Source organism: Pedobacter sp. NJ-S-72, from assembly GCF_053890575.1.
Genome location: NZ_CM132681.1, coordinates 3,879,418 through 3,937,088 on the forward strand (window position 1 = coordinate 3,879,418; position 57,671 = coordinate 3,937,088).

The 57,671-nt window shown below is 41.3% G+C and carries 67 protein-coding genes and 2 pseudogenes (1 of these 69 running past the window's edge); 13 read left to right on the plus strand and 56 right to left on the minus strand.

What is annotated here, in order from left to right:
• The 5 genes in view from ACWYN3_RS25730 to ACWYN3_RS25750 are tightly spaced (at most 40 nt apart) and all read right to left on the minus strand, a layout consistent with a single transcriptional unit that may run on beyond the window.
• A protein-coding gene (locus ACWYN3_RS25730; RefSeq protein WP_456216930.1) for a glycerophosphodiester phosphodiesterase family protein crosses the window boundary here: on the minus strand, positions 1-55 show its beginning. 200 nt of this gene lie to the left of the window's left edge; only the first 55 of its 255 coding nucleotides appear in the window; the start codon lies at positions 53-55; its stop codon lies off the left edge, out of view.
• A 10-nt stretch (positions 56-65) separates the two neighbouring features.
• Positions 66-269: a hypothetical protein gene (locus ACWYN3_RS25735; RefSeq protein ID WP_456216931.1), complete on the minus strand. Its 204-nt coding sequence runs from the start codon at positions 267-269 to the stop codon at positions 66-68.
• A gap of 40 nt (positions 270-309) precedes the next feature.
• Positions 310-843: a hypothetical protein gene (locus ACWYN3_RS25740; protein WP_456216932.1), complete on the minus strand. Its 534-nt coding sequence runs from the start codon at positions 841-843 to the stop codon at positions 310-312.
• A complete protein-coding gene (locus ACWYN3_RS25745) occupies positions 785-2,791 on the minus strand; it encodes an outer membrane beta-barrel protein (protein WP_456216933.1) in 2,007 nt (668 codons plus the stop codon). Before ACWYN3_RS25745 ends, ACWYN3_RS25740 begins: the two co-directional genes overlap by 59 nt.
• 14 nt (positions 2,792-2,805) lie before the next feature.
• Positions 2,806-3,282, minus strand: coding sequence for a carboxypeptidase-like regulatory domain-containing protein (locus ACWYN3_RS25750; protein ID WP_456216934.1), 477 nt, complete (start codon positions 3,280-3,282; stop codon positions 2,806-2,808).
• A gap of 187 nt (positions 3,283-3,469) precedes the next feature.
• Here ACWYN3_RS25750 and ACWYN3_RS25755 point away from each other — a divergent pair, with 187 nt between their 5' ends.
• Positions 3,470-3,739 carry a hypothetical protein gene (locus tag ACWYN3_RS25755; protein WP_456216935.1) on the plus strand — a complete coding sequence of 90 codons (270 nt, stop codon included), beginning with the start codon at positions 3,470-3,472 and terminating at the stop codon, positions 3,737-3,739.
• A gap of 165 nt (positions 3,740-3,904) precedes the next feature.
• Here ACWYN3_RS25755 and ACWYN3_RS25760 read toward each other — a convergent pair whose 3' ends face one another.
• Positions 3,905-4,192: a hypothetical protein gene (locus tag ACWYN3_RS25760; RefSeq protein ID WP_456216936.1), complete on the minus strand. Its 288-nt coding sequence runs from the start codon at positions 4,190-4,192 to the stop codon at positions 3,905-3,907.
• A 173-nt stretch (positions 4,193-4,365) separates the two neighbouring features.
• Here ACWYN3_RS25760 and ACWYN3_RS25765 point away from each other — a divergent pair, with 173 nt between their 5' ends.
• The 4 genes from ACWYN3_RS25765 to ACWYN3_RS25780 all read left to right on the plus strand — a co-directional run bounded on the left by ACWYN3_RS25765 (position 4,366) and on the right by ACWYN3_RS25780 (position 7,548).
• Positions 4,366-4,773, plus strand: coding sequence for a hypothetical protein (locus tag ACWYN3_RS25765; protein ID WP_456216937.1), 408 nt, complete (start codon positions 4,366-4,368; stop codon positions 4,771-4,773).
• Positions 4,774-4,868: 95 nt separating this feature from the next.
• Positions 4,869-6,152 carry an ATP-binding protein gene (locus ACWYN3_RS25770; protein ID WP_456216938.1) on the plus strand — a complete coding sequence of 428 codons (1,284 nt, stop codon included), beginning with the start codon at positions 4,869-4,871 and terminating at the stop codon, positions 6,150-6,152.
• A 38-nt stretch (positions 6,153-6,190) separates the two neighbouring features.
• On the plus strand, positions 6,191-6,838 hold the full coding sequence (locus ACWYN3_RS25775; RefSeq protein ID WP_456216939.1) for a CHASE3 domain-containing protein: 648 nt from the start codon (positions 6,191-6,193) through the stop codon (positions 6,836-6,838).
• 38 nt (positions 6,839-6,876) lie between these two features.
• Positions 6,877-7,548 carry a sensor histidine kinase gene (locus ACWYN3_RS25780; RefSeq protein ID WP_456216940.1) on the plus strand — a complete coding sequence of 224 codons (672 nt, stop codon included), beginning with the start codon at positions 6,877-6,879 and terminating at the stop codon, positions 7,546-7,548.
• Positions 7,549-7,759: 211 nt separating this feature from the next.
• Here ACWYN3_RS25780 and ACWYN3_RS25785 read toward each other — a convergent pair whose 3' ends face one another.
• The 33 genes from ACWYN3_RS25785 to ACWYN3_RS25945 all read right to left on the minus strand — a co-directional run bounded on the left by ACWYN3_RS25785 (position 7,760) and on the right by ACWYN3_RS25945 (position 42,885).
• Complete coding sequence (locus ACWYN3_RS25785) at positions 7,760-8,542, minus strand: PorP/SprF family type IX secretion system membrane protein (RefSeq protein ID WP_456216941.1); 783 nt, start codon at positions 8,540-8,542, stop codon at positions 7,760-7,762.
• Between the two features lie 13 nt (positions 8,543-8,555).
• A complete protein-coding gene (locus ACWYN3_RS25790; RefSeq protein ID WP_456216942.1) occupies positions 8,556-8,834 on the minus strand; it encodes a gliding motility-associated C-terminal domain-containing protein in 279 nt (92 codons plus the stop codon).
• Entirely contained in the window at positions 8,819-9,319 is a 501-nt protein-coding gene (locus tag ACWYN3_RS25795; RefSeq protein WP_456216943.1) for a hypothetical protein, read from the minus strand. Before ACWYN3_RS25795 ends, ACWYN3_RS25790 begins: the two co-directional genes overlap by 16 nt.
• A 34-nt stretch (positions 9,320-9,353) precedes the next feature.
• A complete protein-coding gene (locus ACWYN3_RS25800; RefSeq protein WP_456216944.1) occupies positions 9,354-9,788 on the minus strand; it encodes a TlpA family protein disulfide reductase in 435 nt (144 codons plus the stop codon).
• Between the two features lie 38 nt (positions 9,789-9,826).
• Positions 9,827-10,318, minus strand: a complete 492-nt coding sequence (locus ACWYN3_RS25805; protein ID WP_456216945.1) for a hypothetical protein — start codon at positions 10,316-10,318, stop codon at positions 9,827-9,829.
• A complete protein-coding gene (locus ACWYN3_RS25810) occupies positions 10,308-10,793 on the minus strand; it encodes a hypothetical protein (RefSeq protein WP_456216946.1) in 486 nt (161 codons plus the stop codon). The genes ACWYN3_RS25805 and ACWYN3_RS25810 overlap by 11 nt, the downstream gene beginning before the upstream one ends.
• A 32-nt stretch (positions 10,794-10,825) precedes the next feature.
• A complete protein-coding gene (locus ACWYN3_RS25815) occupies positions 10,826-11,785 on the minus strand; it encodes a hypothetical protein (protein ID WP_456216947.1) in 960 nt (319 codons plus the stop codon).
• Positions 11,786-11,790: 5 nt separating this feature from the next.
• Positions 11,791-13,842, minus strand: a complete 2,052-nt coding sequence (locus ACWYN3_RS25820; RefSeq protein ID WP_456216948.1) for a hypothetical protein — start codon at positions 13,840-13,842, stop codon at positions 11,791-11,793.
• Positions 13,843-15,327: 1,485 nt separating this feature from the next.
• Positions 15,328-17,298: a hypothetical protein gene (locus tag ACWYN3_RS25825; RefSeq protein ID WP_456216949.1), complete on the minus strand. Its 1,971-nt coding sequence runs from the start codon at positions 17,296-17,298 to the stop codon at positions 15,328-15,330.
• Positions 17,295-17,852, minus strand: coding sequence for a hypothetical protein (locus ACWYN3_RS25830; protein WP_456216950.1), 558 nt, complete (start codon positions 17,850-17,852; stop codon positions 17,295-17,297). The genes ACWYN3_RS25825 and ACWYN3_RS25830 overlap by 4 nt, the downstream gene beginning before the upstream one ends.
• Positions 17,839-19,863, minus strand: a complete 2,025-nt coding sequence (locus tag ACWYN3_RS25835; protein ID WP_456216951.1) for a fibronectin type III domain-containing protein — start codon at positions 19,861-19,863, stop codon at positions 17,839-17,841. Before ACWYN3_RS25835 ends, ACWYN3_RS25830 begins: the two co-directional genes overlap by 14 nt.
• Before the next feature lie 20 nt (positions 19,864-19,883).
• Positions 19,884-20,741, minus strand: a complete 858-nt coding sequence (locus ACWYN3_RS25840) for a hypothetical protein (RefSeq protein WP_456216952.1) — start codon at positions 20,739-20,741, stop codon at positions 19,884-19,886.
• Between the two features lie 92 nt (positions 20,742-20,833).
• Positions 20,834-21,103 (minus strand): hypothetical protein, encoded by a 270-nt coding sequence (locus ACWYN3_RS25845; protein WP_456216953.1) that lies wholly within the window; start codon positions 21,101-21,103, stop codon positions 20,834-20,836.
• Positions 21,104-21,119: 16 nt separating this feature from the next.
• Positions 21,120-21,344 (minus strand): hypothetical protein, encoded by a 225-nt coding sequence (locus ACWYN3_RS25850; RefSeq protein WP_456216954.1) that lies wholly within the window; start codon positions 21,342-21,344, stop codon positions 21,120-21,122.
• Entirely contained in the window at positions 21,341-21,835 is a 495-nt protein-coding gene (locus ACWYN3_RS25855; RefSeq protein ID WP_456216955.1) for a hypothetical protein, read from the minus strand. Before ACWYN3_RS25855 ends, ACWYN3_RS25850 begins: the two co-directional genes overlap by 4 nt.
• Complete coding sequence (locus tag ACWYN3_RS25860; RefSeq protein ID WP_456216956.1) at positions 21,823-22,815, minus strand: hypothetical protein; 993 nt, start codon at positions 22,813-22,815, stop codon at positions 21,823-21,825. Before ACWYN3_RS25860 ends, ACWYN3_RS25855 begins: the two co-directional genes overlap by 13 nt.
• A 35-nt stretch (positions 22,816-22,850) precedes the next feature.
• Positions 22,851-25,874, minus strand: a complete 3,024-nt coding sequence (locus ACWYN3_RS25865) for a hypothetical protein (RefSeq protein WP_456216957.1) — start codon at positions 25,872-25,874, stop codon at positions 22,851-22,853.
• Entirely contained in the window at positions 25,849-28,902 is a 3,054-nt protein-coding gene (locus ACWYN3_RS25870) for a hypothetical protein (protein WP_456216958.1), read from the minus strand. The genes ACWYN3_RS25865 and ACWYN3_RS25870 overlap by 26 nt, the downstream gene beginning before the upstream one ends.
• On the minus strand, positions 28,886-30,883 hold the full coding sequence (locus tag ACWYN3_RS25875) for a hypothetical protein (protein WP_456216959.1): 1,998 nt from the start codon (positions 30,881-30,883) through the stop codon (positions 28,886-28,888). Before ACWYN3_RS25875 ends, ACWYN3_RS25870 begins: the two co-directional genes overlap by 17 nt.
• Entirely contained in the window at positions 30,828-31,328 is a 501-nt protein-coding gene (locus ACWYN3_RS25880; protein WP_456216960.1) for a hypothetical protein, read from the minus strand. Before ACWYN3_RS25880 ends, ACWYN3_RS25875 begins: the two co-directional genes overlap by 56 nt.
• Positions 31,309-32,244 (minus strand): hypothetical protein, encoded by a 936-nt coding sequence (locus ACWYN3_RS25885; protein ID WP_456216961.1) that lies wholly within the window; start codon positions 32,242-32,244, stop codon positions 31,309-31,311. Before ACWYN3_RS25885 ends, ACWYN3_RS25880 begins: the two co-directional genes overlap by 20 nt.
• Positions 32,245-32,354: 110 nt before the next feature.
• A complete protein-coding gene (locus ACWYN3_RS25890) occupies positions 32,355-32,825 on the minus strand; it encodes a hypothetical protein (protein ID WP_456216962.1) in 471 nt (156 codons plus the stop codon).
• Positions 32,791-33,294: a hypothetical protein gene (locus ACWYN3_RS25895; RefSeq protein WP_456216963.1), complete on the minus strand. Its 504-nt coding sequence runs from the start codon at positions 33,292-33,294 to the stop codon at positions 32,791-32,793. The genes ACWYN3_RS25890 and ACWYN3_RS25895 overlap by 35 nt, the downstream gene beginning before the upstream one ends.
• Positions 33,295-33,323: 29 nt before the next feature.
• Positions 33,324-34,124, minus strand: a complete 801-nt coding sequence (locus ACWYN3_RS25900; RefSeq protein WP_456216964.1) for a hypothetical protein — start codon at positions 34,122-34,124, stop codon at positions 33,324-33,326.
• Between the two features lie 228 nt (positions 34,125-34,352).
• Positions 34,353-34,709, minus strand: a complete 357-nt coding sequence (locus ACWYN3_RS25905; RefSeq protein ID WP_456216965.1) for a hypothetical protein — start codon at positions 34,707-34,709, stop codon at positions 34,353-34,355.
• Between the two features lie 130 nt (positions 34,710-34,839).
• Positions 34,840-35,025: a hypothetical protein gene (locus tag ACWYN3_RS25910; protein WP_456216966.1), complete on the minus strand. Its 186-nt coding sequence runs from the start codon at positions 35,023-35,025 to the stop codon at positions 34,840-34,842.
• A 101-nt stretch (positions 35,026-35,126) separates the two neighbouring features.
• On the minus strand, positions 35,127-36,875 hold the full coding sequence (locus ACWYN3_RS25915; protein WP_456216967.1) for a tail fiber domain-containing protein: 1,749 nt from the start codon (positions 36,873-36,875) through the stop codon (positions 35,127-35,129).
• Positions 36,872-37,342, minus strand: coding sequence for a hypothetical protein (locus ACWYN3_RS25920; protein WP_456216968.1), 471 nt, complete (start codon positions 37,340-37,342; stop codon positions 36,872-36,874). Before ACWYN3_RS25920 ends, ACWYN3_RS25915 begins: the two co-directional genes overlap by 4 nt.
• Positions 37,343-37,356: 14 nt before the next feature.
• Positions 37,357-37,773 (minus strand): hypothetical protein, encoded by a 417-nt coding sequence (locus ACWYN3_RS25925; RefSeq protein ID WP_456216969.1) that lies wholly within the window; start codon positions 37,771-37,773, stop codon positions 37,357-37,359.
• A gap of 79 nt (positions 37,774-37,852) precedes the next feature.
• Positions 37,853-38,737, minus strand: a complete 885-nt coding sequence (locus ACWYN3_RS25930) for a hypothetical protein (RefSeq protein ID WP_456216970.1) — start codon at positions 38,735-38,737, stop codon at positions 37,853-37,855.
• Between the two features lie 107 nt (positions 38,738-38,844).
• Positions 38,845-39,825 carry a hypothetical protein gene (locus tag ACWYN3_RS25935; RefSeq protein ID WP_456216971.1) on the minus strand — a complete coding sequence of 327 codons (981 nt, stop codon included), beginning with the start codon at positions 39,823-39,825 and terminating at the stop codon, positions 38,845-38,847.
• Positions 39,826-39,869: 44 nt separating this feature from the next.
• Positions 39,870-40,799: a hypothetical protein gene (locus tag ACWYN3_RS25940; protein ID WP_456216972.1), complete on the minus strand. Its 930-nt coding sequence runs from the start codon at positions 40,797-40,799 to the stop codon at positions 39,870-39,872.
• Positions 40,800-40,866: 67 nt separating this feature from the next.
• On the minus strand, positions 40,867-42,885 hold the full coding sequence (locus tag ACWYN3_RS25945; protein WP_456216973.1) for a beta strand repeat-containing protein: 2,019 nt from the start codon (positions 42,883-42,885) through the stop codon (positions 40,867-40,869).
• Between ACWYN3_RS25945 and ACWYN3_RS25950 the strand changes: the two genes are divergently transcribed.
• On the plus strand, positions 42,857-43,273 hold the full coding sequence (locus tag ACWYN3_RS25950) for a hypothetical protein (protein ID WP_456216974.1): 417 nt from the start codon (positions 42,857-42,859) through the stop codon (positions 43,271-43,273). The two genes, ACWYN3_RS25945 and ACWYN3_RS25950, sit on opposite strands and share 29 nt — an antisense overlap.
• A 269-nt stretch (positions 43,274-43,542) precedes the next feature.
• Here ACWYN3_RS25950 and ACWYN3_RS25955 read toward each other — a convergent pair whose 3' ends face one another.
• The 7 genes from ACWYN3_RS25955 to ACWYN3_RS25985 form a co-directional block, all read right to left on the minus strand.
• Positions 43,543-44,223: a hypothetical protein gene (locus ACWYN3_RS25955; RefSeq protein ID WP_456216975.1), complete on the minus strand. Its 681-nt coding sequence runs from the start codon at positions 44,221-44,223 to the stop codon at positions 43,543-43,545.
• 560 nt (positions 44,224-44,783) lie between these two features.
• Positions 44,784-45,044 (minus strand): hypothetical protein, encoded by a 261-nt coding sequence (locus ACWYN3_RS25960; protein WP_456216976.1) that lies wholly within the window; start codon positions 45,042-45,044, stop codon positions 44,784-44,786.
• Entirely contained in the window at positions 45,041-45,430 is a 390-nt protein-coding gene (locus ACWYN3_RS25965; protein WP_456216977.1) for a hypothetical protein, read from the minus strand. The genes ACWYN3_RS25960 and ACWYN3_RS25965 overlap by 4 nt, the downstream gene beginning before the upstream one ends.
• Before the next feature lie 169 nt (positions 45,431-45,599).
• Positions 45,600-45,911 (minus strand): LytR/AlgR family response regulator transcription factor, encoded by a 312-nt coding sequence (locus tag ACWYN3_RS25970; RefSeq protein ID WP_456223154.1) that lies wholly within the window; start codon positions 45,909-45,911, stop codon positions 45,600-45,602.
• Positions 45,902-46,342 carry a LytR/AlgR family response regulator transcription factor gene (locus ACWYN3_RS25975; RefSeq protein ID WP_456216978.1) on the minus strand — a complete coding sequence of 147 codons (441 nt, stop codon included), beginning with the start codon at positions 46,340-46,342 and terminating at the stop codon, positions 45,902-45,904. The genes ACWYN3_RS25970 and ACWYN3_RS25975 overlap by 10 nt, the downstream gene beginning before the upstream one ends.
• Positions 46,311-46,913 carry a sensor histidine kinase gene (locus ACWYN3_RS25980; RefSeq protein WP_456223155.1) on the minus strand — a complete coding sequence of 201 codons (603 nt, stop codon included), beginning with the start codon at positions 46,911-46,913 and terminating at the stop codon, positions 46,311-46,313. The genes ACWYN3_RS25975 and ACWYN3_RS25980 overlap by 32 nt, the downstream gene beginning before the upstream one ends.
• Entirely contained in the window at positions 46,859-47,410 is a 552-nt protein-coding gene (locus ACWYN3_RS25985; protein ID WP_456216979.1) for a hypothetical protein, read from the minus strand. Before ACWYN3_RS25985 ends, ACWYN3_RS25980 begins: the two co-directional genes overlap by 55 nt.
• Positions 47,411-47,596: 186 nt before the next feature.
• On the opposite strand from ACWYN3_RS25985, the gene ACWYN3_RS25990 reads away from it, so the two are divergent.
• The 7 genes and pseudogenes from ACWYN3_RS25990 (at position 47,597) to ACWYN3_RS26020 (ending at position 52,168) form a co-directional block, all read left to right on the plus strand.
• Entirely contained in the window at positions 47,597-48,460 is an 864-nt protein-coding gene (locus ACWYN3_RS25990) for a TolC family protein (protein ID WP_456216980.1), read from the plus strand.
• Entirely contained in the window at positions 48,448-48,939 is a 492-nt protein-coding gene (locus ACWYN3_RS25995) for a TolC family protein (RefSeq protein ID WP_456223156.1), read from the plus strand. Before ACWYN3_RS25990 ends, ACWYN3_RS25995 begins: the two co-directional genes overlap by 13 nt.
• 3 nt (positions 48,940-48,942) lie before the next feature.
• Positions 48,943-49,467: an efflux RND transporter periplasmic adaptor subunit gene (locus ACWYN3_RS26000; RefSeq protein ID WP_456216981.1), complete on the plus strand. Its 525-nt coding sequence runs from the start codon at positions 48,943-48,945 to the stop codon at positions 49,465-49,467.
• 7 nt (positions 49,468-49,474) lie between these two features.
• Positions 49,475-50,194 carry an efflux RND transporter periplasmic adaptor subunit gene (locus ACWYN3_RS26005; RefSeq protein WP_456216982.1) on the plus strand — a complete coding sequence of 240 codons (720 nt, stop codon included), beginning with the start codon at positions 49,475-49,477 and terminating at the stop codon, positions 50,192-50,194.
• Positions 50,191-50,937, plus strand: coding sequence for an ABC transporter ATP-binding protein (locus ACWYN3_RS26010; protein WP_456216983.1), 747 nt, complete (start codon positions 50,191-50,193; stop codon positions 50,935-50,937). Before ACWYN3_RS26005 ends, ACWYN3_RS26010 begins: the two co-directional genes overlap by 4 nt.
• A 9-nt stretch (positions 50,938-50,946) precedes the next feature.
• A complete protein-coding gene (locus tag ACWYN3_RS26015; RefSeq protein WP_456216984.1) occupies positions 50,947-51,600 on the plus strand; it encodes an ABC transporter permease in 654 nt (217 codons plus the stop codon).
• A gap of 254 nt (positions 51,601-51,854) precedes the next feature.
• Positions 51,855-52,168: pseudogene (locus tag ACWYN3_RS26020) on the plus strand (ABC transporter permease).
• Here ACWYN3_RS26020 and moaCB read toward each other — a convergent pair.
• The 10 genes and pseudogenes from moaCB to ACWYN3_RS26070 all read right to left on the minus strand — a co-directional run bounded on the left by moaCB (position 52,169) and on the right by ACWYN3_RS26070 (position 57,429).
• Positions 52,169-53,080, minus strand: a complete 912-nt coding sequence (gene moaCB / locus ACWYN3_RS26025) for a bifunctional molybdenum cofactor biosynthesis protein MoaC/MoaB (RefSeq protein WP_456216985.1) — start codon at positions 53,078-53,080, stop codon at positions 52,169-52,171.
• Positions 53,081-53,524, minus strand: coding sequence for a molybdenum cofactor biosynthesis protein MoaE (locus ACWYN3_RS26030; protein WP_456216986.1), 444 nt, complete (start codon positions 53,522-53,524; stop codon positions 53,081-53,083).
• Positions 53,525-53,527: 3 nt separating this feature from the next.
• Positions 53,528-54,636, minus strand: a pseudogene (locus tag ACWYN3_RS26035) (ThiF family adenylyltransferase).
• A 1-nt stretch (position 54,637) separates the two neighbouring features.
• Positions 54,638-54,871 carry a MoaD/ThiS family protein gene (locus ACWYN3_RS26040; protein WP_456216987.1) on the minus strand — a complete coding sequence of 78 codons (234 nt, stop codon included), beginning with the start codon at positions 54,869-54,871 and terminating at the stop codon, positions 54,638-54,640.
• Between the two features lie 34 nt (positions 54,872-54,905).
• Positions 54,906-55,931, minus strand: a complete 1,026-nt coding sequence (locus ACWYN3_RS26045; protein ID WP_456216988.1) for a molybdopterin molybdotransferase MoeA — start codon at positions 55,929-55,931, stop codon at positions 54,906-54,908.
• Entirely contained in the window at positions 55,897-56,085 is a 189-nt protein-coding gene (locus ACWYN3_RS26050) for a hypothetical protein (RefSeq protein ID WP_456216989.1), read from the minus strand. The genes ACWYN3_RS26045 and ACWYN3_RS26050 overlap by 35 nt, the downstream gene beginning before the upstream one ends.
• Positions 56,086-56,102: 17 nt before the next feature.
• Positions 56,103-56,525, minus strand: coding sequence for a hypothetical protein (locus ACWYN3_RS26055; RefSeq protein ID WP_456216990.1), 423 nt, complete (start codon positions 56,523-56,525; stop codon positions 56,103-56,105).
• Complete coding sequence (locus ACWYN3_RS26060; protein ID WP_456216991.1) at positions 56,413-56,913, minus strand: radical SAM protein; 501 nt, start codon at positions 56,911-56,913, stop codon at positions 56,413-56,415. Before ACWYN3_RS26060 ends, ACWYN3_RS26055 begins: the two co-directional genes overlap by 113 nt.
• Positions 56,906-57,112 carry a hypothetical protein gene (locus ACWYN3_RS26065; protein ID WP_456216992.1) on the minus strand — a complete coding sequence of 69 codons (207 nt, stop codon included), beginning with the start codon at positions 57,110-57,112 and terminating at the stop codon, positions 56,906-56,908. Before ACWYN3_RS26065 ends, ACWYN3_RS26060 begins: the two co-directional genes overlap by 8 nt.
• A gap of 125 nt (positions 57,113-57,237) precedes the next feature.
• The gene (locus tag ACWYN3_RS26070) at positions 57,238-57,429 is read right to left on the minus strand and encodes a hypothetical protein (RefSeq protein WP_456216993.1); all 192 of its coding nucleotides are present in this window, start codon (positions 57,427-57,429) and stop codon (positions 57,238-57,240) included.
• Positions 57,430-57,671: the final 242 nt, after the last annotated feature.

Consider the following 57,671-nt stretch of genomic DNA (forward strand, 5'->3'; position numbering starts at 1 on the left):
GAGCCTTTACTGCTGTAATAGAAAAACAGCATATCATTACGAATAGATATTTCATATATTATTGATTAAAAACTATAACGAAGTCCTATCTGAACCTGATAAGGATTACCAGAAGGTTTAACTACCCCTGCACCATTTACTCTGTAAACAAAGGTATTAGTTGTTTTATCAAATCCATCAACAGCAGGTGTCGTCGCTGTTTTAGGAAGTCCTAAAGAGTACAGTGCCTGAGTACCTAATGATTCATTCACACCCCATTTCTTATTCAATAAGTTACCTACGTTAAAAATATCACCTGATAATTCTAAACTATGCGTTTATATAAATTTTAAATTTCTTAGTGATTCTTAAATCAAAGATCCCATAAAAACTATTAATTCCACCATTTCTCTCTGCCATCTGTCCAGAATATTTCAGAATATAATCTTTCACACTCTGGCTTGCATTCGGGTTATCTAAAACGGCTTGCAGACCAGCCCGAACGTTCTGAGGTACCGCAGGATTGTTTCTGTCAAAAATATAAGCCAGGTCATTCGTTCCAACAAAGTCACCATTGGTATTACCACCAGACAACAAGGTGTAACGTGTACCACCAATTCCAGAATAACGAACACCAATACCTATTCCGTAAAAAGTTGGCAGTGTTCCATAAATTACAATTTTGTTGCGGAACTGGTTATCGGATGCTGTCATTTTGCTTAAATCACGAGGGTCATCTCTTACTGGCAATGATAAAGTTGCACTGTTAGCTACGTTACCATTGTAAGAAGTATTATCTCTGGCATCATTCCAGGTATAACTGAATGAAATTGCGCCATCCCTTAAAATACTGATAGCTACCATCAATCACAACGGCAAACTGGTTTACTTTACCTTTACTGTTCAACTCCAGCACACGGCCCAATTTATCACTGATACGGCCTTGCTGCCAATCTGGTGAACTATTCTGAATACTGTTAGCAGGTACATAAACACCGCGGTTATCTTCATTTGATAAACGGAAGAAAGGATCAGCAACCATGTTACGATCTACGTACATATAGTTATGCCTTCCTAAAGTCATGTAACCTGTGATACCTACTTTTAAACGGTCTGTAATAAAACGGTTGTAAGATACATTGGCTTTATAAACAACCGGAACCTGTGCATCACTTGCATTTGCATTAATTGTTGTTAATTTGTTCACACCCGGCAGACCAAATAAATCCTGTCCAGGTGCGCTTCCCGGATTTGCGCGATAACCAGGAAAATCTGGCGTAGGTACACTTGTCCCTCTCACATCAATTGATGCCAAATGGTTTCCATCAAATACCATGTTGTTGATCGTTGCATAGTTGTTAATGTCTGATGCAAAAATACCAGCACCAAAACGAACAAAATCCTGATGTCTGTCATTGATATCCCAGTTAAACTGGATACGTGGTTGAATCTGAAGGGTAGAAAGTGAATTATCAGTTCTTAAACCAAGCTCATCAAATACTAACTGATTAAATTTCCCTTTAGGATAGCTGCTGTAATCCAGACGTAAACCTGCAACTACATCTAAACCCAATGCAAGTTTGGTCTGCATCTGGCCATAAATCGCAGTATTATAAATTCCTTGTTTCACACTAGGGTCTGCCAGAAGAGGCACCTCTCTGGTATAACGATAAGGTCTTCTCGCTTCAAAATTATCCAGTGCCGTAGTTTTGGTCGCGGCATCATCTCTGAAATAGAAACGTCCGTTTAATTCACTTCCATAAGTAGAATGTGCATTCGTATACATGAAATCAACCCCGAAAGTGTATTTAACCTTATCCGTATTATAATACAGGTTATCTACCAATTGAAATACATTATTCGTAAATCCTTCCTGTGCAAAACGATGACCACCCATTTGAATATCAGTTGTTAGTGAATTGCCACCAATACTAGAAGCAACACCTTCAACAACTCCACGTGGAATATTTGCACCTGGTAATTGATTTCCAGGACTGCTTAACTGATAAGTATATAAATGCTGTGCTTTTAATTCGTTAGTTAAACGCGGACTGATAGAAGTACGTAAGGATGCCAGGAAACTATTGTCAACATTCTTATCATTTCCGTAGGATTCATATAAATTAATAGCGGTGTTATCTTCCAATCCCAGCGGATTTCTATCATTTGTATAGTTATCACGAACGGTCAATAAGTTTTTCTCATTGATCTGCCAGTCTATACGTGCAAATGCTGCATCAGATCCTCTTTTTTTATCAAATGATCCATATTGAGGCGTGTTAGCAACACCATATACTCTGCGTGCGATATCTACGTACTTATCTAATGTAGGCTGATTAATCTTTAGCCTGGTCTCATCTGCAGGAGATAAAATATTTGCGATCTGTAATGGACGGGCTTCTTTCTGATGATCCCAAACCATAAAGAAGTGCAGTTTATCTTTGATAATCGGGCCGCTTAATGAGAAGCCGTACTGATAAGTAGAGAAATCCGATTTACGTTTATTCCCATTGATATCGTATGGACTGGTCAGCCAGTCTGCACGTCCATAAGTAAAAGCACTACCACTTAATGTATTTGTTCCTGATTTGGTTACCGCGCTGATTGCACCGCCACCGCTTCTTCCCTGAGTTACATCATATTGGTTAGTCACCACCTTAAATTCACGTACAGCTTCTATAGAGATAGAATAAGGCGCGTTACTTCTGCTGGTTGTTGAACCTGCTGAAGTAGGGTTTTTAGCAGTCATCCCATCAATGGTAAAACCTGTAGAAGAACCTAACTGGCCTGAAATATTATTGCCTTTACTCAATGGAGAAAGATCGGTTAATGCTGCAAAATACGTCCGACTACCGGAAGCCTTGTAATATCCCTTGCCGAAATCGTAGTTGCTGCCCCCAGAGTTTCAGTTTTATTCTTCATTCCTGAACCAACAATTTCCACAACAGATAGATTATTTACTGCATCCTGCATGGAAATATCAATCCTTAGGGCATCACCCTGATTCAGGGAATAACCTGCTCTTTTTTGCTCACCAAAACCAATATAAGTAACGGTTACAGTATAAGGCGTACCTAAAGGAAGTTCCTTAAAAGTGTATTCTCCTTTTGCGTTTGTAGTTGTTCTTGTGGTAAAACCAGTTGACTCATTCCGAACTTGTACAGATGCACCCGGAATAGTTTTTTTAAGGTCATCGGTTATAATCCCGGAGACAGATGCTTGTGTTGTTTGCGCTGCTAATTCGTTTTTACAAAAAGAAAAAAGCGATAGCATGAGTAATGTGCAAAGTAGATTTTTCATCATATATGGTGATCTTTTTTTCAGGCAAATTTAAAAAGACCACCATATTAGCCGTAGAATATGTTTGTATTAAGGAATTATACGGTCAATATTGACATTAGATTATAGCTTAAATTATATAACCAATAATTACTTTAAATAGTTAAATCATAAAAATTTTATATATTCAATTGAAATTACAACAGGATATATGATATCAAAAAAAAAAAACATTCTGATTTCAGGATTAATATCCGGAGCTTATTTTATGATTCTATTTTCCGGACAACTTCAAAAAATAGCATCTCCATTTCCTGGAGCACTGGTTGAATTATTTACTGTACCATTGATAATTTTGCAATTTTCAACTATAGTATATTTTTTCTACCTGCTTATTAAAAAAATAAAATTACCAGCTGAATTTTATATCACAACGACTATTGCAGCTGTGATTATCACCTGTATTTTTAGTCTGAAATAACACAAAAGTTATTACCCCATTAAAATGGGATAATAACTCATTAAAAAGCGATGGAAGTATATACCATAAAGTATACGCTCATTCAGATTTATTTTATTTTAAACAGAAAAAAGAAATTTATGACAAGGCGTAGCCCTGCCCGATGTCCTGTTCAGACACCAGCATTTACTGTTTTAAATAGAATCTATACGGTTCGGGTTGGGGGAAATATTCAGGATAAGTAATCCTGGAAACAGGAACTTTAAAATCTATAGTCAGCTTTTCGTTAGGCGAAACTTCATGGTATCGATTTTTCTGTTCTGCACGTTCTTGTTCCTTCTCTTTCTCTTCGGTCTGCTTTAACTTATTCATCAGATAGCAATGTCCATTGCAATACATCCATGGGCGGGACTTATTCTCGCAAAGATTTTCTGCAATAAACTTCTGATTAGCCTCAAAACTGGCATAAACCATAAACCTTGATAGATTGGCACACTATCAGTGTGACTAATACAACTAAAGCGATCAGATGGTTTAACATTTGACCGCAAAGCCAAACATATAATACCCTTGTACCTAAAAACGAACTCTTTTTTTTGTAATATTGATCAGAAACTAGTTAAAAAAGCTTCTTATCGTTCGGGCATATGAATATTATTATCAGACTCAGAGAAAAATATGCGGCCTTATTAAGAGATAAGCAAATTCCATTAATGCAATCCAGAATCAGGATTTTAACTTTCGGATTAATCCTGATGCTTGCGCTGTTATTTATTATTTCAATCAACTCTCTGATTAAATCTGATTTTAAAACAGGTCTCAGATTATTGGCTTCCATAGGTGCAATGTCAGCCGGGCTTTACTTTCTGCTCGAAAAAAGCAACTGGCGGCTGGCTGGTCACCTTTTTCTATTAGCCCTTTGCAGTATTATCTGGACTAACATAATTCTATATTCCTTTGGCATTAACCTGGTCACTTTACAGCTTTCTTTAATTATTATTTCTGCCAGTTTTTACATTCTGGGAAAAAACTGGGGAATTGTTTTTATTCACTAATCAGTGTATTACCAATCATAGCACACCTGCTATTCACCCATAGCCAAAACGGGAAGATCACTGTAACTCCATTACAGCTTAACAATAGTTCGTTTATGCTGGCACTGATTGTCAACTTTGGTATTTTGATTACGATGCACCATGAGTTTTTTAAATCATTTTTCAAAAGCCACTCTAAAGAAAGAGAACTAAATATTCAACTGCAGTCTGCGCTTAGGGAAGCTCAGGAAGCTACACGCCTGAGATCGGATTTCCTCTCTTCAATGTCTCACGAATTACGGACACCTTTGCACGCAGTAATAGGACTGATTAATGTGCTGAGTATAGAAAATCCAAGGAAAGATCAGGAGGAAAATCTCGCTGTTCTGCGCTTTTCAGCAGAAAATCTGCTCGCTCTCATCAATGATACACTGGATTTTAGTAAGATGAATGCAGAACAGGTCGTATTGAATAAATCCCCGTTTAATCTGAGTACACTGTTAAATAACATACTAGCTTCTTTCAGGCAAAAAGCCGAACTGAAAAATATCGATATCAGGTTGAATCTGGATTTCGAAAACTCACCATTGCTGATCCTTGGTGATCAAACACGTCTTACTCAGATTTTAAACAACTTGATCTCTAATGCAGTGAAATTTACGGATAACGGCGGGCGCGTAGAAATTTCTGTCGGGACAAAAGCACGTACAGAAGATCATATCCTCTTACTTTTTGCTATTAAAGATTCTGGCATCGGCATTCCTAAGAACAAACAAGAGATCATCTTTGAGCCATTTTTACAGGCCAATAATAATATTACCAAACGTTATGGGGGGACAGGTTTAGGACTTGCTATCGTTAAACGACTGATAGACTTACATCAGAGTAAGCTCATTCTGGTCAGTGAAGAAAACACCGGTTCTGTTTTCTCTTTTGAAATCAATTATGAACTGGCTGCACCTATCGTTTCACAAGAACCTGAGCCACTGACCAGCCCTGCTATTTCAACGATCAGTAACCTGAACATCCTGATTGCAGAAGATAATATTATCAATATTATGCTCCTCAAAAAAATACTTGATCAATGGAACTGCAATTATTCTCTTTCAAAAGATGGGAAAGAAGCTCTCGACATGGTAAAAACAGGAGTATTTGATGTGGTATTGATGGATATACATATGCCTGTAATGGATGGCTTTGAAGCTTCCAGACAGATCCGGGAATTGCCCGATGTTAACATTTCTAAAATCAAAATCATTGCACTGACAGCCTCAAGTGATGTAGATATTCAGCAATCATTTAGTTATACCTATCTTGATGACTATCTCACCAAACCATTTTCTTCTCAATTATTAAAGGAGAAACTCGAAGGAGTAGTCCAGCAACTATCCGGCAAGTAAAACAGCTGATTGCTGATCACAAATAATTTTCAAATCATATGAAGCTTGACACCCGGCATCAACTCCAGCACATATACAGCAAAAGAACAGTACAGCTATTGATTCTGATTATTTTTAGTGCAATTCTAATTAATGGTATATTCTTTTTTCATCTCATCCGTCAAAACAAGGACAGCCTGAGAAAAAAAAGGGAGCAGAACGAAAAAGCGATGCAGCTGACCCGCAGAATCCTGGGGAATATGAAAGATGCTGAAATCGGGGAGCGGGGCTATATTCTAACTGGCAGAAAAAAATATATGCTGCCTTACACCAGAGCGATGGAAGTAGTTTACGTAAATCAGCAAAGGCTAACTAATCATATCAGGAGAAATTTTAATACAGATAATATAGATGATATCAATTTATTAAATAAAGCCATTACAGCAAAACGTACAGAACTGGAAAGAACAATCCTGTTAAAAAACCAGCACAAAGACGATGAGGTCCTGGATGAGATCAACTCTGATATCGGAGAGAATCAAATGAATAAAATCAGGGAAGTATGCAATGCGATGTTAAAAGATTACTATGAAAATATAACCACTGAAGATCAGAAAGTATCCAGAACATTGACCAGGACAAAGATCAGTCTCTTATTCTTTAGTACCATAGTGATCGTGGTAATTGGAATCATGAGCATCAAATAAAAGAAACAAAAAAAAAAAGGATTACTGACCTATTCGATGTGCTGGAACAGCAAAACTCAAAACTGATTATCCATCAGCAGGAGCTGCGCAGTTTAAGTGAAAACTTTTCCGCAAGAAACTCAGAACTGGAGCATTTCACGCATATCATTTCACACGATCTCAGGGGGCCTTTAAATAATATTCTTGCACTGACAAAGATTCTGGAAGATCAGGAAGATGCCAAGGTAAATGACCCCGCTTTCAAAATGCTAAAGAATGTATCTTCTGGATTATTTCATAAACTCGATGACCTGATTATCTTATTAAAAGAGAAAAAAAATGGGTTCCTGCTAAAGGAAACAGTTGTCTTTTCTGAACTTTTGGAAGAAGTCAAGACGAATCACCGAATGCAGATAGAAAAATCAGGGACAGTGATAGAGGCTGATTTCAGTGAGACCGATGAAGTCCCGTTTGCCAAAGTTTATATGCAAAGTATTCTGCAAAACCTGATCTCCAATGCGATCAAATACCGTGATCCGGCACGCAAAAATCACATAGCTCTTAAAACCTATATAAAAGAAAATACGGTACAATTAACAATTACAGATAATGGAAAGGGAATTGACCTGAATAAATATAGAAGTGAGATCTTTGGTTTGTTCAAAACCTTCCATATGGAACAGGACAGCCATGGGATCGGCTTGTACCTCGTCAAAAAAGCAAACTATTGAAATGGGAGGAGATATTACCATAAAAAGTGAAACTGGTGTGGGAACAACTTTTACCATCATTATCCCCACCAGGTCCGCTTAAATTATTTCCTCTGATCTTTTAGCAGGTTAATCTTAAGATTGATCTCAAAATCCCCCCCCGTACGCTGACGTTCTCCTGCCAGCTGACTCGTATAAAATCCTTGTATAAAAAAGTTCTCGTAATTGATCCCTACCCCAAAAGTAGAACTCTTATCACTATGATACATGCCAAGGAAAGAAACCAGGTTATTTTCCAATTTAAGATTCGTCCGATATCCCAGATATTATCTATGTCCTTTGCTCCTCTGAAACTAATTTTTGGTTCTATAGATACAACATCCAGCGTAGTCCCAATTTTATAAGAGACCGCAGCAAGGTAAGTTGATCCGTCAACAGTATTCATATCATCCTTTTTAAAGAACTTTTTCAGATTAGGCAAAGCAGCCTGCAAAGTAAGCCTGTCTGTGGTATAAGCCATCCCAAAGTCTCCGTCTACATAACTTTTACGCTGATTATATTTTGCCGCTGCCAGATCATCCGGAGTTGCAATAATACTCTGTTCATCCAGACGCTCTTTCATCATGCCCAAAGAGATTCCAAAATGCAGCGACCTGTTATCTATGTTCAATGGTAAGTGATAAGCATAGGTTCCCATCACACGCGTACGGCCAATTAATCCCGCCTTATCATTGTATACATTAAAACCAACCCCTACTTTATCTACTACACGATAATCACCACTTACGGCCATAGTCACAGGAGAACCGGGGATAGACCTCCATTGATTACGGTAACTCATATTGATATTCATGCCCTCGTCCATCCCCGCAAAAGACGGGTTACTGATATACTGGTTCTCATAATATTGAGTCCCCAGTGGTCTTATTTGTGCTGATACCTGCTGAATACCCGTAAAAATACAGATCGTCATCAAAGTCGTAAACAGCATTTTTTGATGTATAGATTTTATCATCTCTTATTTATAATTATTGTTCTTTCACTATTGTAATAAACCCTGTCTTTTTTGATTTCCCTGAATCGAAATAAAGGATATAGTAATAAGTATCCTCTGGTAATGGATTACCATTAAATTGGCCATCCCATGTATTGTCATAGCCAATCTTGTGAAAAACTACCCTGCCTTCTCTATCGAAAATTTTCAGCTCATTGTTGGGGTACTGGAGTATATTTTTAACAATCCACACATCATTTACCCCATCCCCATTGGGTGTAACCATATTATTAGCTTCTATATCCTTATACATAATTGCACACTTGTAGAAACCATACTCACCGCATTTAAATCAGCAAAAACTATAGGTTTGGTAAACAACTGCCCAACAAACCGCTCCGTTGGATTCGATACACTTTCCTTTTCCAGACTAAAGTCTTTATAGTTATTACTGGTGATTTTTGAATAGGCAAGCACCAGGTCTTTTGCTTCATTTCCATTCAATTCTATATCCTGAAAACTCAGGGCAAGCTCACCCTGAAAAGTTACCGGTCTGCTAAACCTGTACATCCGCTGAATACTATTAAACCTCGGCCAGATAACAACAGAAGGGTGCATGACAACAATCAGGTTATTTAAACTCCAGTCTTTGGACGGTACCAATGTCAATCCATCCGTACTGAATACTGTTTCGTTTTGAATAAAAAGACCTTCAGAGCCTACGCTTAACTGTGCCTTTAATGCCTGACTGGTCAATAGAGACAGACCGATAGTAAGTGATGCAATTAGTGTTTTCATTTTTTACCTTATTATATTTTTAACCCTTCCTATTCTATTTTAAAGCAGCTTTCAACTGTTCTAAAGTTTCAGGCAAGGCAACAATTTTATTGTTTTTTGCGTCTACCAAAACTAGTGTTGGTGTAGACAGGACGAAATAAGCATTAGCTTCCGGGCTTCTGATTCCCTGTTCTGCTCTTTTATGTTTGAAAGCTGGTAAGTTGACTTTTGATTTCTCCCATGCCGGGATTTCAGTTTCTGTCTCATCCAGACTAATGGCAAATACATCCATCATTTCTCTGTTTGCTGCTTCCTGGTACCAGGGATAAATTTTATCTAACAACTCTTTACAGTGCTGGCATTCTGCCGACCAGAACAAGACCAGTTTATATTTGGCTTCAGTTTTATAAGCATGAAATTGTACCGCTTTACCTGAGTTAAGTTTCCAGCTAAAATCAGGGGCAACAGATCCAATAACCAATGTTTCCATACCTTTCAGTCTTTGTTCGATGGCTTTTCTTTTAGCTGTTAAACAAAGTGGTCATTCAGATAAGGTTCCAGCATTTTAATCCCTGCTGTCATATTGAAACTTTCGAACCCGGTATAGAAATAGTCAACCATCCAGCCGTAAACTAAAGGATGTCCTGTGCGTGCCTGTTCAATAGCTCTCTTTCCTGCCAGTGTAAATAAAGAATCACGAAGCTGAACAGTGGTAGACATAGCCCCGTAAATGTTCACGTATTTATCCATCCAGTCTTTGATGTCCGTAGTTTTCAGCATCAGCGGATTTTTGAACTCCATGCTATCAAAATAATGTGCAATGACACTGTTCATCCGGTCAGTTTCTGTTCCTTTCCATAAAATCGGAGAAACATACTGGAAGGCAAAACCGTTGCTGACAAAAGCAGCTTTATGTTGTTCAATCTGTGTCTTTACCCAACCGTTATAGGTTAATCTTCTTTGCTCATATTCTTCTGTTCCCAAAGCGAAAAACTTAGAATCGGGCTGATCATAATTCATCAGGAAATTTTGCAGTAATCCTAAATTGTTCTCTCTTCTTCAGGTTATCTTTTGAAAAAGAAGCAAACAAAGTATTCTCTATTTCTCCCTTTTGAAAATAAGTACTGTCCGGATGATTCAGCGCTTTAGGGCGAGCCCACAATTCAAGGTTCTGGTTATTGACGAAAATATGTTTTTCGGCAGGATACGGAGTACTCGTTTCTTTATCCTGATAGTCAAAACGCAGTATCAATTCTGCAGGTAACTGTGCTTTGGAAATTTGCAATACTGCTGTCTCCCCGTTTTTTATCCCTGGATTTTCAGCTATAGTTTTCAGGGAAGATCCTGCTATGGATTGTAAAGTAATCTTACTTTTTGACACCCCTGATAAATGTATTTTCAGACTAACATCCTGTCCGTTCGCACCTATGCCAAGCAGACATAAAAATGCAATGGATAAAGGCCGCACTGCGTTTTTAAATTGGTTCTTGATCATTTCTATATTTATTATTTAATTCTATTCTTTTTTTAATCTTTCAGACAGCGGACGGACAGGCATAGCCCAGGCTTTATCATTTGCTGCCGTTGCTGTTCCATTGAAATAATAACCATATACCATGTTTTTTTATTCTGTGTACCGCTCCAATACACATCTAACGCTCCTCTTGAGGTAAGCGTAGCTCCATTAAAATATCCCGCCGGATGAATCTTTACTTCAGAATTAAACACATCAGTCGTACTCGCCCAGTTTTGCGGGGTTCCATAAGCAGCATTCCACTCGGCCAAAGTTGGCAAACGCCATTTACCTCCAAGAAGCTGAGTACATGGATCATTTTCTGGTAACCAATCCATATTTTCACTAAAAGGTGGCAGCCATACAGCGTTAGGTGTACGGACTGCACCACCATCCATTTTGTACCCTTGTAAACGGTTAAACTGCCAGTACCAGCCTGCTGAAGCCTCAGTAGCATCATTTACTGCCGTGGCCTGCCTGTCAGCACCCAGATTCTGGGTAATCCAGCATTTAGCCGCGCCTGAGAGATTGGTATTTACCGTACTATAAGTAATAGTTTTATCTACAGCTGCGCCCTTCAGGCCAGCCTTGTGGGTTACTGTAAATGGTAAACATATTTTAAAGCTGGCATCCGTTGCACTATAGCCCGTACCAGCACTATTTGTTGCAAATGCACGAACGTAATAGGTAGGACCTTCAACCAGATTTGATAATGTTCCCGTCACAGCACCAAGCCCTGTACCATCCTGAATTACATTATCTTTCAAATCAGGGCTCCCTGTAGTATTCCAAACGAAACCTCTGGCGGTCACCGGGGCACCATTGTCAAGAACGATGTTCGCATTACCTACTGCGGTAGCGGAGTTTATCTTTGCAGCAGGTATGACTACATAGTCAACTGAAGGAGGGGTAATAACCGGCTGATCACGGATACAACGAACCGGCATAGCATAAGACTTAAGGGACCCAATCATTCCCGTTACCCCATTGAGATAAGGATAAAGACCATTATCTGTGTCTCTCTGATTAGCTGCCAGTAGTAGTTTATCTGTGTTCCTGAAGCTGTTTTGACTGCATTACTGTAGTTCAGAAAGCCCGCAGCGTGCAACTTCAGTTCTGTTGCATAGCCCATGTTTATCGTACTTAAACCCTGAGCAGGTGCTATTATATTAGCATATTCTGTACTGGTAGGTATCCGCCAGCCACCACCAAGAAGTAAGATACAAGGATCATTAGCCCGGCTCCAGTTTGAATCCTCCGAAATGGATGAGATCCAGTTTGTGGCTGGTGTACGCACTCCTCCAATAGATTTAAAAGCCTGTATTTTGTTAAATTGCCAGTACCATCCGGCTGCTCCATTTGTCGCATCATTTGCCGAAACGGCTTCATTATCAGCACCAAGATCTTGCGTAATCCAGCATTTGGCTGTACCAGAAAGCGATGAGTTTACGGAATGATAAGTCACAGTCTTGGTTTCTGGTGCACCATTCAATCCCGCTACATGTGAAATTGTAAAAGTTGGAGGACAAATTTTAAAGCTTATTTTTGTTTCTTTACTGTATCCGGTGCCCGCACTGTTAGTTGCAAAAGCCCTGACATAATAAGTAGGCGTTTCTGTTAAACCCGTTAATTTACCAGTTATAGCTCCTAATCCGGAACCCGCGTGAACTATCTGATCTGCAAGAGTCGGATTACCTGTAGTATTCCAGACAAATCCTCTGTCTGTAACCGGAGTTCCTCCATCAGACGCAGTTATCGCCTGTCCGTCTGCCGTAGTCATGGTCATTCCTGAGGCTGGTATAGTAACCTTACTTAAGGAAGGAACACCCAATATCAACTCATCACGAAGACAGCGGAGTGTGAATCCATACTTTTTCTCTATCAGCTGTGTGGCTAACAATCCAGGTCTGAAATAGGTGAAATTCACTTGAGTTGCATTTCTGGATGTGCTGGGAAAGAAATTACCCTGTGCACCACGACTTCCGGGGTTACCAGACAAATCTATTAAACCACCTGTATGAATTTTAAGTACAGAAGCATAAGTATCACCTGAACCTGTCCAGCCATTACTGTAAACATTAGTCCACTCTGTTTCTGTAGGTAATCTCCAGCCAGTTGACAATAACTGAACACAGGGATCATTATCTGTACTCCAGTCAACGGTTTCACTAATAGCAGGCCATGCTGTTGCTGGTACACGACCAGCTACGGGATCAACTTTATAACCTTGCAAACGGTTAAACTGCCAGTACCATCCAGATGAAGGTTCTGAGTTATCAGTTCCTGAAAGTGCTTCCCTGTCGGCACCAAGATTCTGTGTGATCCAGCATCTTGCAGCGCCAGAAAGTTTAGTGTTTACGGAATGATAGGTTACTGTTTTAGTTACCGGTGCACCATTCACCCCTGCAATATGTGTAACGGTAAATTCAGGAGGACATATTTTAAAGCTCTCTGATTCTTTGCTGTAACCGGTACCTTTACTATTGGTTGCGTACCCGCGTACATAATAAGTAGGGCCTTCTTTTAATCCGGTTAGTACCGCGTTGAACGTCCCTAAACCTGCTCCTGAACGAATGACATTATCGGCTATAGTCGGGTTACCTGTCGTGTTCCATACCAGCCCTCTGTCTGTAACCGGTGATCCGCCATCCGGAGAAACCATTGCTGAACCAGATGCCGAAGTTGTAGTCATCGTTGCAGCAGCAATAGTAACCTTACTTACAGACGGAGCTGAGGTAGTTAGCTCATCACGAAGACAACGAACAGAGAAACCATATGATTTTGACAATGCACTATAGGCTGGTGAGCCTCCATCAATATAGTTGACCCACGAAGTAGTCACAGCATTTGAAGTACCAGACCAGTAATTAGCCTGGCTTCCACGTTTCGCTAAACCGCCATTAGGGCTATCCAGTAATCCTGCACCATGTATTTTTAAAGGCGAAGCAAAAGTTTGTGTGATAGATTTCCAGTTTTGAGGAGCACCAAAAGCATTTGTCCATTCCTGACCTGTAGGTAATCTCCAGCCCATTCCTAATAATTGAAACGCATGGATCGTTTTCGGCGGTCCAGTCACTGTTCTCAGAAATTGACGGAAGCCATGCCGTAGCTGGTGTACGGACTCCTTCTGATTTATAACCTTGTATTTTATTAAACTGCCAGTACCATCCACCCGCTGATTCGGCAATATCAGTTGCTGAGGTAGCTTCTCTGTCTGCTCCCAGGTTTTGAGTGATCCAGCATCTTGCAGCACCAGAAACAGTAGAACTGATGGTATGATAAACAACTGTTTTAGATACCGGTGCACCATTAAGACCGGCAAAATGATCAACGGTAAAGGTTTCAGGACATATTTTAAAACTGTTAACCTGTGGGCTATACGCTGTTCCAACACTACTGGTCGCATATGCTGTGATATAATAAGTCGGACCTTCTACTAAACCGTTTAATACATCATTGAAACTCCCTGCCCCTGTCCCTTTAGAAATAATTGTTCCATTTTCTAAAGTTGGATTACCCGTCATATTCCAGATTAATCCACGTGCGGTAATTTCAGCACCTCCGTCAAAAGTAATTTCAGCTGTTCCTTTAGCAGTAGTTGGTGTCATTTCTGATAAGATGACCAGACTCACAACCGGAAGAACCTGCGGAGTATTAAAAATCTCCAGGTTTCCATATCCGGTACCTACACTATTAGTCGCATAAGCTCTGATATAGTATTTAGTAGCAATTGTTAAAGGAGTTAAATTACTCACAAAAATACCCTCGCCCGCGCCATTTGCTGTTTTTGTAGTTAAGGAGACTAATGGATCTGTTTTTGTATCCCAAATGACTCCTCTTGCCGTTACAGGAGCACCGTTCTCAGCTGTAACCTCTCCTCCGCTGATTGCAGAAGCCGTCAGAATAGCTGTTGCAGGAGCAGTTTTCAGCGCTGGAACATCAAAAGTGGTAAGGCTTTCCTGGTTACCATAACTGGTTCCAACACTATTGGTCGCATAAGCTCTGACATAGTATTTCGTCCCTTTGATTAAGCCTGTAATATTGCTGGTGAAAGCAGCAATACCCTGGCCATTAACGGTTTTTAACAAGCCGTCTGCTGTTGGATTTTCTTCCGTACTCCAGCATACCCCTTTTGCAGTTACTGGTACTCCGCCATCACTGCTGATTGTACCTCCTGAATTCGCAGCATTCTGAGTAATTGCGCTTGGTTTAGTAGTGATCAATGTAGCCAGGGCGGGGGTGGTGAAAACTGCCGATTTCGCACTATATCCGGTTCCTATGCTATTTTTACCGTAAGCCCATACAAAATATTTAGTTGCCGGAAGTAAATTAGTCAGTGTTCCGGTAATTGAAATTCCGGTTGCACCAATGGACAGACTATTGGTAAAATCTGCCGGAATCACATCTTCTGTGTTCCAGACCAGTCCAAGATCAATGATCGCAGCACCACCGTCAGAAACTAAGTTAGCTATACCATCTGCACTGCTCACTTTCGTATTCGAAAGAATCACAGTACTTAAATTTGGTACAATTGCCGATGTGTAAAAGTCACTTCATTACCGTAGGCAGTTCCAACACTATTGGTTGCAAATGCGCGGATATAATAAGTCGTACCTGGAATTAAACCGGCGAATACATTGTTAAAAGTCCCTGTACCTGCGGTACCATTAATAATCTTCGTTGGCAGGGCGATAGTTGGTGAGCTGGTTAAGCCCCATACCATTCCCCTGGTTACTACTGGCATTCCCCCATCGTCTGTGACATTTCCGCCACCCACAGCCGAGAATCCCTCAATAGCAGTAACTGGTGCAGTAGTTAAGGCAGGCAGAGCAACTGAATTCGTTGTAAGAGTGATTGGGCTTCCATAAGTAATCCCCACGCTATTCGTAGCATATGCCCTTACATAGTAAGTTGTCTTCGGTTTTAAACCGGTAAGATTTGCTGTAAAACTTCCAATTCCGCTAGTAACCAGATCTATTGTTTTGGTAGGCAGATCTGCTGTTGGATTATCATAGATACTCCATACGATTCCACGACTGGTTATTGGTGTGCGGCCGTCGTCTGTAATTTTACCGCCGCTGACAGCTGTCGTAGCGAGGATATTTGTAGCCGGGGTAGTCGCAGTTAAAGTTGGAACTGTAAGGGTTGTAAATGATTTTTTTTCCAAACCATAGGCAACCCCTATCCCATTGACTGCATAAGCCCTGACATAATAAGTTGTGTTTTGTTGTAAACCGGTCAGGTAACTCGTAAAATTTCCATCTCCATAGTCCACATCACTGGTTTTGGTAGTTAAAGAGATCGCAGGATTCTGTGAAGTGCCCCAGACGATACCTCGTTTGGTAATCAGCGCACCGCCATCTTTAACTATTTCGCCACCACTTGTACCCGTTGAACCGGTAATCGCGGTTACGATATTTGTATTCAGGATCGGCGAGGTAGGAAAAATAGAAACAGTCAATTGATTCCCATAGGCAGTTCCTGCACTATTGGTCGCATAAGCACGAATATAATAGGTCGCGCTTCTTTCCATATGGTTAATGTCACTGATAAAATTCCCGATACCACTTCCATCAATCGTTTTATTATTGACAACAGTATCTGGTTTGAAATTAGCCCGCCTGCTCCATAGTAAACCACGTGCAGTAACAGGATTTCCTCCATCTTTAGTGATGGTCCCACCACTGCTGATCGAGTTTTCTGAAGTAATCACAGGATCACTTGTCGTGATACTTGCTAAAAGCGGACCTGTTGTAAAGCTGATTTCATTTCCGTAAGCTATACCAATCTGGTTAGCTGCATACGCCCTTACATAGTATTTTGTAACTGGTTTAAGTGCATTCAGTGAGCTGGTAAAAACTCCTGTTCCGGCATCACTTGTTTTAGTCGCCAGACCGATAGTTGGATTCGTGCCGGTACTCCAGCATACGCCTTGTGCTGTGATCGGTGTGCCACCAGTTTCAGTGATAATACCACCGCTCAACGCACTTATTCCAGTCACCAACGAAGCTTCGATTGTAGTTACAGTTGCAATTTTCGGGGTGGTGAAACTAATTTCATTTCCATATTCAGTACCTACACTGTTTGAAGCGTAAGCACGTACATAATAAGTGCTGCCCGGAGATAAGCCTGTCAGTGTACTGATGAACTGCCCTTTACCTGCCCCTGACTGAACTGTCCTGTTAACGGTTACCGTTGCAGGATTAAAATTAGACTGGGTACTCCAGACTACTCCACGGGTGTCTGCAACAACACCACCTTCGTCCGTAATATTTCCACCGCCTGAAGCGGTATTACCAGTAATTTGTGAAGGTATAAGGGTGGTTAATAAACTAAGTCCCGGAGGATAAGTAGTGAAACTAACCTGTTGTCCGTAGGCTATGCCTGCCATTGTTATTGCATAAGCTCTGACATAGTATTTTGTATCTGGTTTCAAATCTTTAAGCCTGGTATCAAAGCTTCCGGTACCAGCCCCATTACTGGTCACATTTCCAGCTGTAGCATCAGGGACAAAGTTAGCAATGGTACTCCAAACGATACCTTTGCGGTAACCGGAGATCCTCCGCTACTGGTAACTGTTCCGCCTATGGTTGCTGAAGTATTGGCAACTAATGTTGGTGAGTTGGTTGTTAATGCAGCAAAATCAGCAGTGGTAAAACTAATTACGTTTCCATAAGAAGTTCCGGCTATACTGACTGCATAAGCACGTATATAGTAGGTAGTTCCTGGAACCAGTTTTTTTAGATAACTGGTAAAAATCCCTTTCTCGTAACCTGTCTCCGCGGTTCTGTTAGTTAATTCAGCAGCAGGATCGAAATCAGGATGACTACTCCAGATAATCCCTCTGGTGCTGACCAGTGCACCACCATTACTGGTAATTTCACCGCCCGAAGTAGCAGTAGTCGCTGTGATGTCAGTACCTTTAGTGGTAATAATGGTAATTGGAACGGGTGGTTTAGTGGTTAGACTATCCAGATTCCCATATCCTGTACCTGCAAAATTAGTTGCAAAAGCACGCACATAATATTTAACAGACCCCATCCAGGTCTTTCATTGCTGTGGTAAAATTACCAGAGCCCGAACCTGCGATTACATTTTCATCTGCCAGCGTTGGATTTTTAGTAGTACTCCAGCAAATACCGTTACTGGTGATATAATTACCACCATTCGTAATAATACTTCCGCCACTAATAGCTGATGTACTTGTAATTGTTGCAGGAATTGGTGTTAATGTAGTTAAGGTTGGTACACTTGGTGTTCTGAGAACGATCTCGTTACCAAAAACCAAACCTACAGGATTGACCGCATAAGCACGTACATAATAGGTCGTACCAGGTAATAAACCCTTAAGTTCACTAACAAAATCGTCGGTACTTTTCTGAATTGTTTTTTGTTTGGTGGCCGTGTCTGGCTGGAATCCCGAAACTGTACTCCATATAATTCCATTGACCGTAAATAATGCTCCACCATCACTAATAATCTTTGCTCCGCTTGACGCGCTGGTTCCAGTAATCTCTGTCGCTTCCAATGTCCTGATTACAGGGGTTACAGGTGGCCCGGTGGTGAAACTGATCTCATTTCCATAAGCAGTACCGGCATTGTTAACTGCATAAGCACGTATATAATAGGTTGTGTTCCCCTTTAATTTGGGCACGGTATGAATAAAGGTTCCAACACCTGTCCCGCCCTGAGTTTTTGTTGATAAGTCTGTAGTTGGATTCGGTGCCGTACTCCAGATGATCCCGCTTTTTGTTACTTTATCACCACCGTCACTAAAAATATCTCCCCCACTCACCGCTTCTGTACTGGTCACACTAGTTGCACCAGTGGTAATTAATGAAGGAATAGTAAAGGTTTTAAAAATCTCCTGTTCTCCAAATACGACCCCCACGCTATTGACTGCGTAAGCTCTTACATAATATGTTTTATTAGGTACCAGTCCTGTAATCGTACTACTGAATTTTCCTGCTCCACCTGTTTCCTGTGTCTTGGCTGACATCGAAAGACTGGGACTAAAATTAGCCGTCACACTCCAGACTACACTCTTTGAAGTAATTTCAGCACCCCCCGTTTCTGTCACATCTCCCCCGCCAGCCGCAGTAGATCCCAAAGTTGCCAGAATTGACGAAGTCACGACTGTTGGTTTTTCTGGTGGCCCGGTCAGAAAAGAGCCCATATTGCCATAGCTTATGCCTACGTTATTGATCGCATAAGCCCTGATATAATATTTGGTATTACCCAACAGCCCTTTAATATCGCTTACAAAAATTCCGGTTCCACCTCCGTTACTTGTATGCAAATCATCAATTGATGGATTATTTGTCGTACTCCAGCAGACTCCCCGGGTATTTACAGCCACCCTGCCATCATCAGTAATTTCTCCGCCACTAGTCGCTGTAGTATTTTTAATCAAGGCAACAGCAGCTGTTTTTAACTGTGGAAGCTCAGGCGTTTTAAATATAAATTCCTCTCCATAAGCGGTACCCATTGCATTGATCGCATAAGCCTTCACATAATAGGTTGTACCTGGTGTAAGCGAAGTCATATAATTACGGAACAACCCTTTAGCACTCCCAGTCATATTCTGCTCAGCTTTCGTAGCCAATGCCGTAGTCGGATTCGGTTCCGTACTCCAGCAAATCCCACGTTTAGTTATCGGTGCTACACCATTACTGGTAATATCCCCACCACTAGTTGCCACCCTTCCGTTAAGACCTTCAAAGCCACCATCTACATAACTCGCTGCATCATAATTGAAAGGAACCAGAGTTGTTAACGTGGGCAAAGAAGTAGTGATAAAACTAGATTCACTGCTAAAACTTGTTCCGACGCTATTCTTTGCATAAGCCCGGACATAGTATAGTGTGCCAGGTTTCAGGTCTGTGATATTACAAATAAATGTCCCGATATCCGTTGTATTGACAGAGGTTGATGGACCATAAATTATGTTTACCCGATCTGTACTCCAGCTCATTCCACGTTCAGTCACGACCTCACCACCATTATTGATAATAGTGACTTCACTGACTGCCGAAACATCTGTGATGTCCACAATTTTGATATTCGGAGAGCTTAATACTGGTGCTGTAGCTGGGGGGTGGTAAAATGAAGCAAATTGCCATAAGCCTTACCAATAATATTTACCGCATAAGCACGTACATAATAGGTTGTGTTTTTTAACAGGTCAACCAGGCGGCTTGGAAATGTTCCAACACCAGAACCATCCTGGGTAATCACTGCGTTCTCGTCATCTTTTGGATCGCCAGTTGTATTCCAGGTTATACCACGCGCGGTAACTGGTGCACCGCCATCACTATTAATTATCCCACCACTATTAGCCATCACCGGAAAGATGTTATCAATTTCCAGGGTAATGATTGATGGCAAAGAGGCCATCGCCGAGGTAAAGGTTAAATCTTCACCATATACTATACCCGAACTGTTTACGGCATAAGCACGTACATGGTAAACTGTATTGGCTTGTAAACCGGATATAATACCTGGAAAAAGACCGGTATCAGTTCCAAAAATAAAGTTCCTGGTTTTAGTAGTATCTAATGTAGTATCCGGATAAACGCTTGTACTCCAGCAGATCCCCTGCAAGGTTATAGCAGACCCGCCATTGCTACTAATTTGCGCACCACTAAGAGCCGAGATATTTGTGATTTTTGTAGGTTGTATGGTTGAGATTACTGGTAAACAACTTATATCTTTCCATTTAGTCCCGTCGTAAAAACGGATAGCTTTGGATACAGTATTGATATAAATAGCACCAGCTGACAAGCCTAAAGGCGCCGGATTACTATTGAGTACTGGTAATTTAGAAATCTTTAATCCGCTGTTGGTGGAGAAACCATTGTGTGGTTTAAAATTACTTTTTGCCAATAATTTAGCTACCGCATACCATGAATTTCCATCATTGACCATCATGGTCTTTTCTGTTTTAGAGAAGTAAACGCCTCCGGAAGATATGGTACCCGCGGGTTCCTGATTTAAAGAAGGTAAATATGGAATTCCTGTTTTTACTTCCAGATAATCTTTAACAGTAGTGGTATTAATATATTACTGCTGCATAAAGTTTCCCAGGTTGATCCGTTATAGATCATCGGCTGTTTATCCGGCTTACTGTAAACTAACATTCCCGGTAAAGGTGAGGTGAGCGTAACAGGATCAATTGCCGGAAGATGAGGTATACCACCAATAACCCTAAAAAATGCCTGTGCCGAAACTGAAACGGTTCCGGCAAGCAATAGGAAACAAATAATCTTTATCGTGTGGTAGAGTGTCTTCAATTTTTATTCTTGTTATTTAATCTTTTAAGCAGCGCAGAGATAGTCCCACCGCTTTATCATTAGAGAGTGCCCCTCTGTAATTGGAAAAATAGTATCCCTGATTAGCAGTAGTATAAGTTGTACTGCTCCAGTAATTACTGTTGCCCCCTCTGGGAGTTAATGCACCTATTGTATTCAAATCGCCTCCGGCATGAAGTTTTAAGACTGAGGCATAAGCATCGGCAGCAGTCTTCCAGTTCACAGGAGTACCAAAATTCCCCATGCATTTGTCCACTCTGTATTGGTTGGAATCCGCCATCCTCCGCCAAGAAGTTGTGTACATGGATCATTTGCAGCGATCCAGTCCCGCCATTCAGAAAAAGTATTCAGCCATCCAGTTGAAGGTGTACGCGTGGTTCCATCATGTTTATAGCCCTGAATTCTGGCGAATTGCCAATACCAACCCGCTGAAGCTTCTGTTAAATCTTTTAAGTCTGTAGCCTGTTGATCGGCACCAAGATTCTGAGTAATCCAGCATTTGTCCAGTCCGGATAGTTTAGTACTGACCGTTCCATAAGTTACGGTCTTGTCTACCGGCGCACCGTTCAGTCCTGCGCGGTGAATCACGGTAAATGGCATACAGATTTTAAAACTTGTAGCCACTTCACTGTAAGCCGTTCCTACACTATTGGTTGCATAAGCACGCACGTAATAGGTAGGCCCGCTTTCTAAACCGGAAATCAATCCGTCCATTTTACCCGTACCTGAACCGTAAGAACTACCTGATCTGAAAGCGTAGGATTACCTGTGGTATTCCAGACAAATCCGCGTGCGGTTACTGCTGCATTGCCATCCGGGTTGATCACCGCTGAACCTTTAGCAGTAGTCGCAGTCATCTCTGCCAGCGGCAAACTCACCACACTTACTGAAGGTAAAGTTTGTAACATTTCGTTGCGCAAACAACGAACCGGTAAGCCCGAATATTTGTAAACGGTATTCATACTACCTGCATAAAGCATCTTCCCATCTGTGGTTGAATTGCCGGTGCTACTCCAATAACGAGCATCAGTTCCTCTGCCGGTTAAGGTGGCCGGGTTATTCGTAAGATACCCCGCTCCATGAAGTTTTAAAACTGAAGTATACATATCTGCCGCAGATCTCCAGTTTTGAGGAGCTGCAATCGCACTAGTCCATTCTACACTTGTTGGCAGTCTCCAGCCACCACCCAGCATTCTTGAACAAGGATCATTTACAGCTAACCACTGTGAATTCTCATCTATGGAGCTCACCCATGGAACTGCTATATTATCAGGGGTACGGGTGGTTCCTTCCATTTTATATCCCTGTGACCGGTTAAACTGGAAGTACCAGCCCGCAGAAGCTTCAGTAGCATCATTTAACGATACAGCCTGCTGGTCTGAACCCAGGTTCTGGGTAATCCAGCAGCGCGCTTCGCCTGAAACATTTGTACTTATTGTTTTGTAGGTTACCGTTTTATCCACAGGCGCGCCATTTAAGCCGGCGGTATGAATAACCGTTAATGGTAAACAAACTTTAAAGCTGCTCACAACCGGGCTGAATGCCGTACCCACACTATTGGTCGCAAAAGCGCGAACATAATAAACTGGTACTTCGTTCAGTCCTGTAAGCATACCTGTAATATCACCGGTACCACTACCTAAAGCAATGACCTGGTCTGTCATCCCTGGGTTACCTGTTATATTCCAGACCAAACCTCTGGCTGTAACCTCGGCTCCGCCGCTATTGGTTACTGTTCATTTCCCTCGGCTGTGGTCGCGGTGATAGTTGCTGAAGGGATCACTACCGTGCTGATCGAAGGAAGGCGTTTGATTGCTCCATCCTGTAAACAGCGAAGCGGTAAACCTACCGATTTCTCATTATTGGTTCCGGCTCTGTAATTAGTGAAATAGAATCCCTGGGTAGCACTATTGGTATAAGCCGAACTGCTCCAGTAGTTACTGTTCACTCCCCTTGGATTTAATACACCAAGGACATTCAAGTCTCCGGCTGCATGTAGTTTCAGTACAGAAGCATAAACATCAGCAGCAGTCTTCCAGTTCACAGGAGTACCAGCTACACTTGCATTAACCCATTCAGTATTGGTTGGAATCCGCCATCCATCACCGAGAAGCTGGGTACACGGATCATTTGCAGCGATCCAGTCCCGCCATTCAGTAATAGTACTTAACCATGGGGCCACGATCTGATTTGGGGTACGCGTGGTTCCATCATGTTTATAACCCTGAACTTTACCAAACTGCTGCCAGTACCAGCCAGCTGAAGCTTCTGTTACATCTTTTAAGTCTGTAGCCTGCTGATCGGCACCAAGATTCTGGGTAATCCAGCATTTGTCCAGTCCGGATAGTTTAGTACTGATCGTTCCATAAGTTACGGTCTTGTCTACCGGCGCACCGTTCAGTCCTGCGCGGTGAATCACGGTAAATGGCATACAGATTTTAAAACTTGTAGCCACTTCACTGTAAGCCGTTCCTACACTATTGGTTGCATAAGCACGCACGTAATAGGTAGGGCCATTTTCTAGACCGGAAATCAATCCGTCCATTTTACCCGTACCTGAACCGTAAGGAACTACCTGATCTGAAAGCGTAGGATTACCTGTGGTATTCCAGACAAATCCGCGTGCGGTTACTGCTGCATTGCCATCCGGGTTGATCACCGCTGTACCTTTAGCGGTAGTCGCAGTCATCTCTGTCAGCGGCAAACTCACCACACTTACTGATGGTAAAGTTTGTAACATTTCGTTGCGCAAACAACGAACCGGTAAGCCCGAATATTTGTAAACGGTATTCATACTACCTGCATAAAGCATCTTCCCATCTGTGGTTGAATTGCCGGTGCTACTCCAATAACGAGCATCAGTTCCTCTGCCGGTTAAGGTGGCCGGGTTATTCGTAAGATACCCCGCTCCATGAAGTTTTAAAACTGAAGTATACATATCTGCCGCAGATCTCCAGTTTTGAGGAGCTGCAATCGCACTAGTCCATTCTACACTTGTTGGCAGTCTCCAGCCACCACCCAGCATTCTTGAACAAGGATCATTTACAGCTAACCACTGTGAATTCTCATCTATGGAGCTCACCCATGGAACTGCTATATTATCAGGGGTACGGGTGGTTCCTTCCATTTTATATCCCTGTGACCGGTTAAACTGGAAGTACCAGCCCGCAGAAGCTTCAGTAGCATCATTTAACGATACAGCCTGCTGGTCTGAACCCAGGTTCTGGGTAATCCAGCAGCGCGCTTCGCCTGAAACATTTGTACTTATTGTTTTGTAGGTTACCGTTTTATCCACAGGCGCGCCATTTAAGCCGGCGGTATGAATAACCGTTAATGGTAAACAAACTTTAAAGCTGCTCACAACCGGGCTGAATGCCGTACCCACACTATTGGTCGCAAAAGCGCGAACATAATAAACTGGTACTTCGTTCAGTCCTGTAAGCATACCTGTCATATCTCCGGTACCACTATCTAAAGAGATAACCTGGTCTGTCATCCCTGGGTTACCTGTTATATTCCAGACCAAACCTCTGGCTGTAACCTCGGCTCCGCCGCTATTGGTTACTGTTGCATTTCCTTCGGCTGTGGTCGCGGTGATAGTTGCTGAAGGGATCACTACCGCGGTGATCGAAGGAAGCCGTTTGATTGCTCCATCCTGTAAACAGCGAAGTGGTAAACCTACCGATTTCTCATTATTGGTTCCTGCTCTGTAATTAATGAAATAGAATCCCTGGGTAGCGCTATTGGTATAAGCCGAACTGCTCCAGTAGTTACTGTTCACTCCCCTTGGATTTAATACACCAAGGACATTCAAGTCTCCGGCTGCATGTAGTTTCAGTACAGAAGCATAGACATCAGCAGCAGTCTTCCAGTTCACAGGAGAACCAGCTACACTTGCATTAACCCATTCAGTATTGGTTGGAATCCGCCATCCATCACCGAGAAGCTGGGTACACGGATCATTTGCAGCGATCCAGTCCCGCCATTCAGTAATAGTACTTGACCATGGGGCCACGATCTGATTTGGGGTACGCGTGGTTCCATCATGTTTATAACCCTGAACTTTACCAAACTGCCAGTACCAGCCAGCTGAAGCTTCTGTTACATCTTTTAACTCTGTTGCCTGCTGATCTGCGCCAAGGTTCTGGGTAATCCAGCATTTGTCCAGTCCGGATAGTTTAGTACTTACCGTTCCATAAGTTACCGTCTTGTCTACCGGTGCACCGTTCAAGCCTGTACGGTGAATCACGGTCACGGTAAATGGCATACAGATTTTAAAACTTGTAGCCACTTCACTGTAAGCGGTTCCTACACTATTGGTTGCATAAGCACGCACGTAATAGGTAGGCCCATTTTCTAAACCGGAAATCAATCCGTCCATTTTACCGGTACCTGAACCGTAAGGAACTACCTGATCTGAAAGCGTAGGATTACCTGTGGTATTCCAGACAAATCCGCGTGCGGTTACTGCTGCATTTCCATCCGGGTTGATCACCGCTGAACCCTTAGCAGTAGTCGCAGTCATCTCTGTCAGCGGCAAATTCACCACACTTACTGAAGGTAAAGTCTGCACCATCTCATTACGCAGACAACGAACCGGTAAAGCTGCGTATTTGTAAGCTGTACTCATGCTACCACCAATAATCATCTTCCCATCCACGGTAGAATTTCCCGTGCTGCTCCAATAACGGGCATCAGTACCTCTGCCGGTTAAGGTTGCAGGGGCATTAAAAAGATAGCCTGCTGCATGCATGCATTTTTAACACAGAAGCATACATATCTGCTGATGATCTCCAGTTCTGCGGAGCTGCAATGGCACTAACCCATTCAATACTTGTTGGCAGTCTCCAGCCGCCACCCAACATCCGCATGCAGGGATCATTTACGGCTAACCATTGTGAATTCTCATCTATGGCACTCACCCATGGCACCGCGATATTATCCGGGGTACGGGTGGTTCCTTCCATCTTATATCCCTGTGATCTGTTAAACTGGAAATACCAGCCCGCAGAGGCTTCAGTAGCATCATTTAACGATACAGCCTGCTGGTCTGAACCCAGGTTCTGGGTAATCCAGCAACGTGCTTCACCAGAAACATTTGTACTTATTGTTTTGTAGGTTACCGTTTTATCCACAGGCGCGCCATTTAAGCCGGCAGTATGAATAACCGTTAATGGTAAACAAACTTTGAAACTGGTTACTGCCGGACTAAATGCGGTACCCACACTATTGGTCGCAAAAGCACGAATATAGTAGTAAACCTGTTTTTCGTCCAGTCCTTTCAGTGTGCCTGTCATCTCTCCCATACCAGTACCTAAAGGAATTATCTGATCTCCCATTCCAGGATTTCCGGTCGTGTTCCACACCAAACCTCTGCTGGTTACAGGGCTGCTGCCAGAATTCATTACTGCTGCCAATGCCTCTGCGTTAGTTAAGGTAATACCAGATGCAGGAACTACAACCTTACTCAAAAAAGGAACACTCTTCACACCCCCGTCCTGCAGACAACGAATAGGTAACCCTACTGCTTTGTCATTATAGCTGGTTCTTGAATTGCCAAAATAATAGGCCTGAGCATTGTTATTGTAAATCGTACTGCTCCAGTAGCTACTATTGTTACCTCCTCTGGCATTGAAAATACCAGTAGTACCAAAGTCTCCGGCAGCATGAATTTTCAAGATAGAAGTATAGGCATCGGCAGCATTTTTCCAGTTTTGCGGAGCACCGATAACAGCTAACCATTCTGTATTAGTTGGGATTCTCCCATTGCCATTGCCCAAAAGTTGTGTACATGGATCATTGGCTGCGCTCCATCCCCAGGGCTCACTGATTGTTGTCGTCCAGGGTGCCATTACCTGACCCGGAGTACGGGTTGTTCCCTCATACTGATAACCCTGTAATCGGTTAAACTGCCAGTACCAGCCAGAGGATGCTTCTGTCGCATCATTAACTGCTGTTGCCTGCTGATCTGCACCTAAGTTCCTGGTGATCCAGCATTTATAGTCTCCTGAAATACCAGAGCCTACGGTCTCATAAGTAATTGTTTTATCTGTTGGCGCACCGCCGATTCCTGCTCTGTGTATCACCGTAAGCGGTTTACATATTTTAAAGTTTACCGCAACTGCACTATAGACTGTACCAACACTGTTCGTTGCATAAGCTCTGACATAATAAATTGGCCCTTCTTCCAATCCATCTAATACACCAGTCACTGAACCTATATCTTTACCGGCAGGAATCACATGATCTTCCAGCGTAGGATTTCCGGTTGTATTCCAAACCAATCCGTTCATTGTTACCGGGGCTCCGCCATCGGCAGTAATTGTGGCTGTCCCTCTTGCAGAATGATCCGTAATCTCAGACAATTTCACATTATCAATTACCGGAAGAATCGAAGCAGTGGTCAGAATTTCTTCTTTACCATAGGCTGTTCCCACGCTATTTGTCGCGTATGCTCTGTAATAGTATTTAGTAGCGAATGTTAATAATTTTGGATTACTGATAAAAATACCCAGTCCGGTAGCGTCAGTTGTTTTAATAGTTGATGCAATAGTTGGTTCTGCGGTTAATCCCATCACAATACCTCTTGCAGTCACTGCTGCTCCACCATCCTTAGTAACTTCTCCACCTGTGGTTACCATTGTACTTAAAATATCGGTAGCTATTGTAGTAGTTACTGTCGGGATATTAATAGTAGTTAAACTATCCAGATTACCATAGCTAGTACCTGTAGCATTGGTTACGTAGGCTCTGAAATAATAGAGCGTACCGAAATTTAGTCCTGTAACGTAAGTTGTATAATTTGATAACCCTCCTCCCATTAGAGATTTCGTCGGATCGGCTATAGTTGGGTTGTTCTTTTCACTCCAGACTACACCTTTTTGTGTAATATCAGACCCGCCATCACCAAGGATTGTACCTCCGGTGGCAAAAGAATTTTTAGTAATTAAAGTGGCCGGAGTGGTGGTTACTTTTGCAAAATCCCGTGTGCTGAATACAGTTGATTTCACGCTGTATCCTGTTCCCATTGCATTTTTACCATAAGCCCAGATATAATATTTAGTGGCTGGTAATAAACTGGTCAGTGTGCCCGAAATTGATGTTCTAACTGCGCCAATACTTAAGTTATTCCCTTCCGCAACGGCCGGAATAACATCTTCCGTATTCCAGATAAACCCAAGGTCAGTGATAGCCGAGCCACCATTAAATGACAAGCTGGCCAAAGCAGCGGCACTATTCAACTCAACTGAACAAACGTTTACTGCACTCAGATTAGGTACAACCGCTGCCGAAGCCAGCACAATTTCATTTCCATAAGCAGTACCCACGCTATTGGTTGCAAATGCCCGTACATAATACGTTGTTCCGGGTATCATTCCACCAAAAACATTATCAAATACCCCTGTACCTGCGGTACCATTTACAATTTTCCCTGTGGAAGCAATTGTTGGTAAAGTAGCTGTACCCCATACAAAACCACGGGTCACAACCGGCATCCCACCGTCATCAGTAATCTCTGCAGAACCTTTGGCAGAATAACCATCTATAGAGGTAATGCTCGTAGTTGATAGCGTTGGCAAGCTAACCACATTGGTTTTAAACTGTGCCTGACTACCGTAAGTTATTCCAATAAGATTGGTCGCATAAGCTCTTACATAATAGGTCGTATTAGGTAGCAGACCGGATAAGTCAGCTGTAAAAGTGCCTATACCTTTAGTCACATAATCTACTGTTTTTGTAGTCAGTGTAATAGTTGGATCACTACTACCTATCCCATACAATTCCCCTGCTTAATATTGGTGTTCTTCCATCATCAGTAATTTCCCCACCACTACTTGCTGTGGTCGCACGGATATTCGTTACCGGTGCAGTCGCGGTCAGCGTTGGAGGAGCCAGTGTAATAAATGATTCTTCTAAACCATAAGCCACACCGATTCCATTAACGGCATAAGCTCTGACATAGTAAATCGTGTTGGGCAATAAACCGGTCATTTTACTCATGAAGTTTCCATCACCACCATCAGCATCAACAGTTTTTGTCAATAAAATATTGGTAGGGTTCTGCTGCGTACTCCAGCAAATACCACGTTTGATGACCGTCGCACCGCCATCACTGGTGATTTTTCCACCACTTGTGGCTGTTGTACCTGTTACTTCTGTTACCTTATTGGTTAACAGAATTGGCGAAGTCGGGAATATCGTGACCGTTAACTGGTTACCATAGGTTATCCCGGCACTGTTTTCCGCATAAGCACGTACATAATAGGCAGTACTTCTCGCTAAGTCTTTAAGCTCACTGATAAAAGTACGCTCTCCTGGTCCTTCATTTGTTCTGTTTACAAGTTCTGTTTTAGGATCAAAATCTATCTTACTGCTCCAGACAATACCTTTGCTTGTAATCGCCGCTCCACCATTTGAAGTGATCAGACCTCCACTGCTTGCTGTAGACCCACTGGTGATCACAGGATCGGTAGTGGTTAAAGTTGGGCGGACTGCCGCAGAGACGAAACTAATTTCATTACCATAAGCTGTACCCAGACCATTGGTTGCATAGGCTCTTACATAATATAATGTTGAAGGTGCCAGATTCTTTAACTGACTGATAAAGGTACCTGTTCCCTTATCTATTGTTTTAGAAAGGAGTTCTGAGGTAGGGTTCGGACTGGTACTCCAGCATAAACCTTGTGTAGTTACTTTTGAACCACCGTCACTACTGATCACACCACCACTCATCGCAGTACCTTCTGTATTTTCAGAAATTTCTACTGTTGTTAATGTGGCAAAATTCTGTGTCGTAAAGCTTAATTCGTTTCCGTATTGCACCCCAACTCTATTGTTGGCATAAGCACGGATATAATAAGTTGTACCTGGTTTCAGCCCTGTAACCTGACTATTAAAAATCCCTTTTCCTGAGCCACCATCAACTGTTCTGTTAACGGTTTCTGTCTCAGGGTTAAAGTTGGCGACAGTACTCCATACTACACCACGTATGGTTGTAGGAACCCCACCTTCTTCCGTAATATTTCCACCACTAAATGCACCTGTTCCGGTAATCGCAACAGGCTTAACTGTAGTCAACATAGGTAACCCCGGAGGATAGGTTGTAAAGCCAACCTGTTGACCATAGGCTGTACCGGCAATATTAGTTGCATAAGCCTTTACATAATATCTTGTATCAGCCATCAGGTCTTTCAGCTGACTATCAAAACTACCTGTACCTCCACCATTCAGTGTCTTGTCTGACGATAAAGGGTTTGGTTCAAAGTTTTCTACTGTACTCCAGTAAACTCCGCGACTGCTGACGATACCTCCACCGGCATCGGTAATCATACCACCCATTAAACCAGTTGTATTGGTGATTAATCCTGGTGAATTAGTTACAACAACTGGTAGTCCTGTAGTCGTGAAACTGGTCATTTCTCCATAGGAAGTCTCTGCGTCATTAATCGCATATGCGCGAACGTAATAAGTTGTTCCCAGTTTAAGATTAGTCATACCAGCCACAAAAACACCTCTTTCATGCCCGGCCATGGTAACTTTATTTTTCGAAATCGTATCAGGATTGAAGTCAGGATAAATACTCCATACAATCCCCATAGTCTTCAATGTGGTATTTCCGTTGCTGATTATATTTCCACCACCCAGAGCTGTAGTTCCTGTGATCTGGGTAATTGCACTGGTAGTGACTGTTGCAGCAATGGATGGTTTAGTTACAAAACTTTCCAGATTTCCATAGCCATAACCTACACCATTGCGGGGCATAAGCACGAACATAATATTTAGTGCCAGGGGTCAGTTTGGTTATATTACTGGCGTAAATACCTTTGCCTGCGCCTGTTTGTGTAGTCCGGTCTAACAGGATTGATTCAGGAATAAAATCTGCCTGAGTACTCCATATTACCCCACGGGTAGTTGATGGCATCCCGCCTTCATCAGAAATATTTCCACCACCTGAAGCCGTGGTTACTGTCATCTGGCTGGGCACTGTAGTACTTAATACAGGAACTGTAGCCGGATTTGTCGTTAAAAAAGCCTGCTGACCATAAGCCATTCCGGTATTTGTGAACGCATAGGCCCGGATATAATATTTAGTAGAAGGAGTCAGGTTTTTCAGAAAACTGTCAAAGTTCCCCGTGCCCCATCTGTCTTCGGTTTTATCTAAGGATAATTCATCTGGTTCAAAATTTTCAACCGTACTCCAGAACACCCCTCGACCTGTTACCGGAGAACCGCCGGAATCTGAAATAGTTCCTCCTTATCGTAGTATGCGTGATCATCGATGGTAAAGTCGTTACAATTGCCGCCTTCTTTGTGGTTGTAAAACTCAGCATATTTCCATAGGCAGTACCTGCTATACTTACCGCGTAAGCAAAAACATAATAAGTCTTTCCAATGGAAAGATTGGTCAGATTACTCACAAAAAATCCTTTTCCATAGCCTGTCTCTGCTGTTCTGTTAGTCAGTTCAGCAGCAGGATCAAAACCAGGGTTCAGGCTCCAGATAATTCCTCTGGTTGTTACAAGGGCACCACCTTCACTGATAATATTTCCACCACTAACTGCTGTCGCACCTGTAATTCCGGTAACAGTACTGGTTACCAGCGTTGCAGGAACTGCAGGTTTTGTCTCGAGAGTTTCCTGATTTCCATAGGCAGTACCGGCAAAATTTGTTGCAAAAGCGCGTACATAATAGGTTGTAGAGCCCATGAGGTCTTTAAGATCTGCTGTAAAACTACCGGAACCTGATCCTGATACTACAAACTGATCGTCTGTTGTTGGATCAGGATTAGTACTCCAGCAAATCCCGTTACTCTGGATATAAGAACCTCCGTTACTCTGGATCGTTCCTCCACTGGTCGCCGAGGTACTCGTAATAGTTTGTGCAATAGGCTTCAGGGTAGTTATTGTAGCCAGGGTAGCCGTTCTTAAAACAACCTGGTTACCAAAAGTCAGGCCCGCAGAATTTGCCGCATAAGCGCGTGCATAATAAGTAGTGCCCTGGGTTAGCCCTTTTAATACACTCACAAAATCACCTGTAGTATTCTGTACTGTTTTTTGAGTAGTCGCTGTGTCTGGCTGAAAACCGGCAAGCGTATTCCAGATTACTCCTGCACCTGAAAGCAATGCTCCGCCATTAGTGATGAGATGCCCACCGCTGACCGCAGTACTTCCGGTAATATCCGTAGCCTCTATTGTAGTCAGTATTGGCGAAACCGGAGGTGCAGTAGTAAAACTTAATTCACTGCCATAAGCACACCTGCTTTATTTACTGCATAGGCCCTTACATAATAAGTTGTACTGCCCATTAAGTCTTTAATTGGATCGATAAAAGTTCCGATACCTACCCCATTTTGAGTTTTTGTACCAGACTCAATTGTTGGATTTCCAGAGGTATTCCATACCACTCCGCTTTTGGTGACCTTGTCGCCTCCATCACTAAAAATATCCCCTCCGCTAACTGCGGTTATACTGGTAATGCTACTCGCCGGAGTGGTAATCAGGGATGCAAGAGTAAAGGTTTTAAAGCTGACTTCCTCACCATAACCTACTCCTGCACTATTCACGGCATAAGCACGTACATAATAAGTTTTGTTAGGTAAAAGCTGGTCTAGTGTACTGGTAAATCTCGTTATCTTTTCAGTTTGACTGGTTTTATTTGCAGAGGAAAGATCAGGTGTAAACCCTGAGGTCAGACTCCAGATCACTCCATGACTGCTCAGTTCTGCGCCTCCGTTGCCAATAATATCCCCCCCCTTTTGCGGTAGTTCCATAACCACCTTCAACCGCTAATGTAACTACAGCAGGTTTTTCTGGTGGAGCAGTAGTCACGATTTGGGTTGCTCCATAACTAGTCCCTACATAGTTAGTTGCATAGGCACGGAGATAGTATTTGGTACTACCCATCAAATCTTTTAAGTCACTCACAAAGGTTCCTGTTCCTCTGCCGTCTTTAGTAAACGTTCCATCAAGGGTGGGATTATCTTCTGTACTCCAGACCAATCCCCGGGCAATAACCGGCATACGGCCATCATCAGTAATATTTCCGCCGCCACTCAGGCTTGTATTTTTAATCAGAATAGCAGGGTTTGTGGTTAATGTCGCTAACTGAGGTGTTGTAAAACTCATCTCTTCTCCATAACCTGTACCCTTGCTATTAGTAGCATATGCTCTCACATAGTAAGTTGTTCCTGGCAGGAGTGAATTCAAATAATTATTATAAATGCCTTTGCCCTCACCGGAGATATTTTGTACGTTTTTGTTGCAAGAGCAATGGAGGGTTGTGGGCTTGTACTCCAGCATACACCACGTTTAGTTATTGCTGATACCCCATTACTGGTAATATCACCACCCGTCATCGCATTGGTTCCATTATAGCTTTCCGGCGATCCGTCGATATGGCTGGCCATATCATAGTTAAAAGGTTGAACGGTACTTATTGTGGGTACAGAGCTTGTTATAAAACTGGACTCACTGCTATAGCTGATCCCAACGCTATTTTTAGCATAAGCACGAACGTAATAAAGTGTGCCTTCCTGCAAATTAGTAAGGTTACAGATAAATGTTCCAATATCCGTTGGATTAGCCGTTAATGAGGGGCCATAAATAATATTCACTCTATCCGTACTCCAGCTCATTCCCCGTTCGGTAACTGATTCTCCTCCATTATTGATAATGGTGACTTCACTAACAGCAGATTTATCAGTAATGTCTGTAATTTTAATATTTGGGGAACTTAATACAGGTGCTGTGGCGCGTGGGGTCGTAAATTGCAGCAGATTGCCATAAGCTGTTCCGATAACATTGACGGCATAGGCCATCACATAATATGTTGTGTTTCTTAACAGGTCAATTAACCGGCTTGGAAATATACCTACTCCTGAACCATCCATCGTAGTAACCGCATCGGGATCATTTGCAGGGTCAGCTGTTTTACTCCAGATAATTCCCCTTTTAGTAACCGGAGCTCCTCCGTCACTTCTGATATCGCCTCCGCTATTGGCCATAACAGGCGAAAAAAATTATCTATATCTAAAGTGATAATATCCGGCAATGAGGCCAGTGCCGAAGTAAAGGTTAAGTCTTCACCATATACAATACCAGCGCTGTTAATCGCATAAGCTCTTACATGGTAAACGGTATTAGCTTTTAATCCAGAGATTACTCCTGGAAAAATCCCTGTATCATTTCCAAATACAGGATTTTCTGTTTTACTGCTTAGTGTGACTTCTGGATTAGCAGAAGTATCCCAGCATCCCCTGAGTGGTAATTGCCGATCCGCCATTACTGATGATATTCGCACCGCTAAGGGCAGAAATATTGGTGATTTTGGTAGGTATCAGGGTTGAGATAGCTGGAAGACAGCTAATATCTTTCCATACCATACCTGTATAATAACGAATAGCTTTTGATTGTGTATTGATATAAATAGCTCCGGGAGATAACCCTAAGGGTATTGGGTTACTGTTGAGCACAGGGAGTTTAGAAATCTTCATTCCACTATTGGTAGAGAAGCCTGTGTTTTGAGTAAAATTACCTTTACCATAGAGACTGGCAACCGACCACCATATGCTGCCATCATAGACTCTCATGGTATTTTCCGTTTTCGAAAAATAGACTCCTCCGGATGCTGTTGTCCCCGCTGGCTCGGTAATCAGAGCTGATAAATAAGGTATTCCAGTTTTTACTTCCAGGTAATCTTTAACAGTAGCCGTATTGAGGTTACTGCTGCATAATGTTTCCCAGGTCGACGTTATAGATTAAAGGTTGTTTGTCAGTACTACTATAGATAAGCATTCCCGTTGCAGGAGCTGCGACAGCCGAAGGCACTAAAACAGGTAAATGAGGAATCCCCCCAATTACCCTGAAATAGTTCTGAGCTGAAACATTTGAAATTCCAGCGAGCAAGAAAAAAAAAATATAATTTTAACAATATGTAGTAATTTCTTCAAAATAATGCGTTTCTCTGTGTTTCCTGACTTTTTTCTAATCCTTTTTCCTGCTAATTATTATTGTATTTTTTTCAGAATACTGTTGATCTGTTCCTGTTGTTTATTCATCCGGTTTTGCAGTTCATCAATTTGTTTTTGCTGTTCTTTTACGGCCTGAATCAACATACCAGTAAGCTGGGTATAGTCAACTTTTAAGAAGCCGTCTTTACCTTTAGTTACCATTTCCGGATATACTTTTTGCAGCTCCTGAGCAATGACTCCGACCTTAGATCCGGCCGCGTATTTATGCTGATCTTTGTACTCAAATTTTACTCCTCTTAGCTGATCAATCTTTTGTAATACACTGCCTAAAGTTTCGATATTGGTTTTCAGTCTGCTGTCCGATGGGGTAAAGAAGTTTCCGTTAACAGTTACATCCTGTCCGAAACTTGCATTACCTTGTGTATCGAAAGTCAGTCCTTTTCCATCTATACCGTCATTGCTGATTGCATAGACTGAAAGTTTGATGCTTTCAGTAGCTTTATGATTACCCAGATTATCTTTGGCATTAGCACCTGCTGTTAATAATGCACTCTCCAGGTAATTTTTGGTAACAGCGTCCTGCTTTTCTACAGGATCAAGAAGATTATAAATCCTGAAATGTCCCATAGACACGTCACCCTCAGCTGAACCAAAACCGCTTAATGGAATTTGATCTTTCTTTGTAGAAACAGCAATGCCTTTATCATTACCTACAAACAGTTCTTTGTCCTTTAATTTATTATCAACCGGAACCCAGTCTTTCCCATTAAAAACATAAAGACTGTTATCTGTGGTATTGTAATAAGTATCACCGGCAACTGGTTTATCAGGAGCAGTTGGTCCAACCGGGGTTTTCGTAGTGACAGAAGTCGCTACAGAATCTACGTATTTTTTGGTCGCAGCATCCTGGTCAGTTTTTGGATTGGCAAGATTGATGATCTTAAAATTCTTGATCCCGTCACCCAAACGAATATCACTTAAAGGAACACCAAACCCACTTATTGGAATAGCGGTTTTGATTGTTGGCATCGCCTGATCATAATCACTACCCACATACATATATCCCTTGGGAAGGTAATCGTCAACCATACTCCACAACTTCCCGTCAAACATATATAGATGGTTACCAGTCGTAGAATAAAACAAGGTTCCCGGTTTAGGATTGGCAGGGTAAGCTTCTCCAAAGATTATTGTTTTCTGAGCATCAGCATATTTCTTGTTCACGGCATCAAATTCATCCGTAGGGGTCTCCAGATTGGTTATTTTATGTTTAGCTAGTGCATTATTACCCATAGAGATTTCACCTGTAGCATCTCCAAAATCATTCAATGGAATATCACGCTTTGCAATTGGGGTAGCTTTATCGAATTTATTACCTACCAGAATATGATTGCCTGGCAGGGTCAAAGAGCTAGGCATAGCAAACTGATCATCTACATAGCTTTTGGTGACAGCATCCAGAGGGTCAACAGGATATTTTAAAAAATTAATGCCAAATTGCTGGTCTTTATTTCCCATGTTGATATTGTCCTTTGCCTCTGCAAAACCACTAATCGGAATGAGTTGTTTATCTATGGCGACGGCTTTCCCTTTATCGTTCCCGACAAATAAGTGTCTTTCAGGCAAAGCCAGAGAATCAGGCTTGTTTAAAATGTTATCTGCATACTTTTTCGTAGCAGCGTCTGCATCAGCTATTGGAGTACCTAAATCACTGATGACAAATCCACCTATAGAAATGGGTGCAATTGCTTTTGCAAAACCACTTATTGGAATCGTACTTTTCAATACATCACATCAGCAGCCTTTCCGTTCACATCTCCTACAAAAAAATTCCCTTTCGTCAGGGGGATATTAGCTGGATCAATAATCTTTTTGTCAACGTAATTTCTTGTAGCTGCGTCCTGTGGTAAGGTTGGTTCAGCCAAATTGGTTATATTAAACCCTTTTAAAGAAACAGCAGCAGCTGCCTCTCCAAAATCACTAAAAGGAATTGTTTTCTTATCTACTGCTTCTGCTATACTAACAGTATTTCCAACAAACATAAGCCCCTTTGCAAGACTCAGTTTACCAGCTGCAACAACATGATTATCGACATAGTTTCTAGTTGCAGCATCCTGAGGAAGCATTGGATCAGCCATATTGACAATTCTAAACTTCAAACCATCAAAATCCGGACTCCCCATAGAAACCTCATTCAAAGGTGGGCTAAACCCACTTATAGGAATCATACCCTTTGGTACTGGAGCAGCCATACCGGAACCATTTCCTACAAAAAAATTGTTTTCTGCAACCCTAAAATCTTGGGATTTCCAAGTGTGTTTTTAAAATAATTCAGATTTACAGCATCATATTTACCCACAGGATCTCTAAGGTTAACCATTCCAAAATTTTTAGTCCCATCACCAAGCTTGAGATCTTCGGTAGGATTACCGAAACCACTTAGTGGAATATTTTTTTTATCTAGTTTCTCATCCGTGATCGCTTTCTTTTCAATAGTCAATCTCCCGGCATTGCTAAGTGTTGCATCTCCGGAAACAGTTATTCCTCTTGCAATGTTGGAGCTATTTCCCATAAAGATTTCACCATTAGCCAGCGAAAGATCTATAGGTAACCATGCCGTACCATTGTAAACATATAATTTGTGATCTGATGTATTGTAAAACAGGTTTCCTTCTTTAACCACGGTAGCGGAAGGATCTGGATTCTCCTCGCCTGATGGAGTTGATCCATTTGTTGAGACTTCAACCCATTTACCTGCCGTATTAAAGAAGTATTAAATACATATAAAGTATTATTATCTGTGTATTAAAGAAAAGATCTCCGGGCTTTGTATTACTGGGAAGTTCAGTACCCGGGCCACCCGGAATAGAAGCACCACTAATGTTTAACCACTTATTGTTAACATCATACATAAATAACTTTTGCTGACCAGTATCATAGTATACATCTCCATATTTAGAGGGAACTGGCAATGCCGATACTTCTTTAGGAAGAACCCATGCCCCACCATCATAAACATAGTTTTTATCATCATTCGCATAATAGATAACATCACCTTTATTTGCTGTAGCAGGAAAACCAAACTTAAAGGGGATATCGAAAACTTCGTTCCACCCTTCTATACCTAGTCTATATATTTTTGAACTTCCTGTGTTTAAAACTACATCCCCAATTTTACCAGCACTAACTGGTAAAATTGATCCTGATGCATAATTAGGAATCGTTTTATCAATGGCTAAAGTCGCTGTGTTTTGTGCAGAAATAATAACGTTTGACATTGCCCCATTTGAGACTAAAGGAAATCCTTTACTTGAAGGACGGTAAAGCAAACCATCTCCCAATCCCGGAACCGCTGTCCCAAAATTTCTGGCTATAACATTAATCTCCGACCCATTTGTCTTTAAAGACAGAATTTCCAGCATCACACCACTAACATCTATAATCCTATCTCCAACCTGAGCTCCGGATGCACTATATTTACTTAACTGATCAGTAAACAATCCCGTAATTTCATACTGTTTATCAATCCCGGCATCCTTGACCAATCGAATATTAAACAGACCATTAAACTGTTCCATAGTCTGTGCTTTACTTCCAACCACAAACAAAACGAGGAAACCAAATAGATAAAACTTTAATAATTTCATGTATTAAAAATTAATAATGATGTAGAACCCAAGTGTCCCCTTGATATTCTGGACTCCGGTAAATTTCATATTCGCTGTACCGTTGCTTATACCTGCTAATACAGCACTCACCCCAATTGGTCCCGATATATTATAATAGGCATCCGGAGCATTTCTGAAGGAGTTGGATCTAATCTAAGACCATAGGCGAAAAATGGGATTACTACGTCCGTTATATCATTATTGGTTTGTTTAGATTCATCTTTAATATTAATATCTATCCAGGCTTTATTACCTATATCAGCATAAGAGGTATTAATTCGCATATAATAAATCATTACATTGGCCGGGATACTGATGTTCAGTACGTTTCCTACAAAAGTGCAAGTAACACCTGGTCCTGAAGCTTTTACCAAGATCTTCCCATTATTCATTTTATAAATCTGATAGGGTGCTCCACCCCCGCCAGCCGCCGGAGTTACCCATTTCGCTGTTTTGCCATCGTCACTAACAGTCAATACCTTTTTCGCATCTGTTGCAGTTACGATATCATCAATTTTATCTAACTTAATTTTATCAGTATTTGGCATCAGACCTGCCGCTGCTAATGTTGCACCAGGAATGATCGCTGCTTTTCCAGAATTACTTGGCGTAATTGTTCCCTGTGTTGGAGCAGCAGTATAAGTCAGGTCAGTAACACCGCCTCCGCCACCACTTGCTGGTGTTGCCCAGGTAAACCCTCCGCTTCCATTTGAAGAAAGAACTTGTCCTGTTGTTCCATTAACTGTTATGTTATTTAATTTGGTTGCAGTAATGGTTTGATTTGCGATGTCTGCTGCGACAATTGTTCCATCTGCGATATGAGCTGAAGTCACTTTACCTGTACCGATTGTGGTGGTAATATTCGTAGTCGTTCCTGATCCGCTTCCACCTATATCACCCGAAAGTACGATGGTTTGATCACCTGTATTTGTCCCGGCTAAGTTACTCCCGATAATTGTTCCGGGTGTATTGATAGATGTCGGAGTGATATTACCTAAACCCAGGGAAATAGCCGGTGTAGTATTAGGAGACACTACCGAACCAGTGATCCCATTAGCGGTTATCATGGATACGGTCGTTACCGATCCGCCACCTCCTCCTCCTGCCGCATTCAGTGTATTACCTGTAAACTTAAACCCGTTCCTAAAGTAATTTCACTTACTGCTGTTCCCGAAGCACCAGATCCTAATAGTTTATTAGGGGTCATTGCCTGCATCTTTGCATAAGAAACCACACCCGGCTGAATAATGACTGTATTTTTAGCCGTCGTCTTCACATCTCCGCCAATGATTGCATTGGTTTCTACTGTTTGAGATTTACCCGGAATGTCTGTTTGATCACCTGTATTCGTACCTGTTAAGTTACTACCGGTAATAGTTCCTGAAGTACTGATAGCCCCTGTAGCATTGATAGCTGTTGGAGTAATTGCACCTAAAGTCAGCGTAATAGCTGGTGTAGTGGTAGGAGTTGCCACCGAACCACTAATCCCATTCGCAGAAACAATTGATGTGGAAGTCACCGTTCCGCTTCCACCACCTGCCGAAGCCGACCATAATGCCGCGGTACCGCCGCTGTTTACAGTTAAAACTTTATTCGCATCGGCCGCAGTAAACGCTGGTACCTTTTTATCAATGTATGTTTTTGTTTTTGTTGCTTTTTCTGTTGGGAATTTAACATCCGAATTACCGGCAAATGTCCCGTCAATACTTTTATTAACAGCATCCTCTTTACCTGTAAGTGCAACTGTATGAGCCGCAACAGTAGGATTTGCACTTACTCTTGCTTCTGTATAATATTTATTACCTGCTTCGGTTACCTGATCTGTAGTATAGTCGCCTGGGGCCGCAGCGATTGCTCCGGTTCTGCCAAATACAGTTGAGATTGTACTGCTGCTGCTTACTTTATCCCATGCTGTACCGTTTGAAATTACCCAATCTCCTAAACCTAAAGTCAATCCCTGCTGAGTTCCGGCAGCAGTCACTACAAAATAATAACCCTTATTTCCAGCACCCGGTGCAGCTAGCGCCGGCGAGTTGGTCACCGCATTATAAACACCCTGATAAGTAACTGCTCCTGTTAAAGAGTTTGGTAAATATTTACTGTCAATTTTACCAGAACCATCTAATGGAGTTACTCCTGAAGGTGTGATCCTTTTTCTGTGATTTATTTATTTTTCCGTCTAATGCTGCTTTAGTAGCATCACTTACAATTTTATCTTTATCTGCTGTATTTTGGATATTGCCAAGTCCAAGATTTGTTCTTGCTCCGGCAGCATCTGTAGCTCCGGTTCCGCCATTAGCGATAGCAATTACGCCCGTTACATTAACTGCTGTAGTTGCAGATCCTGCAGTAGTTGCACTTGTTGCATTCCCTATTAAATCTGCTTTAATTTTGCCAGCAGAGAAATCTCCGTTTGCGTCTCTTTTAACAATCGTATTTGGTGTATTCAACGAAGTCGCTGCATTTGCAAGATTTACACCGTCTTTAATCACATCGGACGTTAAACCGCCCACAGATTTGACAAGAGGCAAATCAGCAGTACCACCTAAATCGGCAGTTAATTTTAGTTTTCCTTTCGTTGTTGCATCAGCATCAGGAACTGCACCTGCTCCTATTTCCGCAGCTTTGACCGCTGCTGCAACCGTTTTATCCACATAAGTTTTTGCAGCCCTTTCTGTCGGGAATTTTTCGTCCGAATTACCTGCAAATGTACCATCAAGACTTTTATTAGCAGCGTCTTCTTTTAAGTCTACTCCTAGTTCTGTTTTCAAAGCAGCTGGTGTAACCTCTATCAATGTGGTTGCATTTCCTGCTTTAATATAATTTCCAGCAGTATAAGAACCAATACCAGTTCCGCCATTTGCAACAGGAAGAATCCCGGTTAAAGAACCAGCAGTAATAGGCCCCCATGTACCATCTCCGCGAAGAACTTTAGTGCCATCAGGCGTACCTGTAGTTTTTAATGCGTCTACAGGAATAGTGCCATTTCCAAAAAGTTTCTCTTTGATTGTTCCTGTAGTCAGGTTATCTGCATTTGTCTGATCAACATTTTGTACCTTATCTAAAAGAAGTAATGATTTAACCTCTGCTGCATTTAGTGGAGCTGGTACCGCAGAAGTCAGCCCAAGATTTCCCAAAATTGTATTTGCAGGAATTGGAGCAAAACCTAATGTGGCATTACCACTTGTCGCACCCCCTTCTAATCCTGTACCGGCTGTTACGCTCGTTATACCGCTGGTACCACCCGAGGCAGCAGCCGATAATACACCATTCGCATCAATACTAAGGTTTGCACCAACTTTAACCCCTCCTAATACAGAAGCAGAAGCAACTGGTAATGTATAATTAGTTAACCCATCAAGTTTTGTCTTATCTGCCGGGTTCATTAAACCTGATTTTGCAGCAGTTGCATCAGGAATATTCACAGCTACTGTTCCGCCATTTATAGCGATACCATTCCCTGCAGTAATGTATTCTGGTTTTCCTGCAATTGCTGAACTGTTTCCGATCAATGCATTCGGTGTCATATCAGCCATTTTAGCCAACGTAACAGCTTTATCTGCTAAACTTAAGTCGGTCGTATTACCATCTCCGGTTAATGTCACATCATGTTTGACACCAGTCATTCCACCACCCGTAGAAGTTGTAATCTTTCCTTGCAATTCTTCTAGTGCAGCTTGTACATTAGTAGAAACTAATGCTCCTTTTGGTGTAACAGGAACAGTAAGTGCAATCTGGTCACCCGTATTCGTATTGGTAATGTTATTTATTAAAGTTAACTGTGCATCAGTAACATATTTTTTATTCGTTGTTTCTGTAATATCAGCAGTGGTTGCGTCTTCACCTCTGATCACTAACCCTTTTGTATCATAGGTTATTTTTGTTTTAGTAGCCGCAGTTACAGGTGAATTACTATCTACTTTTTTACCTAATTCATTTTTAGTGGCATCACTAACCGGCTTATTGATATCAGAAGTATTGTCAACATTTCCCAGCCCTAAGTTTGTTTTTGCATCCGGGGCATTATTTGCTCCCGTCCCTCCATTTGTAATAGCTACAATACCAGTCACATTGCGCGCCGTACCGTCAATATTACCTGTGGCATTTCCAATATTTGGTGTCGTCAAAGTAGGTGAGTCACCTAAAACAACAGGGCCTGAACCAGTTGTTGGTGCTGCAGTGACCGCTCCTGCTGTTCCTTTTAAAAGACCTTCGACCGAAGTTCCCAATGTAATGGCGGGTGTAGTTGAAGGATCAGTAACTGAACCCGTTAACCCATTTGCGGAGTTTACGGTTACAGAAGTTACAGTTCCCTGTCCTATATTACCACCAGCGCCAGCTGTTGCAGCTGTGATTCTTCCTTTTGCATCTACAGTAATATTTGCTGATTTATATTCACCAGGTATAACTCCTGTATTTGAAAGTCCTAAAGGTTTGCTCAGATTTCCAAGACCTGTAAGTGTTGCATCATGTACTACTGGTCCGCCACTGCTGCCATCACTTAATAAAGAATAAAGATCTACCTGGCTGTTTCTTGGGCCGGATATAGATAATACTGTTCCAACAAGGCTTAAAGATTGGTTAAGGTTTTCAAGACTTACTGTATTTCCTCCTTTTATAGATAAGTTGCTGGCCCCGTATAACTTAACGCCGGCACCTGGCCACCACCTGGTACAGTTGGCCCTGTTCCCAGTTTCTCATCAACATATTTTTTGGTTACCGCATCCTGATCTTTTACCGGAGTGCCCAGATTTGTTATTCTCTGTCCTCCAAGGGCTACATTTTTATCCGGTACACCAAAACCACTTAATGGAATTTTTTTTTTTATCTAAATCAAGATTGCTAATCGTACCATCTGCAATTTTAATTGAAGTCACCGCATTATCCGCCAGATCAAGCGTAAGGTCTTTCAAAACAGCTTCCTGACCATTCCCAATCGCGATCGTCCCCTTTGACGTGACCGTTTTCCCTATGACGGGCAAAGAATTCCCCGGAATCCCCGGATCTCCCTTTGGACCTACTAACAGTATTCCGTTTGAAGGCCAGTTTCCTGCTCCTTTTGGTCCATAAAGCGTATTATTACTGGTATTCAGGTAGAAATCTCCATTCGCACCAATATTTGAAGACGGAATAACATTCCCATTTAAGATAGTATTACCACTAGCTCCATTACCTCCTGTAGTTAACTCAGAGTTATTTACCAGCCTCTGCCACTGTCCGTTATTGTAAAAATAAAAGCCCGGAGAACTATTAGTTTGATAAATTAATAAACCATTGGCAGGATTATTGATATCGTTACGTTGTAAAAGTGACATCCTTGGAATAAGAAGACCTTTTGAAGTAGAAAGTACTTCAAGCTGGGCACTTGCATCGGGAACATTAGTTCCTATTCCAACTTGAGCTTTAGCACCGAATGCAGATAGCAATCCGATAAGCACGGCAAAATGCTTAACTTTTTTATTCATGAGCGTATTGAATTTAAAATAGTAGATTATATTTTAATACCAAAACAGGGAAACGAGCATAAAAAGACCCACTCTAAACATAGAGTACATCGTTTTATTCATATCCTTACATTGGCTGGTAGTTCTTTTTAAAATTGCGAATTAGGAATCTTCTGATATTCCGCACCACTTAAATGGTATGAAGAAGAGTATTGGAGAGAGACCGTCATTGTCGTACTTTAGATGTTTTTTCATTTCTGGAAATATATTTACAGGAACAATCATTAAGTATTGAACATTTGCATTTCAGACCCATAGGTAAGCCTGCTTCTACAAAAAATTATCAATTTGGGAGCTAATCTACCAATACATAACGGAATTTTATTGCACAATAAGTAATGTTACCACAACACGCAGTAACAATATCAGCCAACAATCTGACTGTCAGTTAATTAATTTTACATCTTATTTCTATTATCAAAACAAGGGTCACCGTAGAAAAGGAATGAGAGCACTCTTTTTTTACAAAAAAAGCCGGTATGTTTAATTGTTTTCTTTAGATGACAATACAGAACTATTGGTTAATTCTTCTTTTTTAACCCACCAACATTGATCACAGCACCCACGCTAAAAATCGAGTTTCCTGCTGTCATATATTCGCGGTTTTTCAAGCCTAAATTATAACTTGTCGTGTATTGAAGCTGAACAGCTTTGCTTAAACGCATTCGGGTAAAAAATACAGGTTCCAAAAAGATATTATCCTCTTTGGACTGCGCAACCCCGTTAATTAAAAAAGTACCCATACTCACATGACTGACGCGCAATGCTGTACCGTAGTTCAATGGGTAATTATTTCCGAAGAGATGGAATTTTTTTTATTCTTCTTAGAGCTGTAGTTAACCTGTATAAAGGTTTTGCTATAATTTACTTCCTGAAGTTCCGTGCTGATTAGCGTACCATCGTCATAATTCCTATAGGTACGATTGGTTGAACCATTACCAATACCTGCATAAATTTCCAAAATCCTGTTATGATCCGGCCCAAAGGTATTGAAGTACCCAATACCCGTTTCGAACTGCTTGCGACGGATATCTTTAGCTGTACGCTCATCTTTCATTAAAGCTCCGCCAAGCAAGACGCCAATATGATTAGATACTGCATAGGCACCATTAAAATTCGCATCTCCTTTCAGGTTGATATGTGCCCCCACTAAATTCTCCCTGAGCACTTAACATTGGTGTATTGGGCACAGTTGGCACATACACCGAAGAACAGGAGGCAAAAAAGAGAGGCGCAGCAATGAAAACTAATTTTAATGGTTTAAACATTCATGGATAGATTAGGTCTGCGAAAATAACAATAATATTATTGGAGCAGCATCTAACCCTTCAATCAACTCACATCCACCTACTTAAGTAAGTATTGAATGCCTCTTTATATTGCTCTCCCACCGTAATACTGAGTGAACCAATATTCAGACTATTTTTCGTTACAGAATTCACCTTTTCAAGTGACACAATATAAGAGCGGTGAACCCGCATAAATATTTTAGGTGAAAGTTTCTGCTCCAAAACCTTAAGACTAGTTAACGTTAAAATTGGCTTATCAGTATTTTCCAGGTATACCTTTACATAATCTTTTAGTCCTTCAATATATAGAATATCCTTAATCGCTATTCTTACCAGATGATATTCGACCTTTAAAAAAATATATACTCTTCTTCCTGTTCACTATGCTGGACAAGCACCTGCTGCGCTGGTTTGACTAATTCGGCATAAGCTCTCCCCTTATTTGCTGCAATCAGAAATTCTTCATAATTAAACGGTTTCAACAAGTAATCAAGGGCATCAACCTTATAGCCTTCCAATGCAAAATTGTTAAATGCTGTCGTGAATATCACCCTTGGACCATTACTTCCAGGTTGTCTGTCTAAAATTCTCGCCAGCTGAATACCAGTCAGATCAGGCATCTGGATATCCAGAAAGATTAAATCTATTTCCTGCTCATGGATCATCGTCAGCGCAGTCACTCCACTGGAGAAACTACCTGCAAGATGCAGAAAAGGAGTTTGCTCAATAAAACTGCAAACAAGCCCCAAAGCCAGCGGTTCATCGTCTACTGCTATGCAATTCAGTATCATCAAGTATTAAGGTTAAGTGAACAATAAATTCATTCGTATCTTCAGTTTTACCTGCTGAAAATGTATGTTTTTCAGGATATAATAAATCGAGCCTTCTTTTAGTATTCATAAGCCCAATACCTCCGTAGTTATCGGCAATCGCAGCGTTTTCATTAAAAATAAAATTTCTTACTTTCATATCAAGAGCTCCGTCCTCCATACTCAAATCGATTGAAATAACAGAAGGTGATATAGAACTCACCCCATGTTTAAAAGCATTTTCAATATAGGGTAGAAACAACATAGGGGCAATATGTATATCATTATTTATCAGAGGTCCTTCAAAAGTCACTTGAGTTGTATCATTTAAACGAAGCTTCATCAACTCAATATAATCTACAATAAAAGATACTTCTTTACTCAATGGCGTACTTCCTTCTTGTGTATCATATAGAAGGTAACGCATCATTCTCGATAATTTATGCAATGCATTACGGGATTTTTCTACATCAACATGGGTCAGCGCATAGATATTATTCAGGGTATTGAAAAAGAAGTGCGGGTTGATCTGTGCTTTTTTAAAAAGGATAATTCTGAACCAATTTTATCCTTTTCCAACGCTTCCCGCAACTGTTTATCCGCCTGCCATTTCTGAATCAGGGTAACACTGGTACTGATCCCGATAATCAGCAGGATTAACATAATCAGAAAAATATCCAGCTTATCATTGTGCTTTGGAAGTTTAGTGACCCCTATTTTTTGAAAAGCTTCTATGATCAAAACTGGCAGATTCAACGCATTATCCAGGTATCTCACCATTATAGTACCTACTATCGCAAAACCAACAATGGATAGTAAATAACCCAGTGAGTTATTCTTCAGCAATAGTTTAGGCACAAGAATGTGACTGTTCAGATAAAATATCACAATCAGGAAAACCAGTTCGAAGCCCTGCTTGATCCATAATTGATAGGGAACATCAATATTCCACGTCAGTGGCATATAAAAAAGTAATATAGAAGCAAAAAGTATCCATAATAAGATATGGAGAAGAATGGTGATATAGGAACGGCTTTTTACTGCATTCATCTATTCAAAAATTTAATTATATTTAGTATGGCCAAGGTAATCAACCTATGCGAATAGGTGCAAATCTTTCCATCGTTTACAATCAGTTCTTTGTCTATTTGTTTAAGTCACCAGTCGATTATGTTTTTTTAACCTCCTGAATAAGCGTTAATTAGACCTGTTAAACCGGATTTTTATCCTCAGCATATGTCACAATTAACCATTAAAAGCGTGCTCTTTTTATTTCTTGGTTTCTCCTGCTTCAACGGATTTGGCCAGGACACAACAAAGATGAGTATCCCTCCGATCTGGGATCTGGCCACCTGTCTGCAATATGCAAAACAAAATAACATCCAGCTAAAAACGCTGAGACTAACTACCGAAAGTACAAAACAAGATCAGCTGCTCGCAAAATCGGCCTTGCTACCTGACCTGTATGGCTCGGCTTCCCAATCTTTCAATCATTATAACATGAATACAAATGGCACAACAAATGCCCTGAACTATTCTGGTGTTTATGGCTTAAGCTCTTCGTGGACATTATATAGAGGGGGGTATCTGCAAACGGATATCAAACAAAAAGATTTAGCTGTTCAATCAGCAAATTATGCAGTTCTGACCAGTGAAAACGATATCACACTACAGATCACACAAGCCTACCTGAGCATACTGGTAGACAAAGAAAGTATCATTTATAATCAGGATCTGGTTAAAACCTCAACTGCACAGCTAAACCAGACACAACGCCGGTTTAATGCAGGGTCTTCTGCTAAAAAGGATGTGGCTCAGTTCCAGGCACAGCTGGCTGGGGATCGTTATAACTTAACAGCAGCAGAAAATGCAGAACGTCAGGATAAAATAACCTTGAAACAATTACTGCAATTACCCGCTGCGCGTGATTTTGATGTTGTCAAACCAGACACCGTGATTTCGGATCAGCACATCCCGGATTTGCAGACCGTACAAACTTATGCCTTGCAGAACCGCCCTGAAATTAAAAATGCAGAGCTCGGGGTCGCATATCAGCTTATGATCTGGATAAAGCAAAATCAGGTTATCTGCCGACATTAACATTGGGTGCAGGAATCGGAACAAGTTATACCCGCGACCCAACTTATAATGCTTTCAGACAATTTGATAATAACTTTTATCAGCAGGCCGGGTTAACTCTTTCTGTTCCAATATTCACCAAAAGGGTTAACAAAACCAATGTTGCAAAAGCAAAAATAGAAGTTGCACAGTCAGAACTTGCATTAGAGAATACTAAAACCACCTTATCGCTGACAACTGAGAAAGCATATATCACTGCACAAAACTCACAGAATCAATTCGTCTCTGCTGTTGAACAGCTAAAATACAATACAGAAGTTTATCGTATAGCGACCCAGGAACTAAAAATAGGTGCAGCCAATATAGTTGACTTCTATCAGCAGAGAAATCTGTATGTACAAGCAATGCAATCTTATATACAAGCAAAAAAATATAATGCTGCGCTGGCTGCAAGAATCTATGAATTTTACCTGGGCCTGGGCATCCCCATTAAATTATAAGCCATGAAGTCAAATAAAATTTGGTTAATTATAGCCTCGGTCATTGTTTTAGCGGGCCTGGTTTGGTTCTTCTTTATGAGAGGTAAAGAAAAACCTGTGGTTTTAACTACTGAGACCTTAAGTAAAGGAGCTATTTCTACCAGTGTAACTGCAACCGGAACAATACAACCGGTAGATACTGTTACTGTAGGAACGCAAGTATCCGGAACCGTATCCGCTTTATATGCAGATTTCAATTCTACAGTTAAAAAAGGACAATTGGTTGCTGAACTGGATAAAACACTGATTATGGCCACTGTTGATCAGGCTAAGGCTGGTCTTGCACAGTCACAGAGCAATGAAAGTTATCAGGCAGCAAACTTTAGCCGTCAAAAGCAATTATTCGAGACAGGTTCGATCAGCAAAGCTGATTATGATATTGCACTCAATACTTATCAGGTAGCTAAAGCAAATGTAAACAGCAACAAAAAGCACATTACGCGCAGCAGAAAGGAATTTATCATTCACACAGATCTATTCACCTATTGACGGGGTTGTGTTAGGCCGAAGTGTTAATATAGGACAGACTCTGCAAGCCAGCTTTAATACGCCTACAATTTTCACAATTGCGAAGGATATCACAAAAATGCAGGTACAGGCAAAAGTAGATGAGGCAGACATAGGCAATGTAGTAAAAGGGCTCAGAGCTACTTTTACAGTAGATGCTTTTATTGATGATACATTTAATGGGACAGTCAGAGAAGTAAGGCTACAACCTTCTATTTCGGCAAATGTGGTAACTTACTCCACCTTAATTGACGCACCCAATGATGATAAAAAACTAAAACCGGGGATGACAGCCAACATCGTCATTTACACGAAAGAGGTTAATGATGCCTCATTAATTTCAGTGCAGGCCTTAAAATTCAATCCAGACTCCGCACTGAAAAAGCAATATGAGATTATACCTGCTCCGGAAAAAAGAAAAGGTGGGAGAATGGGCACTCAAAGAAATCCAAAATCAGGTTCTTCAAATACAACTGTAAAGTCTGAAACAGTAACAACCCCGGATAGTTATGTCTGGATCTTACAGGATAATAAACTCATCCAGAAAAAGATCCAGACTGGCCTGAATGATAATACCCATGTTCAGGTACTGGGAGGTTTAAACGGGAATGAAGTGATTGTAACTGGTACGGAATCTGTTGCCGCAGCAAATTCGGCAGCGGTAAAAAGTCCGTTTATGCCACAGAGACCAGGAGGAAGAAAACGATGAGCAACAAAATTCTTGAAATCCTGAACGTAAAACGTGAGTTTACTATGGGTACTGAAATTGTAAGAGCATTGAAAGGAGTCTCATTTGAGGTCAATGCAGGAGAATTTGTGACCATTATGGGAAGCAGCGGATCTGGAAAAACTACATTATTAAATATGCTGGGTTGCCTGGATAAACCCACCGATGGCATTTATATGCTTGACAAAGTTAATGTGAAGGAACTTTCAAGAGATGAACTGGCAAAGCTGAGAAATACAAAAATCGGTTTTGTTTTCCAGGCTTATAATTTATTGCCCCGGACTTCGGCATTGGAAAATGTAGAATTACCGCTGTTGTATAACCCTTCTATTGGCACAAAAGAAAGGAAAGAGAGAGCGATTGCCGCACTTCAGGCCGTAAAGCTGGATGGGAGATTCGATCATACACCAAACCAGTTATCTGGTGGACAGCAGCAGCGTGTGGCTATTGCAAGAGCTTTAGTGAACGAACCGGTGATGATCCTCGCAGACGAGGCAACAGGAAACCTGGACACCCGTACTTCTTATGAAATCATGTCACTCATGCAGGATCTGAATCAAAACGGCAAAACAATCGTATTTGTCACTCACGAACCTGATATCGCCGGGTTTAGCAGCAGAACTATAATGTTAAGGGACGGAAAAGTTCAAAAAGATTCTATGAACGCTAACCACCGCTCGGCAAAAGAAGCACTGGCTTCACTTCCGGAAGCTGACGATTATTAATTTATCATTATGAAACTCATCAATCTCATCAGACTAGCCATCAGAGCCCTGCAACGCAACAAATTACGTGCTTTGCTCACTATGCTGGGTATTATTATAGGAGTAGCCTCCGTGATTACCATGATGTCCATCGGCGAAGGCTCAAAAGAAAGTATTAATGCTTCTTTAGCAAGTATGGGATCTAATATGATTACGATTACACCTTACAGCAACGAACCCGGGGGAGCAAGATTAGGAGGAAGCAGCTTTAAAACTTTAACGATTAAAGATGTAGATGCTATGCGGGAAAATGCTCCGGACATTGCCACAATTTCGCCCCTGGCTTCTTCAAGCGGACAAGCGATCAATGGCGCAAGCAACTGGCCAACAACTATTCAGGGAGTAAGTCCGGATTATATGGAGATCAGGAAACTGGTTATCAAAGAGGGAATTCTGTTTTCTGAGCAGGATGTAAGAGCTTCCGCCAAAGTCTGTTTGCTTGGAAAAACCGTAGTTGACAATCTTTTTCCTAATGGAGAAAATCCGATAGGAAAAATCATCCGTTTCGGAAAGATACCTTTTCAGGTAATTGGGGTACTTGTTCCCAAAGGATACAGCAATTTCGGACAGGATCAGGATGATCTGATTATCGCCCCATATACCACTATTCAAAAAAAAGAATAACATCGTCTATCTATTTTGGGAGTATCTATGCTTCTGCTATTAACGAAGGTGCTTCGGATGCAGCGGTGACAGAAGTAAGTGCCATTTTAAGAGAAACACACCGTTTAAGACAAAATCAGGATAACGATTTCCAGGTTAGAACACAGGCAGAGCTGATGACCATGATGAACTCTACCAGTAGTATGATGACAGCCCTTTTAACAGCGGTAGCAAGTATTTCATTAGTAATCGGGGGAATTGGGATTATGAACATTATGTATGTTTCAGTAACAGAAAGGACAAGAGAGATAGGTTTGAGAATGTCTATTGGTGCAAAGGTGTGGATATTCTTCTCCAATTTCTGATCGAAGCCGTGATGATCAGTATTACAGGTGGAGTAATCGGTGTGGTGATTGGTGTCTCAGCAGCCATCATTGTGCCTAAAATGCTAAACTGGCCTACGGTAATCTCAGAATTCTCCATTGTAATATCATTCCTTGTCTGCGCAGTAACAGGAATCTTCTTTGGCTATTATCCAGCCCTGAAAGCTTCCCGTCTGGACCCTATTGAAGCACTTCGCTACGAATAACTATTCGTGATTTGCTCCTTTTTGAACCTTGAACACGTGTAATACGGCAGGAAAAAGTGCATCCATACTTTCTTCTGCCCCGCTTACTGAACCTGGCAAAGTAATTACCAGTGTAGATTTGATAAAGCCTGCTACTCCTCTGGAAAGCATCGCATATGGCATTCGTTCCTGTCCATATTTCCTTACATTTTCCATCATTCCCGGAATCTCTCTTTCCAACAGCGGACTTATCGCCTCAGGTGTGACATCTCTCGGAGATAAACCCGTACCGCCAGTAAAAATTAACAAATCAAAATCCTGTTCAACCAGATCCCTTACTTTTTGCTGTATCAGTTTAAAATCATCTGGAATAATATCATAATGATTAGTTTCTACTTTATACAACTCTAGTTTCTGAATAATCGCTTTACCCGATTTATCTTGTTTTTCGCCTTTACTAATCGTATCAGAACAAACAATCACACCACACTTCAAACTTTCCTGATCCGCCAGTTTATATTGGCTTTTCCCTCCTGATTTATGTTCGAGACGGATATTTTCAATTTCTATTCCTTTGTCAATAGGTTTCAGCATATCATAAATGGTTAGCGCCGTTACCGAGGCACCGTGCATAGCTTCTACTTCCACGCCGGTCTTATAAATGGTATGCACTTCTACACGGATGATGATATACATCCCTTCAATTTCGTGCGTAATTGCTGTATATTCTATAGGCAGCGGATGACAATCAGGAATAACATCGCTTGTTTTTTTAACTGCAAACAGCCCCGCAGCTCTTGAGAACTCAAAAACATCTCCTTTAGGAACTTTTTTTGCAAGAACGGCCTCAATAGTCTGCATACTTGAAACTTTTAGCTTCGCGGTAGCAACTGCTTTTCTAAGTGTGTTTGATTTATGTGTGATATCTACCATTTATTTATTTTCCTTCCATTGATGAGACGCATTAGTCAAAATCTCTTTTCCCCAAACCGGCAATTCTGCCTTAATCCGCTCCACCAGTTCATCACAAGCCTCCATTGCAGCTTTACGATGAGCAGAGGAGCAAAATACAAACAGACAAACCTCACCTGCTGGCACCAGACCTAAACTGTGATGTACATGTAAACAGGTCAGCGGATATTTTTCAAAAAGAGCTTCCCTGATCAAATCCATTTGAGCCAATGCCATTTCTTCATAAGCAGTGTAATTAATTCCCACCACCTTTTCTTCGCCAATCTGATCTGCACGTACCTGGCCTAAAAAAATACTATGTGCACCTATAGCCGTATTGCTTTGATGATTTTGAATACTTTCCGCAATAAACCGAGCTGAAATTGCACCGTTGGTAAATATATTTTTAGACTTCTTTTTTTCCATCTTTTAAAAATTCAAACGCAAAACACCGCCTTTGAGACTATAGAATTCTTTCTCAGGATAAGCTTCGAGCAATAATTCTCCGGCAATCACACTTCTGATGCCCGAATGACAAAACAGGATAACCTTATTTCCCTGAATCAGTGGAATTTCCTTTCTTAATCCCGATAAAGGCAAACTGATATAGCTGAATCCTGATGCAGCCGGCAATTCCCCCGGTTCACGTACATCAATGATGGTAAAATCCTCTTCGTATATGGCTTCGTTAAATTCTCCGGGACTCATTTCCCTGACCTCTCCGGTAACCTGTTTAATTCCGCAAAACCAATTGTAATCCATTTCTGCAAATGCCTCAGGGCTAGCTGGTAAATCTGACTCTGTTAATCCAGCAGGCGATAACCTGATTTTATAGGTTTGGCAGGTATAGAGATTATAGATCATCATTTGATTAATCAATGGCTCTCCCAATCCAGAAATGAGTTTGATTGCTTCGTTTGCCTGCATTGTGCCAATGATACCAGGCAATACCCCCAGTACACCTGCTTCCGAGCAGTTTAACACTTCTCCAGGCTGCGGAGCAGCCGGAAATATATCTCTGTAATTTACTTTCACACCATCGGCACCGGCCACATTAAAAACTGACACCTGCCCTTCTGATTCGGACAATGCACCATAAATTAATGGTTTGTTTAATAATACACAAGCATCATTAATCATATACCGGGTAGGGAAGTTATCAGATCCATCGATTATAATATCAAATTCATTCAGGATTGATATAGCATTCTGATTACTCAATTGTACCGCATAAGGTATGATTGTGATTTCAGGATTGAATTTTTTTAATCTTTCTGCTGCACAGGCAGCCTTTGAAAGCCCCACATCTGCAAACTATATAATATTTGTCTATGTAAGTTACTTAGTTCAACGACATCATGGTCTACAATACCCAACGTACCTATACCAGCAGCAGCCAGATATTGCAAAACAGGACAACCAAGTCCACCTGCACCAATCACCAGAACCTTTGCATTAAAGAGTCTTTCCTGACCGCTAAGGCCAAAATCTTTAAGTAATATTTGCCGCTGATAACGTGCCTCTCCTTTTATGTTCATTTTAACCTCCCGAAAATGGTGGCATTAAAGCAACAGTCATCCCGTCTGCTAAATGCTTATTACCGTGAATTATCAATTGATCTACAGCCACCTGGTATTTAACCTGTTTTAACGCAGGAAATTGTTCCTCCAGACGGTTGCGAATCATATCCGTATCTGTTGCGTCCTCTATCAAAAGATGCGCATTGCCCAAAAGTTCAGCGAGCCGTCCAAATAATAAAACTTCTATCCTCATTTATTAAATTGTCTATTATGGAAGAAGATAAATCTTAAATCTTCAATTTGCTGCCTGCCAAAAAATCCGTTTCTTCCTCGCCCAGTTCAATCATACAGTTTGCCTGTGCAAAAGAACTCATTCTAAAAGATTCCTGAGCATTTAGCGGTGTAACATTTCCATTTTCAAAATGTGCCTTTAAAAAATGTGTCAGCCCTGCAGCTTTTTTATAGTTATGGGTTAAAACTGCTTCCGTTGTCTGTAGTCCGCCAGATTGATCTTTTTCAACACCGCTCATCCATTTCAGTGCAGGTAATACATATTGATAAAAACAGCTCAATACTGACGATGGGTTTCCTGGTAAACCAAAGACTATCTTATTTTCTTTCCGGCCAAAATACAAAGGTTTCCCCGGTTTCTGTTTCACCTTGTGAAAAACCTGTGTAATTCCATTCAATTCTGCTGCTTTGGTCACAAAATCATAATCACCAACACTTACTCCGCCAGTCAGTAAAACCACCTCGTTATTTTGAAGCGCTTCCTTTAAAACGGCTGTAAGTTCATCTAAATTATCATCTGCTGCATACAACTTAATTTTTGTGATTTGTGCCAGTTGTAAAGCGGCACCTAAAGAATAAGAATTAGATTCATAAACCTGACCAAAAGCCAGGCTATTTCCCGGTTGCTGCAATTCCTTACCCGTGATAATAACAGCAACCGAAGGGCATTGATAAATTTCTACCTCAGTTTCTCCAATTCCAGCCAGAAAACCTATCGCTGCAGGCGTTAACCGACAACCTTTTGCAATGGCTAATGAAGCTTTTTTCACTTCAGCGCCTTTATTTCTTACATTCAATCCTTTTGTTAACCGGTCATCCAGAATAGTTAAAATCCCATCTGTAAACCTAACCTTTTCCTGCATTACAACCGTATCAGCACCTATTGGTAAGGGTGCACCCGTAAATATACGTACAGCCTGTCCCGGCATAAGCGTGTATTGTGTTTCGGCCCCTGCCTGCATTTCGCCATTAACCGCTAAAGCCTGGTTACGTTCCTCGAAACGGATCGCAAACCATCCCATCCATAGAAGATTGTTCAAAAGCAGGAATATCTGTTTTAGCATAGATATCCTTACTCAGCGTATATCCTGCAGCAGCAGTTAAAGGCACAACCTGAACGGGCAATGGCCTGATGTTTTCTTGTATTAATGATTTAGCCTTATTTACAGAGATCATAGGGGCAGGTTAACGTATTAACCACCAATAGTGATCATACTTCTATTATGAATAGTATCAGGTTCTATATTTTCAAATAACCCAGAGAACTGACCACCCAGTGCTTCAGCTTTGTTTCCTATACATTCATGTATTAAAGGTAACACATCTTCACCTCTTCTTAATGGCGAGAGCAGATCGGTTTCAGTCACCGAAAAAAGACAGTTTTTCAGCTTACCGTCAGCTGTTAAACGCATCCGGTTACAAGTACTGCAAAAAGGCGCTGTCATTGTGCTTATAATTGCAAATGTCCCCGAATGTCCTGCAATCTGATAATGTTTAGCCGTATCATTCTGATTCTGACCAGCTTCTAATGATGAAAAAAGTATATTTTGTTTGCACCCTGGCAAGAATTTCTTCGAGTGATACCACTTTATTACTAGTCCAGCGATTTCCAGCAAAAGGCATGAATTCAATAAACCTGATTTCTACAGGTACGTCTTTTGTCCAGTCAATAAAATCCAGAATTTCATTATCATTGAATTCCTTCATCATCACTACATTAATCTTAACTTTGATATGATGTTTCAATAAAAGGTCAATATTATCTCTGACCTGCTGAAAAAGATCTCTTCTGGTGATGATCCGGAATTTGTCGGCATCCAAAGTATCCAGACTGATGTTAATGCTTTTAATTTTCGCTTCGAGCAACACATCAATAAAGTCGTGTAACCTGGCACCATTGGTCGTAAAAGAAAGGTCTGCTGGTAATTTTGAAAGAGATAAGATGATTTGCGCCGCATCTTTACGAACTAAAGGTTCTCCCCCGGTCAGACGGATTTTATTCACTCCTTCTGCTACAAATTTTCGCAAGCGCCTCAATTTCTGTAGCCTGCATCAGTTTTGAAGCTTGTGTGAATTCATAGTCCTCTTCTGGCATACAATAAAAGCAGCGGAGGTTACAGTTATCTGTAAGTGATATCCGCAGATAATTATGTACCCGGTCAAAAGAATCCTTTATCATTTTAGCTTCTTGCATTTCCCCCATCTTTATGCTTAAGTAAAGATAGTTCATTGAAATAACTTTCACCAAAAAAATACCCGTTATCAAAGGAAAGGGTATCAGGATTCACAGCATTGAAAAGCTATATATTGAAGGATATGAGGATTTTATTACATGCGGTAGCGCAATGATACTGATCTTCCTAAAGCCTGAGCAAGATCAGGTTCGATAGTAAATTCACTTTCCTGCTGCATCCAGACCTGATTAACGTTTTTCAATAAAGTTACCGGTTGCCCGTTTAAAATTATCTTCAATTCGGTAGTTTCTTTATTTATTGCAGCACCATTTATAATTTCGTACACATAATCTGTGTCTCTCTCTATACGTTATACGCATTTTCAATCCCATATTCTTCTCCTCGACCCCAAAGATAAATTAAAACTCCTATAACAGCGTGTTTTTGTTGTTATTGATAAAGAAACTATTTAAAATACATCCGACGACCCGTTTAAACCCATTTTTCACACCAACTATTTGTTCCTGATCAATAACCAAACCTCCTTTGTCCGGAGCGTGTAAATAAATTAGCTAAATTTGGACATCA

Coding starts and splice junctions, on each gene's coding strand:
- ACWYN3_RS25740 (WP_456216932.1), bottom strand. CDS start 843: ATGGTAGCTATCAGTATTTTAAGGGATGGCGCAATTTCATTCAGTTAT.
- ACWYN3_RS25750 (WP_456216934.1), bottom strand. CDS start 3,282: ATGATGAAAAATCTACTTTGCACATTACTCATGCTATCGCTTTTTTCT.
- ACWYN3_RS25755 (WP_456216935.1), top strand. CDS start 3,470: ATGATATCAAAAAAAAAAAACATTCTGATTTCAGGATTAATATCCGGA.
- ACWYN3_RS25760 (WP_456216936.1), bottom strand. CDS start 4,192: ATGGTTTATGCCAGTTTTGAGGCTAATCAGAAGTTTATTGCAGAAAAT.
- ACWYN3_RS25765 (WP_456216937.1), top strand. CDS start 4,366: ATGAATATTATTATCAGACTCAGAGAAAAATATGCGGCCTTATTAAGA.
- ACWYN3_RS25770 (WP_456216938.1), top strand. CDS start 4,869: ATGCTGGCACTGATTGTCAACTTTGGTATTTTGATTACGATGCACCAT.
- ACWYN3_RS25775 (WP_456216939.1), top strand. CDS start 6,191: ATGAAGCTTGACACCCGGCATCAACTCCAGCACATATACAGCAAAAGA.
- ACWYN3_RS25785 (WP_456216941.1), bottom strand. CDS start 8,542: ATGATAAAATCTATACATCAAAAAATGCTGTTTACGACTTTGATGACG.
- ACWYN3_RS25790 (WP_456216942.1), bottom strand. CDS start 8,834: ATGTATAAGGATATAGAAGCTAATAATATGGTTACACCCAATGGGGAT.
- ACWYN3_RS25795 (WP_456216943.1), bottom strand. CDS start 9,319: ATGAAAACACTAATTGCATCACTTACTATCGGTCTGTCTCTATTGACC.
- ACWYN3_RS25800 (WP_456216944.1), bottom strand. CDS start 9,788: ATGGAAACATTGGTTATTGGATCTGTTGCCCCTGATTTTAGCTGGAAA.
- ACWYN3_RS25805 (WP_456216945.1), bottom strand. CDS start 10,318: ATGAATTATGATCAGCCCGATTCTAAGTTTTTCGCTTTGGGAACAGAA.
- ACWYN3_RS25810 (WP_456216946.1), bottom strand. CDS start 10,793: ATGATCAAGAACCAATTTAAAAACGCAGTGCGGCCTTTATCCATTGCA.
- ACWYN3_RS25815 (WP_456216947.1), bottom strand. CDS start 11,785: ATGATTGGGTCCCTTAAGTCTTATGCTATGCCGGTTCGTTGTATCCGT.
- ACWYN3_RS25820 (WP_456216948.1), bottom strand. CDS start 13,842: ATGGGCTGGAGATTACCTACAGGTCAGGAATGGACAAATGCTTTTGGT.
- ACWYN3_RS25830 (WP_456216950.1), bottom strand. CDS start 17,852: ATGGGGTCTGTTAAATATTATGTGCGTGCTTTTGCAACTAATTTTGCA.
- ACWYN3_RS25840 (WP_456216952.1), bottom strand. CDS start 20,741: ATGATGGTCAATGATGGAAATTCATGGTATGCGGTAGCTAAATTATTG.
- ACWYN3_RS25855 (WP_456216955.1), bottom strand. CDS start 21,835: ATGGACGGATTGATTTCCGGTTTAGAAAGCGGGCCTACCTATTACGTG.
- ACWYN3_RS25865 (WP_456216957.1), bottom strand. CDS start 25,874: ATGCATGCAGCAGGCTATCTTTTTAATGCCCCTGCAACCTTAACCGGC.
- ACWYN3_RS25875 (WP_456216959.1), bottom strand. CDS start 30,883: ATGCCCCGCAATGGTGTAGGTTATGGCTATGGAAATCTGGAAAGTTTT.
- ACWYN3_RS25900 (WP_456216964.1), bottom strand. CDS start 34,124: ATGGCCAATAGCGGAGGCGATATCAGAAGTGACGGAGGAGCTCCGGTT.
- ACWYN3_RS25905 (WP_456216965.1), bottom strand. CDS start 34,709: ATGAGAGTCTATGATGGCAGCATATGGTGGTCGGTTGCCAGTCTCTAT.
- ACWYN3_RS25920 (WP_456216968.1), bottom strand. CDS start 37,342: ATGGCTGCTCCAGTACCAAAGGGTATGATTCCTATAAGTGGGTTTAGC.
- ACWYN3_RS25930 (WP_456216970.1), bottom strand. CDS start 38,737: ATGAAATTATTAAAGTTTTATCTATTTGGTTTCCTCGTTTTGTTTGTG.
- ACWYN3_RS25935 (WP_456216971.1), bottom strand. CDS start 39,825: ATGATAACCGCTAATGGGATCACTGGTTCGGTAGTGTCTCCTAATACT.
- ACWYN3_RS25955 (WP_456216975.1), bottom strand. CDS start 44,223: ATGAATAAAAAAGTTAAGCATTTTGCCGTGCTTATCGGATTGCTATCT.
- ACWYN3_RS25975 (WP_456216978.1), bottom strand. CDS start 46,342: ATGATACTGAATTGCATAGCAGTAGACGATGAACCGCTGGCTTTGGGG.
- ACWYN3_RS25985 (WP_456216979.1), bottom strand. CDS start 47,410: ATGAATGCAGTAAAAAGCCGTTCCTATATCACCATTCTTCTCCATATC.
- ACWYN3_RS25990 (WP_456216980.1), top strand. CDS start 47,597: ATGTCACAATTAACCATTAAAAGCGTGCTCTTTTTATTTCTTGGTTTC.
- ACWYN3_RS26000 (WP_456216981.1), top strand. CDS start 48,943: ATGAAGTCAAATAAAATTTGGTTAATTATAGCCTCGGTCATTGTTTTA.
- ACWYN3_RS26010 (WP_456216983.1), top strand. CDS start 50,191: ATGAGCAACAAAATTCTTGAAATCCTGAACGTAAAACGTGAGTTTACT.
- ACWYN3_RS26015 (WP_456216984.1), top strand. CDS start 50,947: ATGAAACTCATCAATCTCATCAGACTAGCCATCAGAGCCCTGCAACGC.
- moaCB (WP_456216985.1), bottom strand. CDS start 53,080: ATGGTAGATATCACACATAAATCAAACACACTTAGAAAAGCAGTTGCT.
- ACWYN3_RS26030 (WP_456216986.1), bottom strand. CDS start 53,524: ATGGAAAAAAAGAAGTCTAAAAATATATTTACCAACGGTGCAATTTCA.
- ACWYN3_RS26040 (WP_456216987.1), bottom strand. CDS start 54,871: ATGAGGATAGAAGTTTTATTATTTGGACGGCTCGCTGAACTTTTGGGC.
- ACWYN3_RS26045 (WP_456216988.1), bottom strand. CDS start 55,931: ATGGGATGGTTTGCGATCCGTTTCGAGGAACGTAACCAGGCTTTAGCG.
- ACWYN3_RS26050 (WP_456216989.1), bottom strand. CDS start 56,085: ATGATCTCTGTAAATAAGGCTAAATCATTAATACAAGAAAACATCAGG.
- ACWYN3_RS26065 (WP_456216992.1), bottom strand. CDS start 57,112: ATGGGGGAAATGCAAGAAGCTAAAATGATAAAGGATTCTTTTGACCGG.